The sequence below is a fragment of the Streptomyces sp. NPDC005722 genome (assembly GCF_040630935.1).
GTDB lineage: Bacteria > Actinomycetota > Actinomycetes > Streptomycetales > Streptomycetaceae > Actinacidiphila.
In genome coordinates this window covers 57672-110995 of sequence record NZ_JBEXYN010000027.1, presented here as the reverse complement: position 1 = coordinate 110995, position 53324 = coordinate 57672, and the positions used below count along the sequence as shown (strand labels likewise).

At 73.5% G+C, this 53324-nt stretch carries 58 protein-coding genes and 2 riboswitches (2 of these 60 cut by a window edge); of the genes, 32 read left to right on the top strand and 26 right to left on the bottom strand.

The window, feature by feature from the left end; translation table 11 throughout:
- Positions 1-468, top strand: the 3' portion of a protein-coding gene (locus tag ABZ479_RS27480; protein ID WP_500464038.1) for a GTP-binding protein. It extends 720 nt beyond the left edge of the window; the window shows 468 of its 1188 coding nt (coding positions 721-1188); its start codon lies off the left edge, out of view; the stop codon is at positions 466-468.
- 122 nt (positions 469-590) lie between these two features.
- On the opposite strand, the gene ABZ479_RS27475 is transcribed toward ABZ479_RS27480, so the two are convergent.
- Positions 591-1019, bottom strand: a complete 429-nt coding sequence (locus tag ABZ479_RS27475; protein WP_500464037.1) for a Fur family transcriptional regulator — start codon at positions 1017-1019, stop codon at positions 591-593.
- Positions 1020-1407: 388 nt separating this feature from the next.
- Here ABZ479_RS27475 and ABZ479_RS27470 point away from each other — a divergent pair, with 388 nt between their 5' ends.
- Positions 1408-1710, top strand: coding sequence for a hypothetical protein (locus ABZ479_RS27470; protein WP_500464036.1), 303 nt, complete (start codon positions 1408-1410; stop codon positions 1708-1710).
- Positions 1711-1826: 116 nt separating this feature from the next.
- Here ABZ479_RS27470 and ABZ479_RS27465 read toward each other — a convergent pair whose 3' ends face one another.
- Positions 1827-2990 (bottom strand): GTP-binding protein, encoded by a 1164-nt coding sequence (locus ABZ479_RS27465; protein WP_500464034.1) that lies wholly within the window; start codon positions 2988-2990, stop codon positions 1827-1829.
- Between the two features lie 276 nt (positions 2991-3266).
- Here ABZ479_RS27465 and ABZ479_RS27460 point away from each other — a divergent pair, with 276 nt between their 5' ends.
- Together ABZ479_RS27460 and ABZ479_RS27455 are read left to right on the top strand one after the other, a co-directional pair.
- The gene (locus ABZ479_RS27460; RefSeq protein ID WP_500464045.1) at positions 3267-4229 is read left to right on the top strand and encodes an ATP-binding protein; all 963 of its coding nucleotides are present in this window, start codon (positions 3267-3269) and stop codon (positions 4227-4229) included.
- A gap of 61 nt (positions 4230-4290) precedes the next feature.
- Positions 4291-4683 (top strand): SCO5389 family protein, encoded by a 393-nt coding sequence (locus tag ABZ479_RS27455; protein WP_500464033.1) that lies wholly within the window; start codon positions 4291-4293, stop codon positions 4681-4683.
- 112 nt (positions 4684-4795) lie between these two features.
- Here the strand turns inward: ABZ479_RS27455 and ABZ479_RS27450 are convergent, their stop codons facing one another.
- A complete protein-coding gene (locus ABZ479_RS27450; RefSeq protein ID WP_499600980.1) occupies positions 4796-5038 on the bottom strand; it encodes a hypothetical protein in 243 nt (80 codons plus the stop codon).
- Between the two features lie 91 nt (positions 5039-5129).
- The gene (locus ABZ479_RS27445; protein ID WP_500464032.1) at positions 5130-5669 is read right to left on the bottom strand and encodes a universal stress protein; all 540 of its coding nucleotides are present in this window, start codon (positions 5667-5669) and stop codon (positions 5130-5132) included.
- A gap of 155 nt (positions 5670-5824) precedes the next feature.
- Here ABZ479_RS27445 and ABZ479_RS27440 point away from each other — a divergent pair, with 155 nt between their 5' ends.
- A complete protein-coding gene (locus ABZ479_RS27440; protein ID WP_500464031.1) occupies positions 5825-6703 on the top strand; it encodes a LysR family transcriptional regulator in 879 nt (292 codons plus the stop codon).
- A gap of 30 nt (positions 6704-6733) precedes the next feature.
- Here the strand turns inward: ABZ479_RS27440 and ssuE are convergent, their stop codons facing one another.
- From ssuE to ABZ479_RS27385, 11 genes are all read right to left on the bottom strand, one after another.
- Complete coding sequence (gene ssuE / locus ABZ479_RS27435; protein ID WP_500464030.1) at positions 6734-7291, bottom strand: NADPH-dependent FMN reductase; 558 nt, start codon at positions 7289-7291, stop codon at positions 6734-6736.
- A 56-nt stretch (positions 7292-7347) separates the two neighbouring features.
- Positions 7348-8148 (bottom strand): alpha/beta hydrolase, encoded by an 801-nt coding sequence (locus ABZ479_RS27430; protein WP_500464029.1) that lies wholly within the window; start codon positions 8146-8148, stop codon positions 7348-7350.
- 1 nt (position 8149) lies between these two features.
- Positions 8150-9190: an LLM class flavin-dependent oxidoreductase gene (locus ABZ479_RS27425; RefSeq protein WP_500464028.1), complete on the bottom strand. Its 1041-nt coding sequence runs from the start codon at positions 9188-9190 to the stop codon at positions 8150-8152.
- A 24-nt stretch (positions 9191-9214) separates the two neighbouring features.
- On the bottom strand, positions 9215-10555 hold the full coding sequence (locus ABZ479_RS27420; protein ID WP_500464027.1) for an NtaA/DmoA family FMN-dependent monooxygenase: 1341 nt from the start codon (positions 10553-10555) through the stop codon (positions 9215-9217).
- Positions 10556-10582: 27 nt separating this feature from the next.
- Positions 10583-11452: an ABC transporter ATP-binding protein gene (locus tag ABZ479_RS27415; RefSeq protein ID WP_500464026.1), complete on the bottom strand. Its 870-nt coding sequence runs from the start codon at positions 11450-11452 to the stop codon at positions 10583-10585.
- Positions 11449-12330 (bottom strand): ABC transporter ATP-binding protein, encoded by an 882-nt coding sequence (locus ABZ479_RS27410; protein ID WP_500464025.1) that lies wholly within the window; start codon positions 12328-12330, stop codon positions 11449-11451. The genes ABZ479_RS27415 and ABZ479_RS27410 overlap by 4 nt, the downstream gene beginning before the upstream one ends.
- Positions 12327-13217 carry an ABC transporter permease gene (locus tag ABZ479_RS27405; RefSeq protein WP_500464024.1) on the bottom strand — a complete coding sequence of 297 codons (891 nt, stop codon included), beginning with the start codon at positions 13215-13217 and terminating at the stop codon, positions 12327-12329. Before ABZ479_RS27405 ends, ABZ479_RS27410 begins: the two co-directional genes overlap by 4 nt.
- Positions 13218-13219: 2 nt before the next feature.
- A complete protein-coding gene (locus tag ABZ479_RS27400) occupies positions 13220-14248 on the bottom strand; it encodes an ABC transporter permease (RefSeq protein WP_500464023.1) in 1029 nt (342 codons plus the stop codon).
- Between the two features lie 31 nt (positions 14249-14279).
- Positions 14280-15854 carry an ABC transporter substrate-binding protein gene (locus tag ABZ479_RS27395; RefSeq protein WP_500464022.1) on the bottom strand — a complete coding sequence of 525 codons (1575 nt, stop codon included), beginning with the start codon at positions 15852-15854 and terminating at the stop codon, positions 14280-14282.
- Positions 15855-16342: 488 nt separating this feature from the next.
- Positions 16343-17260, bottom strand: coding sequence for a DsbA family oxidoreductase (locus tag ABZ479_RS27390; protein WP_500464021.1), 918 nt, complete (start codon positions 17258-17260; stop codon positions 16343-16345).
- Positions 17257-17691 (bottom strand): RrF2 family transcriptional regulator, encoded by a 435-nt coding sequence (locus tag ABZ479_RS27385; protein WP_500464020.1) that lies wholly within the window; start codon positions 17689-17691, stop codon positions 17257-17259. The genes ABZ479_RS27390 and ABZ479_RS27385 overlap by 4 nt, the downstream gene beginning before the upstream one ends.
- A 139-nt stretch (positions 17692-17830) precedes the next feature.
- On the opposite strand from ABZ479_RS27385, the gene ABZ479_RS27380 reads away from it, so the two are divergent.
- Positions 17831-18337: a cupin domain-containing protein gene (locus ABZ479_RS27380; protein WP_500464019.1), complete on the top strand. Its 507-nt coding sequence runs from the start codon at positions 17831-17833 to the stop codon at positions 18335-18337.
- Between the two features lie 75 nt (positions 18338-18412).
- Here the strand turns inward: ABZ479_RS27380 and ABZ479_RS27375 are convergent, their stop codons facing one another.
- On the bottom strand, positions 18413-19198 hold the full coding sequence (locus ABZ479_RS27375; RefSeq protein WP_500464018.1) for a glutathione S-transferase C-terminal domain-containing protein: 786 nt from the start codon (positions 19196-19198) through the stop codon (positions 18413-18415).
- A gap of 201 nt (positions 19199-19399) precedes the next feature.
- Positions 19400-19503, bottom strand: a riboswitch (SAM riboswitch).
- A 169-nt stretch (positions 19504-19672) separates the two neighbouring features.
- Positions 19673-19785, top strand: a riboswitch (SAM riboswitch).
- 340 nt (positions 19786-20125) lie between these two features.
- On the opposite strand from ABZ479_RS27375, the gene ABZ479_RS27370 reads away from it, so the two are divergent.
- The 9 genes from ABZ479_RS27370 to ABZ479_RS27330 all read left to right on the top strand — a co-directional run bounded on the left by ABZ479_RS27370 (position 20126) and on the right by ABZ479_RS27330 (position 28893).
- Positions 20126-21130 (top strand): amino acid ABC transporter permease, encoded by a 1005-nt coding sequence (locus ABZ479_RS27370; protein WP_500464017.1) that lies wholly within the window; start codon positions 20126-20128, stop codon positions 21128-21130.
- Positions 21127-21903 (top strand): amino acid ABC transporter ATP-binding protein, encoded by a 777-nt coding sequence (locus ABZ479_RS27365; RefSeq protein ID WP_500464016.1) that lies wholly within the window; start codon positions 21127-21129, stop codon positions 21901-21903. Before ABZ479_RS27370 ends, ABZ479_RS27365 begins: the two co-directional genes overlap by 4 nt.
- A gap of 45 nt (positions 21904-21948) precedes the next feature.
- Positions 21949-22977, top strand: coding sequence for an ABC transporter substrate-binding protein (locus tag ABZ479_RS27360; RefSeq protein WP_500464015.1), 1029 nt, complete (start codon positions 21949-21951; stop codon positions 22975-22977).
- Between the two features lie 40 nt (positions 22978-23017).
- Positions 23018-23755, top strand: a complete 738-nt coding sequence (locus ABZ479_RS27355; RefSeq protein WP_500464014.1) for a GNAT family N-acetyltransferase — start codon at positions 23018-23020, stop codon at positions 23753-23755.
- Positions 23756-23822: 67 nt separating this feature from the next.
- On the top strand, positions 23823-23948 hold the full coding sequence (locus ABZ479_RS27350) for a putative leader peptide (protein ID WP_500464013.1): 126 nt from the start codon (positions 23823-23825) through the stop codon (positions 23946-23948).
- A 71-nt stretch (positions 23949-24019) separates the two neighbouring features.
- On the top strand, positions 24020-25279 hold the full coding sequence (locus tag ABZ479_RS27345; RefSeq protein WP_500464012.1) for an LLM class flavin-dependent oxidoreductase: 1260 nt from the start codon (positions 24020-24022) through the stop codon (positions 25277-25279).
- Positions 25280-25298: 19 nt separating this feature from the next.
- Positions 25299-26675, top strand: coding sequence for an NtaA/DmoA family FMN-dependent monooxygenase (locus ABZ479_RS27340; protein WP_500464011.1), 1377 nt, complete (start codon positions 25299-25301; stop codon positions 26673-26675).
- Entirely contained in the window at positions 26672-27751 is a 1080-nt protein-coding gene (locus ABZ479_RS27335; protein ID WP_500464010.1) for an LLM class flavin-dependent oxidoreductase, read from the top strand. Before ABZ479_RS27340 ends, ABZ479_RS27335 begins: the two co-directional genes overlap by 4 nt.
- Before the next feature lie 14 nt (positions 27752-27765).
- On the top strand, positions 27766-28893 hold the full coding sequence (locus ABZ479_RS27330) for an LLM class flavin-dependent oxidoreductase (protein ID WP_500464009.1): 1128 nt from the start codon (positions 27766-27768) through the stop codon (positions 28891-28893).
- A gap of 19 nt (positions 28894-28912) precedes the next feature.
- On the opposite strand, the gene rpmF is transcribed toward ABZ479_RS27330, so the two are convergent.
- From rpmF to rpmG, 4 genes are all read right to left on the bottom strand, one after another.
- The gene (gene rpmF, locus ABZ479_RS27325; RefSeq protein WP_499600986.1) at positions 28913-29083 is read right to left on the bottom strand and encodes a 50S ribosomal protein L32; all 171 of its coding nucleotides are present in this window, start codon (positions 29081-29083) and stop codon (positions 28913-28915) included.
- 43 nt (positions 29084-29126) lie between these two features.
- A complete protein-coding gene (rpsR, locus tag ABZ479_RS27320; protein WP_500464008.1) occupies positions 29127-29381 on the bottom strand; it encodes a 30S ribosomal protein S18 in 255 nt (84 codons plus the stop codon).
- Positions 29382-29416: 35 nt separating this feature from the next.
- Positions 29417-30592 (bottom strand): CobW family GTP-binding protein, encoded by a 1176-nt coding sequence (locus ABZ479_RS27315; RefSeq protein ID WP_500464007.1) that lies wholly within the window; start codon positions 30590-30592, stop codon positions 29417-29419.
- 72 nt (positions 30593-30664) lie between these two features.
- The gene (gene rpmG / locus ABZ479_RS27310; RefSeq protein WP_499600989.1) at positions 30665-30829 is read right to left on the bottom strand and encodes a 50S ribosomal protein L33; all 165 of its coding nucleotides are present in this window, start codon (positions 30827-30829) and stop codon (positions 30665-30667) included.
- A gap of 84 nt (positions 30830-30913) precedes the next feature.
- On the opposite strand from rpmG, the gene rpmB reads away from it, so the two are divergent.
- The 3 genes from rpmB to ABZ479_RS27295 all read left to right on the top strand — a co-directional run bounded on the left by rpmB (position 30914) and on the right by ABZ479_RS27295 (position 31786).
- Positions 30914-31150: a 50S ribosomal protein L28 gene (rpmB, locus tag ABZ479_RS27305; protein ID WP_500464006.1), complete on the top strand. Its 237-nt coding sequence runs from the start codon at positions 30914-30916 to the stop codon at positions 31148-31150.
- Positions 31150-31455, top strand: a complete 306-nt coding sequence (gene rpsN, locus ABZ479_RS27300; protein ID WP_500464005.1) for a 30S ribosomal protein S14 — start codon at positions 31150-31152, stop codon at positions 31453-31455. The genes rpmB and rpsN overlap by 1 nt, the downstream gene beginning before the upstream one ends.
- A gap of 64 nt (positions 31456-31519) precedes the next feature.
- The gene (locus tag ABZ479_RS27295) at positions 31520-31786 is read left to right on the top strand and encodes a type B 50S ribosomal protein L31 (protein ID WP_500464004.1); all 267 of its coding nucleotides are present in this window, start codon (positions 31520-31522) and stop codon (positions 31784-31786) included.
- Between the two features lie 147 nt (positions 31787-31933).
- Here the strand turns inward: ABZ479_RS27295 and ABZ479_RS27290 are convergent, their stop codons facing one another.
- Complete coding sequence (locus ABZ479_RS27290; protein WP_500464003.1) at positions 31934-32119, bottom strand: cupin domain-containing protein; 186 nt, start codon at positions 32117-32119, stop codon at positions 31934-31936.
- A 42-nt stretch (positions 32120-32161) separates the two neighbouring features.
- On the bottom strand, positions 32162-32842 hold the full coding sequence (locus ABZ479_RS27285; RefSeq protein WP_500464002.1) for an NADPH-dependent F420 reductase: 681 nt from the start codon (positions 32840-32842) through the stop codon (positions 32162-32164).
- Between the two features lie 530 nt (positions 32843-33372).
- On the opposite strand from ABZ479_RS27285, the gene ABZ479_RS27280 reads away from it, so the two are divergent.
- The 5 genes from ABZ479_RS27280 to ABZ479_RS27260 all read left to right on the top strand — a co-directional run bounded on the left by ABZ479_RS27280 (position 33373) and on the right by ABZ479_RS27260 (position 39953).
- The gene (locus ABZ479_RS27280) at positions 33373-34800 is read left to right on the top strand and encodes a hypothetical protein (protein ID WP_500464001.1); all 1428 of its coding nucleotides are present in this window, start codon (positions 33373-33375) and stop codon (positions 34798-34800) included.
- A gap of 91 nt (positions 34801-34891) precedes the next feature.
- Entirely contained in the window at positions 34892-36145 is a 1254-nt protein-coding gene (locus ABZ479_RS27275; RefSeq protein WP_500464044.1) for an AAA family ATPase, read from the top strand.
- Positions 36142-37401 (top strand): vWA domain-containing protein, encoded by a 1260-nt coding sequence (locus ABZ479_RS27270; RefSeq protein WP_500464000.1) that lies wholly within the window; start codon positions 36142-36144, stop codon positions 37399-37401. Before ABZ479_RS27275 ends, ABZ479_RS27270 begins: the two co-directional genes overlap by 4 nt.
- 120 nt (positions 37402-37521) lie before the next feature.
- Positions 37522-38934 (top strand): APC family permease, encoded by a 1413-nt coding sequence (locus ABZ479_RS27265; RefSeq protein ID WP_500463999.1) that lies wholly within the window; start codon positions 37522-37524, stop codon positions 38932-38934.
- Positions 38931-39953, top strand: a complete 1023-nt coding sequence (locus ABZ479_RS27260; RefSeq protein WP_500463998.1) for an acetamidase/formamidase family protein — start codon at positions 38931-38933, stop codon at positions 39951-39953. Before ABZ479_RS27265 ends, ABZ479_RS27260 begins: the two co-directional genes overlap by 4 nt.
- Before the next feature lie 120 nt (positions 39954-40073).
- Here the strand turns inward: ABZ479_RS27260 and ABZ479_RS27255 are convergent, their stop codons facing one another.
- Entirely contained in the window at positions 40074-40547 is a 474-nt protein-coding gene (locus ABZ479_RS27255; RefSeq protein WP_499601001.1) for a carboxymuconolactone decarboxylase family protein, read from the bottom strand.
- A 253-nt stretch (positions 40548-40800) separates the two neighbouring features.
- Between ABZ479_RS27255 and ABZ479_RS27250 the strand changes: the two genes are divergently transcribed.
- The gene (locus tag ABZ479_RS27250) at positions 40801-41409 is read left to right on the top strand and encodes a flavin reductase family protein (RefSeq protein ID WP_500463997.1); all 609 of its coding nucleotides are present in this window, start codon (positions 40801-40803) and stop codon (positions 41407-41409) included.
- 40 nt (positions 41410-41449) lie between these two features.
- Positions 41450-42640, top strand: a complete 1191-nt coding sequence (locus ABZ479_RS27245) for a barstar family protein (protein WP_500463996.1) — start codon at positions 41450-41452, stop codon at positions 42638-42640.
- Here ABZ479_RS27245 and ABZ479_RS27240 read toward each other — a convergent pair whose 3' ends face one another.
- Positions 42641-43669 carry a LacI family DNA-binding transcriptional regulator gene (locus tag ABZ479_RS27240; protein ID WP_499601004.1) on the bottom strand — a complete coding sequence of 343 codons (1029 nt, stop codon included), beginning with the start codon at positions 43667-43669 and terminating at the stop codon, positions 42641-42643.
- Between the two features lie 211 nt (positions 43670-43880).
- On the opposite strand from ABZ479_RS27240, the gene ABZ479_RS27235 reads away from it, so the two are divergent.
- The 4 genes from ABZ479_RS27235 to ABZ479_RS27220 are packed head-to-tail and all read left to right on the top strand — an operon-like array spanning position 43881 to position 48988.
- A complete protein-coding gene (locus ABZ479_RS27235) occupies positions 43881-45185 on the top strand; it encodes an ABC transporter substrate-binding protein (protein ID WP_500463995.1) in 1305 nt (434 codons plus the stop codon).
- 5 nt (positions 45186-45190) lie between these two features.
- Complete coding sequence (locus ABZ479_RS27230; RefSeq protein ID WP_500463994.1) at positions 45191-46171, top strand: carbohydrate ABC transporter permease; 981 nt, start codon at positions 45191-45193, stop codon at positions 46169-46171.
- Positions 46172-46187: 16 nt separating this feature from the next.
- Positions 46188-47009: a carbohydrate ABC transporter permease gene (locus ABZ479_RS27225; RefSeq protein WP_499601007.1), complete on the top strand. Its 822-nt coding sequence runs from the start codon at positions 46188-46190 to the stop codon at positions 47007-47009.
- A 38-nt stretch (positions 47010-47047) separates the two neighbouring features.
- Complete coding sequence (locus ABZ479_RS27220; RefSeq protein ID WP_500463993.1) at positions 47048-48988, top strand: glycoside hydrolase family 127 protein; 1941 nt, start codon at positions 47048-47050, stop codon at positions 48986-48988.
- A gap of 78 nt (positions 48989-49066) precedes the next feature.
- Here the strand turns inward: ABZ479_RS27220 and ABZ479_RS27215 are convergent, their stop codons facing one another.
- Positions 49067-50287, bottom strand: a complete 1221-nt coding sequence (locus ABZ479_RS27215; RefSeq protein ID WP_500463992.1) for a threonine synthase — start codon at positions 50285-50287, stop codon at positions 49067-49069.
- A gap of 66 nt (positions 50288-50353) precedes the next feature.
- On the opposite strand from ABZ479_RS27215, the gene ABZ479_RS27210 reads away from it, so the two are divergent.
- On the top strand, positions 50354-51280 hold the full coding sequence (locus ABZ479_RS27210) for an alpha/beta fold hydrolase (protein WP_500463991.1): 927 nt from the start codon (positions 50354-50356) through the stop codon (positions 51278-51280).
- A 42-nt stretch (positions 51281-51322) separates the two neighbouring features.
- Entirely contained in the window at positions 51323-51844 is a 522-nt protein-coding gene (locus ABZ479_RS27205) for a GNAT family N-acetyltransferase (RefSeq protein ID WP_500463990.1), read from the top strand.
- Between the two features lie 3 nt (positions 51845-51847).
- Here ABZ479_RS27205 and ABZ479_RS27200 read toward each other — a convergent pair whose 3' ends face one another.
- Positions 51848-52486: a TetR/AcrR family transcriptional regulator gene (locus ABZ479_RS27200; protein ID WP_500463989.1), complete on the bottom strand. Its 639-nt coding sequence runs from the start codon at positions 52484-52486 to the stop codon at positions 51848-51850.
- Between the two features lie 113 nt (positions 52487-52599).
- On the opposite strand from ABZ479_RS27200, the gene ABZ479_RS27195 reads away from it, so the two are divergent.
- A protein-coding gene (locus ABZ479_RS27195; protein ID WP_500463988.1) for a hypothetical protein crosses the window boundary here: on the top strand, positions 52600-53324 show its 5' portion. The gene runs 301 nt beyond the window's last position; 725 of the gene's 1026 nt are visible here — the first part of the coding sequence; the start codon lies at positions 52600-52602; its stop codon lies off the right edge, out of view.

Here is a 53324-nt window from a genome sequence, read left to right as displayed (position 1 = left end):
TGGGTCATGGAGCTCAACGGGGACCATGTGCCGGAGACCGAGGAGTACGGCATCTCCAGCACGGTCTTCCGCTCCGACCGCCCCTTTCATCCCGGTCGCCTGTGGGACTTCGTCGCCGAAGGCCTCGACAGCGGCGCGTTCGGGCAGGTCCTGCGTTCCAAGGGCTTCTTCCGCCTGGTCAGCAGACCGCAGGTGACGGGGCTGTGGTCGCAGGCCGGTTCCGTGGCGCGGTTCGAGCCGTCCGGCGCTCCGGAGGATGACTCGGCCCACGCCCAGGAGCTGGTGTTCATCGGAGTGGGCCTGCGACCGGAAGCCCTGCACGCGGCGCTGTCGGCCTGTCTCGTGGCCGGCGAGGACGACGTCGTGGCGACCGACCCGTTCCCCGAGTGGTTCGTCCACGAGGTGGGCGACGCCTGTGAGCACGAGCATGAGCACGAGCACGAAGCCCGGTTGACGCTGCACCCCTGAAAGGCGGCCGGCGAGGGCCGGAACGCCCCGGGCGCTCGCGGATCCGGACGACCACGTGGGCGCCGGCGGCGGGCCCCCGTCGCCGGACCCGCGGGCGTGGCCGTACCGGATGGTGCGGACGTTCATGCCCGTGCGCGGCACTGCGGGCACAGGCCGGTGAGTTCGACGGTGTGCTCGACTTCGGCGAAGCCCGAGAAGGTGGCGACGGTCTTGGCCCACGCCTCCACCGCTGCGGCTTCGACCGCCGTGCTGAGTCCGCAGCGACGGCACAGGATGTAGTGCCGGTGTTCGGCAGAGGGCCGGTAGCGAAAGAGCCGCTCGCCGTTGGTGTCCCGGACGATGTCGGCGCGACCGCTCTCGGCGAGGACCCTGAGGGTCCGGTAGACGGTGCTCAGCCCCACCGGGCTGCCCAGGTGGACCAGGCGGGTGTACAGGGCCTGTGCGCTGACGAAGCCGTTGCCGTCGATCAGCGCGTCCAGGACCCATTTCCGTTGAGGGGTGCGCCGGCCGCCCGGCACGGCCACCTCCCCGTCGTGGGGGGTGGTCGTCACGCCGGCCTCCAGGTCGGGGCGTCAGCGCATCGGCGGTACGTGACGGCGTGGGCGGGCTCGTCGCCGGGTGTCACAGCGGAATGGAGTCGTCGAGGAACGGCCGAGGGCGGATGCGTGGAGTCGCGGCAGCGATCACGATGAAGGTCTCTCTGGACGGTCGCGGGGCTGGTGGCGGCGGAGGGCCGGGTTCCTCCAGAGTAGATGATAACGAATTTCAAAACCATCTACTTCTGCGACGCGTGCGGCAGTTGTGGGCGCCTGGCGGTGCGGGCGCCGACGGGCAATGGGTACATATCCGGCGCTACGCTGCTTATCGGTCGACGATGCTTCAGCGGTGACACGTGACCGGCGTCCCGTGAGCGTGCGAGGCGCCACGAAAGGAGTCCCGATGCAGAGCACGGACCAGCACCGTCCGCACGATCAGCACCAGCACACCCATGGCGAAGGCTGCGGCCATGTCGCCGTACCGCACGGTGACCACACCGACTACGCCCACGACGGACACCTCCATCGCGGCCACGGCGACCACATCGACGAATGCGACGCGACGGCGCACGTGGCCCACGAGGGGCACAGCCACCAGCACGCTGAGGGATGCGGTCATGTCGCCGTGCCGCACGGCAACCACATCGACTACGTCCACGACGGGCACCGTCACGCGGCCCACGAGGGCCACTGGGACGACCACTGACGCGGCTTCCCCGGCCGGCGGGCGCAGCCGCCCGACGCCTGGCCGGCGTTCCCGGGCCCACGGCACGACTGCGCCGGCCTCGCGGGAACGCTGCCGACCCGACGCCGGGGCGCGGCTCACGGGCCGGGTTCGAAGAACAGCGGGTCGGGAACGGATGCCCATTTCCGTGGGCCCAGGGCGAGTTCGGAGTCGTCCAGCAGGGCCGCGTCCAGGGCGCCGCGAATGCGGTGGTGGTCGAGCGGGGCGCCCGTGAAGGCGATCTCGTTGCGGCGTTCGCCGAAGTGCTCGTGCCAGAACCAGGAGGCCATCGTCCTGCGCTGCGCGGAGGCGGCCTGCCATGACGAGGCGTCGTCCTCGCGCAGCCAGTGACCCGATTCGAGCAGTTCGAGGTGGGGACCGGCGGATCGCCAGAGGACCACGGTGTCGGGACGGCTGCAGAGCCACAGGTGGCCGCGGCTGCGCAGCACTCCGGACATGACGGCCCCGAGCGCGTCGGCCAGCCGACGGGGGTGCAAGGGTCTGCGGGCCCGCCACACGAAGGAACCGATGTCGTGGCCGGTGGCCTCGTGGACGCGAAGCACGCGTACCGGCTCCAGGCGGTGTCGCCAGGCGTCGAGGAGTGCGGTGTCGCCGGCGGGCGCGTCGGCGTCGCCGCCGCCGTCCGCATCGTGCAGCGCTGCCGCGGGGTTCACGTGGTGTGCGAGGACTTCGGCCCTGTCGGCGCCCGGGCGACCGTCTGAGGTGCCGAGGACGAACAGGCGGTCGGCGGCTTCCACTTGGCGGGCGGCGATTTCCGCGGTCGTCGTCGGCGCCGCCCCGTTGCGGCCGTCCCAGAGGGGTCGTGCCTGGTGGACGCACTTCAGGTCGGTGAGGAACGGTTCGGGGTCCAGTCCCATGACGGTGGGGGCCGGTTCGTAGTGGTCCTCCAGGGCGCTGTGGCCCACCCGGGGATGCCAGAGCTCCACCACGAACGACAGGGTGTCCAGTTCGTCGGGGAGGGCGAGGATGACGCTCGGGTTCCCCATCGCCCCGCGCAGGGCCATCAGGTCCTGGTGGACGATGACGGCGGGGTCTCCGGTGGCGCCACGGGGTGTGGACGGGACGGCGCCGGGATGGGCGCCGACCGTGAAGCGCTGCACCAAGGGGTAGCGGCCGTCCCGGTGGTGGACGGAGACGGCCAGGAGCACGGCGTCCGGGTGCGCCCGCGACAGCCGGTCCACCACGGCGCCCCTGGACGCGGGGGTATTGCCGATGGCCACCGTCAGACGACCTTTGGGCACGGGTTCCCCCTCGGTTCGGATCGGCGCTGCCCCGGACCGCCTGGCAGAGGCTCCACGTCAATCTAATGAACATGGTTTCCATTTTTATAGCATGCCGCCGCCACCCCCGAAGCCCTCCCGGCGCGACGCTCGCCGCGGCCCGACGAGTGCCCCGGACCCCTCTCGGCTTCGAACTGCGTTGCGAATGAAGCCGGTTGGCCTACCGGATTTGACACCGCTCCCCGTGGCTGAGGAGTCTTGGAACATGACATCCATTTTCAAAAGGTGGTGGTGACGGTGCGTGCCGCGTTCGTCGGCAAGGGCGGCAGCGGGAAGACGACCCTGTCGGCCCTCTTCGCCCGGTACCTGGCCCGGTCGGGCGCGCCGGTCGTCGCCATCGACGGGGACATCAACCAGCACCTGGCGCACGCGCTCGGGCTGCCGGATGGTGGTTCCTTCGCTGCTCCGCCCCTCGGTGCCCGGGTGGGCGAGCTCAAGGACCACCTGCGGGGAACCAACCCGCGGATCCCGTCCCGTGAGGCCATGATCAAGACGACGCCGCCCGGGCGGGGCTCGCGGCTGTTGCGGCTCCTCGGCGACGATCCGGTGCACGCCCGGCATGTGCAGTCCGTCAACGGGGTCCCGCTGATGGTGACCGGCGCCTTCGACGAGAGCGACCTGGGAGTGGCGTGCTACCACTCCAAGCTCGGCGCGGTGGAGCTCTACCTCAACCACCTCGTGGACGGCCCCGGCGAGTACGTCGTCGTCGACATGACCGCGGGCGCCGATGCCTTCGCCTCGGGGCTGTTCACACGCTTCGACATGACGTTCCTGGTCGCCGAGCCCACCCGCAAGGGCGTGTCGGTGTACCGGCAGTACCGGGACCACGCCGCGGAGTTCGGCGTTCCCCTGGCCGTGGTCGGCAACAAGGTGCAGGACGAGGACGACCTGCGCTTCCTCAAGGAGCACGTGGGCGACGACCTGCTGGCCTACTGCGCGCACTCCTCCTGGGTCCGGGCCCGGGAACAGGGCCGCGGTCAGGGAGAACTCGAGCCGCACAATCTCCATGCCCTGCGCAAGCTCCGGGCCGCCCTGGACGCCCGCTCCAAGGACTGGGCCGCGTTCCAGGCGCACGCCGTCGAGTTCCACCTCCGCAACGCCGCCGCATGGGCGGACCAGGCCACCGGCGGCAACCTCGCCGACCAGATCGACCCCGAGTTCCGGCACGGCCCCGCCGCGCTGACGACGCCTGCGGCCTGAAGACCGCCGGGCGACCTGTCGCAGCAGAAGATCCGACCCGCCACCCGAAAGGAACCCCGCCATGTCCTTGGATGTTTCGCCCCGGCTGCTTGCCGACGCCGAGAGCGGCGACGTCGACCCGCAGGACTTCGTCGACACCGTCCGCACCTCACTGCCCTACGCCTACGACCTGATCGCCGCACTCGTGGACCAGTTGCGGGCCGGCGGCGCGGCCTTCGCCGACAACCGGACCCCTCCGCCGTCGGAGAAGGAACGTGGCCAGTTGCTGCGGGCCCTGGCGAGCGACGCGATCCGCGGAAGCCTGGAGCGGCACTTCGGGGTGACGCTGGCCTTCCAGAACTGCCACCGGGTCGCCGTCTTCCGGCCCGAGGACCAGGGCGGCGAGTTCCACGCCCGCTTCACCTCGGTGCGGTCCCAGGTGCTCAACCAATCGCCGGAGTTCCGCGACTGCTGACCCCGGCCGGGGACGTGTGTGGGGGCCCGCAGTACTGCGGGCCCCCACACACGTGCCGGCGCGGCGGCGGGACTCGCCGCTCGGGGGGTCTGCGCCGGAGGGGGCCGCGCTCTCAGCGCTCCGCGGACGGGCAGCGGACGGCCGGGGCGGCCGAGGCGTACCGGGCGGCGCGGGGCGGGGGAGTCTCCTGGGCGTACGGGACGGCAGGGCCGGACCGCTGCCGGGGGAGCTGGCAGCCCCGGCACAGGGCCAGGCCGCCGGGGGCGGCGACGAGCGTTCCCCAGCCGCGGCAGGTCCGGCACTCGCGTGCCCTGCGGGGATCGGAGTGCGGAGCGGGGCCGGTCCCTCGGGTCATGCGGGGGTTCCCTCCTCGGGTGCGGGTGCGGGTGCGGGTGCGGGTGCGGGTGCGGGTGCCGTACGGGTACGAGAGCCGCCGGAGTCCGGGCTCAGCGCCGGGCCTGACGGGCCCTCAGGCGGGCGTCGCGCCTGCGGCCGCGGCGCAGCAGGCGCGCCTCGCGCGGCAGCAGCCGCGGCCCGGCGACGATCAGGACGTCGCACACCGCGTGCGCCAGGACGGCCCGCTGCACGGGCCTGCGGTGCAGACCCGTCGGCGTCCGCGAGGGCCGGGCCGTGCCGACGAGCAGCAGGTCGCGGGCGCCCGACGCGACGGCGCACAACACCGCCCCCGGGCGGCCCATGACCACCCACCGCTCGATCCGCACCCCCTGCGCCGTGCCGCCCAGCGCCTCCTCCAAGGCCCTTTCCAGACGCCACGCCGCCGCCTCGGCCCAGAGGTCCGCCCACGAGGACTCGGGCCGCAGGCGGTAGAGGACCTCGCCCTCCGGCGGCTCCCACGCCATGACGGCGAGGAGGGGGCGGCCCGTGGCCTGGGCCTCGCGGAGGCCGCGGCGCAGTGCCGCGAGGCTGGCCAGGGACCCGCTCGCGCCGACGACGACCCGGCCGCCGCGTCCCGCCCGGCCGGTCACGCGCCGGCCCCCGGGACGGCGGCCGGGGAGGAGCCCGGAGTCGCGTTCGGCATGGTGACGTCGCCTCTCTCGGTCGTGCGGGAGCCCTGCCAGCGTGGCCGCGCGTCATAGGATGAGGCAAATCGATGGCATTCATCCCGTGATGCGAGGTCCCGATGAACGTGACCCTGCGGCAACTGAGCGTGTTCGTCGCGATCGCGGACCACCGGGGGTTCGGCACGGCCGCCGCCGCGCTCGGCATGAGCCAGTCCTCGGTGTCCCACTCGCTCGCGTCGCTGGAGCGCGCCGTGCAGGGTGAACTGCTGCGGCGCGCCGCCCCCGTCGGGCCCACGCCCCTGGGCGAGGTCCTGCTGCCGCACGCCCGGGCCACGCTCGCCGCGGCACGGGCGTTCGCCGCGGCGGCGGCCGCCCGGCACCACGCCGGAGCCGCGGGCACGATCACCCTGGCCGTGCCGCCGACCGCCGCGCACGGCCTGCTGCCCCGGCTGCTGAACCTGTGGCGCGAGCGCGCCCCGCACGTCGAGGTCAGGATCTTCGAGGGCTTCGCCGAGGAGATCACGCAGTGGCTGGAGGGCGGCACGGTCGACGCGGCGGTCCTCATCGACCCCGACCCGGTGCCCCGCGGGGCCGCCCCGGTCGGGACCGACGTGCTGGAAGCCGTCATGCGCGGAGACCACCCGCTGGCCGGTGAGGACTCCATCGAACTGGCCGACCTGCTGGACGACCCGCTGCTCGCCACCACCTCCGGCGCCGAGGACCAGTTGCGGGAACTCCACGCGCTGGCCGGGGTCCCGTACCGCCCCACCCAGCACATCCGCGAACTCGGCACCCTGCTCTGCATGGTCGAGGCCGGTCTCGGCGTCGCGGTCGTCCCCTCCCTGGCCGGGAGCATGCTGTCCGGGGGCCTCACCCTCGTCCCCGTACTGCCGCGGGTGGAGAGGCGGTTGTTCCTCACCGGCCCGGCCACGCGTCCCTGGCACCCGCACGTGACCGCGATCCGCGACCTGTGCGAGGAGGCCGGCCCCGCGAGGTGACCCCGCGCGCGGCGTACGGCGGGCGGGGGCTCACCCCGTGGGCGCGAGCACGGTCGTACGGCCTCCCAACGCCGCGGAGAACCGGTCGGTGACCTGCGTCAGGGCGTCGGCGGTGGCGGGCGCGACGGTGAGTGTGCCGTCCTCGGCGACGGTGAGGTCCTTGTCGAGCGTGAACCACCCCGGCACGATGTGGGTGGCGCCCATCGCACTCAGCACCGGGCGCAGCGCGTAGTCGATGGCCAGGACGTGGGCCGTGGTGCCACCGGTGGCCAGCGGCAGCACGGTCTTGTCGGCGAGGGCGAACTGCGGGAGCAGGTCGAGCAGCGACTTCAGCAGGCCCGAGTAGGCGGCCTTGTAGACGGGCGTGCCGATCACCACCCCGTCGGCCCGCTGGAACAGGGCGGCGGCCCCGGTGACGGCCGGGTGGTGGAGGTCGGCGCCGAGCAGGGCGTCGGCGGGCAGCGTGCGCACGTCGAGGGGGACCACCTCGTGGCCCTGGAGCCGCAGCCGGTCGTCCAGGTGGCGCAGCAGCCGTGCGGTGCGGGAGGTGGCGGAGGGGCTTCCGGAGACGGACAGGATGACGGCCATGGGGACCTTCCGGGTTCGGGCGGGCGGGGTGGGGACGAGCGGGGACCTCGGCGCGGTCACCAGGTGCTGGATTCCACGGCCACGACGGGCACCAGACCGTTGCGCAGCGTCTCCAGGAAGGTGACGACCTCGGCTGCCACGGAGCGGTGCTGTACGTCGTTGAGCACGTCGTGGTGGGCGCCGCGGACGACCGAGAGCCGGGCGCGGCGCTGGGACTTGGCGGCGCGTGCGAGTGCGTCGTGATCGGCGAGCGGGTCGGCGTCACCGGCGAGGAAGAGCGCGGGCGGGGCGAGTCCGGCCTCGTACGCAGCGGTGAGGAGGGCGTCGGGCACCGCCTCGCCCAGCGAGCCCCGGCGTACGCGCGGGTCCCGGGTGAGCGTGTCGCGGTGGGTGGGGCAGGACGTGCGGACGTCGAGCTCCCCGTCCCAGCCGCCGTCCCCGGCGGGGGTCGCCCGGCCGGGAAGCCCCGCGAGGACGACGCCGTCCGGCCGGACGCCGGCCCGGCCGGGGCGGCCCAGGAGTGCGGCCACGGCGACGGCGCCGGAGTCGGCGCCCACCAGGACGACGGGGGCGGCGGGCGCACCCCCGTCCGCGGTGCCCTCGATGGCGTCCGCGAGGCGCTCGCCGAACCGGGTCAGGGAACCGGCCGGGTCGTCCGCGTCCGGCTCCGGGGGGTCGACGACCCGTACGCGGTAGGCGTCGGCGGCCAGCCGCCGCGCGAAGCGGGCGTAGGTCGCCCGCGTCTCCCCGCGGCCCGGCACGACGACGACCGTGCCGCGGACGAGCAGGCCCTCGGGGCCGTGGTGGTCGGTGTGTTCGCTGTGGTCGTGGTCGATGCGGTCGGTCCGCTCGGTCATCTCAGACTCCTGCCGGCTGGGGCCGGGGCCGGGGTTCGGATGCGCGCCGCCAGCCCAGGGCCGGCGCCACCTGCGTCGCGATGAGCTCCAGGGCGCGCAGCGCCGCGTCGTGGTCGGGGACGGCGGGGTTGAACTGGGTGATCAGGTCGGTCGCGACCGGCAGGACCCGCTCCCGCCGCAGCGCCGCGACGATCTCCTCGGGATGCCCGAAGAAGGTGTGGAAGCGGCGCAGCGCCTCGTCCAGGTCCAGGCCCTTCGGGAAGGCGCCGCTCTCCGCCATGCGCAGCGCCGCCCGGTGGACGTCCTCGCCGATCTGCGCCAGCGCCGTCCGCCGGTCCTTGGCCGGGAACACGAACCGCGACAGCCCGATCCGCGGGCGGCGCGGCCGGTCCCAGGTGTCGAGGTACGCGTCCGCCCATGGGTGCTGCACCACGTCGGTCGGGGCGTCGAAGCCGTACGCCGCCCGGTTGAGCAGGAGGTTCGACCCGGCGGCCGCCGCGTATGCGGCGCCCTGCGTGCTGAAGGCGCCCTGCCAGATGCGGTCGCCGAAGTCGCCGGCGGCCGGCTGGATGCGGAAGCCGGGCGCGCCGACCTCCTCACGTGCCAGCGCGCTGCGCAGTACGTCGAGGTGTTCGCTGGTCAGTTCGCGTTTGCGGGCGACGTCCCGGCCGAAGGCGGCGTACTCCAGGCCGTTGTGGCCGCTGCCCACGCCGATCTCGACACGGCCGCCGCTGAGGGTGTCGACGGTGGCGACGTCCTCGGCCAGCCGGATCGGGTCCTCCAGCGGGAGGATCGTGACGGCGGTGCCGAGCCGGATCCGGGTGGTGCGCGCCGCGGCGTGGGCGAGGAACGTCCAGGGCGAGGACAGCCCCCCGCCGCCGAGGGGGACGTGGTGCTGGGCCACCCAGCCGGCGTCGAAGCCGAGTTCGTCGGCGGCGGTGAAGAGTTCCAGGGCGTTGCGGTAGGTGCGGACCGGGTCGTCGTCGCGGCCCTGCACGTGGGTGAGGAAGCCGAGTCGCAGGCGCGGGTGCTCGGTGGTCATGGCCTTGTCCGTCCCGTTCGGTGCTCAGTCGGCCACGAGCAGGCGCTCGCGGGTGTGGCGGTTGGCGGGGACCGGCAGGCCGAGGTTGCCGCGCAGGGTGTCGGCCTCGTACGCGGTGCGGAACAGGCCGCGCTCCTGGAGGAGGGGCACGACGCCGTCCACGAAGAGTTCGAGCTCGTCGGTGGTGCGGAAGGCGAGGTTGATGCCGTCGAAGGTGCCGGCGTCGAACCACTGCTCGATGGTGTCGGCGACGGTCCGCGGCGAGCCGACGAACGGGGAGGTGCGGAACTCGTTGGCCGACTGCGCGACCTGGCGCAGGGTCAGTTCCTCCGCCCTTGCCCGTTCGATGATCCTGGCCGCGCCCGTGCGTCCGCCCTTCTCCGCGAGGTGCGCGACGTCGGGGAAGGGCGCGTCCAGGTCGTGCACGCTGAAGTCGTAGGCGCCGAAGGAACGTCCGAGCAGCGCGAGGTTGCGGTCGAAGTCGTTGTCCTCCTCGAAGATCTCCCGCTCGCGGCGCCGGGCCGCCTCGTCGGTGGCCGCGACCACCGGACCGCCGTGGATGAAGATCTTGATGTGGTCGGGGTCGCGGCCGTAGGAGGCGGTGCGCCGCTTGATGTCGGCGTAGTACTCCTGCGCCTGCCCGAGGGTGCCCCCGGGTGCGTAGATGCCCTCGGCCACCTGTGCGGCCAGGTCGCGGCCCTCCTCGGAGACGCCGGCCTGGAAGATCACGGGCTGGCCCTGCGGGGACCGGGAGAGGTTGAGGGGGCCGGCGACCCTGAAGTGCTCGCCCACGTGGTCGAGCGCGTGCAGCTTGGCCGGGTCGAGGAAGACGCCCCGCTCCACGTCGGCCGGGAAGGCGTCGTCCTCGTAGGAGTCCCACAGGCCGCGGGCGACCTTGACGAACTCCAGGGCACGGCCGTACCGGGAGGCGTAGTCCAGGTGCTCGTCGAACCCGAAGTTCCTGGAGGTGCCCGTGTCGAAGCTGGTCACGACGTTCCAGCCGGCGCGGCCGCCGCTGATGTGGTCGAGCGAGGCGAAGCGGCGGGCGAGGTTGAACGGCGAGTTGTACGTCGAGCTGGCGGTGCCGACCAGCCCGACGTGACGGGTGTGCGTGGCGACCGCCGACAGCAGGGTCAGCGGCTCCAGCCGGTTGAGGTAGTGGGCGGGGTAGGTGGCGTTGATGAACTGGCTGTCGACGATGAAGAGGGCGTCGAAGAGGGCGTGTTCGGCCGCCTTGGCCTGCGCGATGTAGTAGGTGATGTCGGTGCTGGCGTTCTTGGCGACGCGGGAGTCCTTCCACAGGCCGTGCTGGCCGGGGCCGCCGACGCCGTAGGGGTGGAGCGCGAGGTGGATCCTGCGGGGCATGGTGGCTGTTTCCTGTCTGTCGTGGGGTCAGGTGCGCAGCAGGGCGCGCAGCGCCTCGCGTTCGGCCCGGTCCGCCGGGGCGGAACGCAGGGTGGGCGCCGAGCCGACGAGCAGGCGCGTGTAGGGATGGCGGGGGTGGTTGACGACGTCGTGCGTGGTGCCGACCTCGACCAGTTCGCCTTGGTGGAGCACGGCGACGCGGTCGCAGACCCCGGCCACGGAGCCGAGGTCGTGGGAGATGAAGACCAGGGCCACTCCGGAGGCGCGCAGCTCCTTGAGGATCTCCAGGACCTGCACGCGGTTCGCCGCGTCGAGGGCGCTCACCGGTTCGTCGAGGATGACCAGGCGCGGTCCGGTGACCAGCGCCCGGGCCACCGAGACCCGTTGGCGCTGCCCGCCGGAGAGCTCACCGGGCAGCCGGCCGAGGAGCTCCTCGTGCAGGCGGACGCGGGGAAGGAACGCCCGCGCGCGATCGGCCGCCTCCTCGCGGGGGACGCCCTGGAGGAGCAGCGGTTCGGTGAGGGACTCCTCGACGGTGAGGTCCGGGTCGAGGCTGCGCAGGGGGTCCTGGAAGACGTACTGGACGACGCCCCGGCGGCGCAGGGCGCGCCACAGGCGCGGGCCGTGCCGGGTGACGTCCTCCCCGCCGACGACCACCGACCCGGCCGAGGCGCGCACCAGGCCCAGCACGGCCCGGGCCAGGGTGGACTTCCCGGATCCCGTCTCGCCGATGAGGCCGACGGCCTCGCCGGGCGCGACGGTCAGGGACACCCCGCGAAGCGCCTGGCGGCGCCGGCGGCGCAGGCCGTGGTGCACGTCGAGGCCGGTGATCTCCAGCACGGGACCGGCGGGGTCCGCACCGCCGGCCGGCGCTGTCCGCGGCGGTTCGCCGGTCATGATGCGTCCTCCTTCGCGGTGAGGAACCTGTCCAGGCCGTACTGCTCGTGTTCGGCGATCAGCAGACGGGTGTACTCGTGCCGCGGGTCGTGCAGCACCGCGCGGGTCGGGCCCTGCTCGACCACCTCGCCCTCCCGCAGGACGACGACCTCGTCGCAGAGCTGGGCGACGACCGCCAGGTCGTGGGAGACGACGACGAGGGCCAGCCCCGCCTGTTCGCGCAGTTCGGCGAGCATGTCGAGGATCCCGGCCTGGACGGTGACGTCGAGGGCGGTGGTGGCCTCGTCGGCGATGAGGATCCGCGGGCCGGCGGCGATCGCCGCCGCGATCAGGACGCGCTGGAGCATGCCCCCGGACAACTCGTGGGGGTAGCTGCCGTAGACCAGTTCCGGATCGCGCAGTTGCACCGTCCGCAGCAGTTCGACGGCCTGCCGGCGGGCCTCGCGGCGCCGCTTCCCCTTCTTGGCGCGTACGACCTCGGCGATCTGCGCGCCGACCCGGATCGAGGGGTTGAGGTAGGAGGCCGGGTCCTGGAAGACCGCGCTGATCGTGGCGCCCCGCAGGGCCGTCCACTGGGCCCGTGTCAGGGTGGCGATGTCGGTGCCGTCGATCTCGATCGACCCACCGGTGACCTGGAAGCGCGCGGGCAGGATGCCGAGTGCCGCGCGGCAGGTGAGGGTCTTGCCGCTGCCGGACTCGCCGACGATGCCGACCGCCTTGCCGGGTGCGAGGTCGAAGCTCACCCCGTGGACGATCTCGCGGTCGCCGGCCGGGTCGCCGATGCGCACGTCGCGCAGGGACAGCACCGGCGGTGCCGGGGTGTCCGGCGCGGCGTCCGGGGCAGGCCGGGGGAGCAGTCCTTCGGACACGGTCGTCATCGCGAACCTCCGGAGGGGGCGGGGTCGGGCTTGCCGAGGCGGTCGGCGCGGGCCCTGCGGTGGTCGAGGAGTGCGCGTCCCGCCTCGCCGGAGACGTCGCGGATCGCGTCGGCGAGCAGGTTGCTCGCCCAGACGGTGGCCATGATCAGCAGGGCGGGGGCCACCGGGGCCCACGGCTGGTGGCTGAGGTAGCCCAGGTCGGAGGCGAGCAGGCCGCCCCAGGTGGGTGCCGGCGGCTGCACGCCGATGCCGAGGAAGGTCAGGCTGGAGACGATCACGAAACCGACGCCGATGGTCTGGGCGAGCGCGACCGCGACCGGCGGGAGGATCTTGCCCCACACGTGGCGGCGTACGATCCAGCCCGTCGAGGCACCGGAGACGAGCGCCGCCTCCACGTACGGCGAGCGCGCCACGGCCAGGGTGGCGGCGCGGGCCACCCGGTAGAACAGCGGTGACACCAGCACGCCGGTGACCAGCATGGCCTGGGTGAGTCCGTTGCCGAGGAGCGCGACCACGGCGACGGCGAACAGCAGGAAGGGCAGCGCGACCAGCGTGTCGGCCAGGCGCAGGGTCGTCCACTCGAAGACCCGGCCCCAGTAGACGGACAGGATGCCGGGCACCGCGCCGACGACCAGGGCCGTCAGGGCGACTTCGAGCGAACCGAGCACGCTGACCCGCGAGCCGTCCAGGAGCCGGCTGAGGACGTCACGGCCGAGGTAGTCCGTGCCCAGCCAGTGCGAGCCCGAGGCGGCGGCCAGGGTGTTGTCGCCGGTGGCCAGGGGATCGTGCGGTGCGAGCCAGGGACCGAGCAGCGCCAGCAGCGCGATCACGGTCAGCACGATCGCGGCGATCCGGCCGGAGGTGAGGGAGAGGACGCGGCGCACCATGGTCAGACCCCCCGCTGGGACGCCGGCGTCACACGCGCCAGCACCAGGTTGACGATCAGGTTGAAGGAGACGACCAGGACGATCGACACGACGAGGACGCCCTGGACGGCGGGTACGTCCCCGGCCTGGGCGGCGTCGTTGGCGAACCTGCCGAAGCCCTGCAGACCGAAGATCCATTCGGTGACGACGGAGGCACCCACCAGGGCCGGGAACTTCAGTCCGAGGGTGGCGAGCGCCGGCCCGAGGCCGTTGCGCAGGACGTGACCGAAGAAGATCCGCCGCGGGCTCAGGCCGCGCACCACCGCTCCCGTCACGTAGTTCTCGCGGTGGGCCGCCACGAGGCCCGCGCGCAGCTGGCGGGCGACGTCGGCGACCACGTCGAAGCTCAGCGCGACCGCCGGGAGGGTGATGTGGGCCAGCCACGGCCCGACGCCCTGCTCCGCCGGCACGTACCCGCCGGAGGGGAACCAGTGGAGACCTACGGCGAAGACGACGACCAGCGCGATGCCCACCACGAAGGCCGGCATCACCGAGATGACCGTGACGAACCCGGTGATCGCACGGTCGATCCAGGTGGTGCTGCGCAGCGCCGCCACCGTGCCCAGCGCGAAGCCCACGACCACCCCGATGAGCAGGGCCAGCGTCGCGACCGAGAGGCTGACGCCCAGGCCGAGCCCGATGAGGGTGGAGATGTCGGCGCCGTTGGCCCAGCTGGTGCCGAGCCGCCCGTGCAGGATGCCGTCGAGCCAGTCCCCGTACTGGACCAGGAACGGCCGGTCGAGCCCCCACTGGGCCTCGACCCGGGCGATGGCCTGCGGTGTCGCGTCCTCGCCCAGCTGGATCCGTGCGGGGCTGAGCCCGCTCAGCGCCCGCAGCGCGAAGGTCACGAAGGTCGCGACCAGGAACACGGGCACGATGATCGCGACGGACCGGGCGAGGGCGGCCAGGATCCGGCCCGCGGCGTGCCGGGCCCTGGCCGCGGCGACGCCGCGACGGGGGGTGAGGGCGACCGGCGCGGCGGTCGTCGTCATGAGGATGCCTCCCCTCGGTGGTGGACGGTGGTCAGCTGCCGCCGGCGATGGTCACGCCGGTCCAGTCGATGTGGGCCGGGTTCTTCGGCAGGTCCGAGATCGCCCTGCTCTTGGCGAAGAGGTTGGGCGAGGAGTAGGTGAAGACCAGGGCCTTGCTCTGCAGCCCGGCCCGGGTCGCCGCCTGGAGGTTCCCCACGTAGTCGGGGGAGTCCAGGGGTGTGCGGCGGACCTTCGCCACGGCCGCGCCGAAGCCGGCCGGCTCGTACGGAGTGCTCAGGTTCAGCGGGCCGTCGGGCCCGAAGTGCGCGGTGAGGGTCTGCACCGCGGAGTCCCGCCCCGTGGTGCCGTAGAGCGAGAACGTCAGGTCCTTGGCGAAGAACGGGGTGGCCCAGTTCTTGTCGACCTTGATGCGGACGGTGATGCCGACCGCGGCCAGCTGCGCCTGCACGATCTCGGCCTGCGGGTCCTCCGCCGGGATGACGAGGTCGAGCGTGATGTCGCCCGCCTTGTGGCCGGCCTCGGCGAGCAGCTTGCGGGACGTCGCCGGGTCGTACGGGTACGGGTCCCGGGACTTCGGGTCGTAGGCCACGTACCCCGGCGGGAAGGGCTGGTCGGTCGCCTCGCCGTAGCCGAAGGTCAGTTTGTCGACGAACTCCTTGCGGTTGACCGCGTGGCGGACGGCGTCGACGACCCTGCCGTCGTCGAACGGCGCCTTGTTGACGTTGAGGCTGAGGTTCGAGGCGTTGAAGCCCGGTTGCACGAAGACGTCCAGGCCGGCCTTCTCGGCGGCCTCCGCCTGACTCGGTTCCAGGTCGGCGAAGTTGTAGACGCCGGTCTGGAGGCCGGAGACGACCGTCGACGCGTCGGGGGCCGAGATGAGCTCCACCTCGTCGATGTGGATGTTCTTCGCGTCCCAGTAGTCCGGGTTCTTCTTGAGCAGCACCTTGGTGCCGGGGATCAGCTGCCTCACCACGAACGGACCGGCGCCGACGGGGTGCTGGTCCAGCTTCTGCGGGGCCGCGGCCGCCTTGGGGCTGGCGATCTGCAGGACGCGCTCACCGAGCAACTGGGGTATCTGGTAGTCGACCTGGGTGAGGTGGACGACCGCGTCCAGGCCGTCGGCGTCCACCGACGCGATCGAGGTCAGGTCGCCGAAGAGCGCCGAGTTCTTCTGCTTCTTGGCCCGCTCGATCGCCGCCTTGACCGCTGCCGCGTCGACCGGCTCGCCGTCGCTGAACTTCAGGCCGGGGCGGAGGTGGAAGGTGATCTCGTCACCCTTGTCGTTGTACTCCCAGCTCTTCGCGAGGTCGGGGACGGCCTTGCCGTTCTCGTCGGTGCGCGTCAACGAGGCGTAGACCAGGGCGAGTTCGCGGAACTGGGCGCCGCTGCCGGAGACCACCGGGTCCCAGTGGGCGGGGAAGTAGGAGGAGGCCCACTTCAGTGTGGCGCTCCCCGTCGACGCGCCGGTGCCGCCGCCGCACGCGCCGAGGGCGGGGACGAGGACGGAGACGAGGGCGGTTCCGAGGGCCGCGGTGCGCAGCCGGCCCGGGCGCCGGGCGGCAGGGGAGGCGGGTCCGGGGCGGCTGGGCGTGAGTCGTCCGGGCATGTGGGTGCTTTCTTCGAGGGCCCCCGGACCGGCTCAGGGCAGGCGGGGGCATGGCGGCGGGCACGGCGCGCACCCGCGCCCGGTGCCGTCCCGTGCCGGTACGGCCGTGCCGACGGGGTCTGGCGGGCAGACACCGGGCACGCCGCGCTCAGGGCGGGGCGTTCGGGGGTACGCGGGGACTCACCGGGATGCGGTGGGAGAAGGCGGCGAAGCGCAGAGAGGGCGGCGCGGACGGCGGGCGCGGCTCGACGGGGCGGCGGCGCGGCCGGTGCTGACGGATGAGGTCAGGCGCCTGTGGGCCGTGGGCGGCGGCCGGTCAGCGACAGAGGGCGCTGCAGGTGCGCCGCAGGTCCACGTAGCGGCACACCACACCGGGGTGCGTCGTGAGCATGCTGCTCATCCTGGCGAGCGCCGCGAGCGGCTGTCAATAGACACCAATTGGTGTCTCATTTGGCGGGACGGGTCCGTGACGGCGAATCAGAGCCCGTTCAGCGCACGGCGCGAGCGCCGCGAGCGGTGGCCGGGTGCGTCGCGGCCTCCTCGGGGTGCAGCCACAGGGGGCCGTTCCCGGTGTCCACCCGGACCGCCTCCGGTGGCGGCCAGGCCCCGGTGACCAGCACGGCCCGCTCGGGATCGGTGAGGCTCCGGTAGCGCCGCAGCGCCTCGTCCGGGGGCAGCGGATCCGCGGTCCGCAGCAGCCCCGGGCACAATTCCTCGACGGCGCAGGCGTACTCCTCGTAGGGCCGCCAGCCGGGTACCACGCGCTGCCCGGCCGGGGCACCTACGAGCAGCGTCGGCAGCGCGTACCGGTACCCGCCGTCGCCGGTCTCCTTCGCCGCTCCGGGGTGCGGCGACGGGCCGCGCGCCGCCAGCGCCTCGTGCACCGGGCGCCGTGCCTCCGCCCGGTCGGCCCGTACCCGCGCCAGGACCTCGCCGGCCGCCGCGTCGGCCGCGAGCCGTACCGGGTCCAGTCCCGGCGTGCCCCGTACGGCGGCCAGCGCGAGCGCGGGCGTGTCGGCCGGTTCACCGAGCACGAACACGGTCTCCCGGAGCCGGCGCAGCACCCGCCCGGCCACCTCGTCGCCCTGCAGCTCGGCCGCCTTGGCGGCCAGCGACGCGGGCCAGGAACTCGCCGCCACCCGGCTCAGCCGCTCCGCCCGCGGCGCCCGGGTGTGCGCGCTGATCTCCTCGACGTGCCGGGCGTACCAGGCGGTCTCCGCGGCGGGGTCGGGCGCCGGGTCGTCGTCGACGTCGAACAGGACGCCGTGCACGCGGCGCCAGCGCACCCGGCCGCCCAGCGCGGCCCGCAGCCTGCGGAACACCGGTTCCGAACCCCAGGCCCAGGGGCACAGCGGATCGGTGTACTCCACCACCTCCACGGCGGGCGGAGGAGCCGGGGCCGTCACGCGGCTCCCTTCCGGTCCAGCCGTTCCGCGGCGGCCCCCGGCAGTAGGGAGGCGAGGGTCACCCCGCCGAGGAGCGCCGCCGCGCCCGCCTCGACCTGGCGCCACACCCCGGGCAGCCCGGCGGCCGGACCGGGGTAGCCGAGCCCGGCCAGCGACTCCCCCCGCAGGGTGATCAACTCGCCGTCCACGGCGCGCGCCACGTCCAGCAGGGTGATCTCGCCGGCGGGCCGGCCGAGCCAGTAGCCGCCCTCGCAGCCACGCTGACTGCGCACCAGCCCGGCCTTGCGCAGTTCGCCCACCACGGACTTCAGGAAGCGGAACGGGATCTGCTGCGCGGAGGCGATGGCCTCACAGGTCAGGGGGCGGGCAGGCTCACAGGCGAGCTCCAGCAGAGCCCGCGTGGCGTAGTCCGCCTTCGCGGAGATATGCATGGGCCCATCATGCCCCAACCGGTCTGCGCCGCCCGGGGGTTCGGCCGCCGTGCTCCGTACATTGCGGCAGCATTGCCGCAGGTGAAGCACAATGGACACTTCTTGACATCCTTTTCGGGGCCGCTCTAGCGTCCCGGCCATGAGCGAGCCCCTGACGAATCCCGGTGAAGGCTTCCACCCCCATCTCCACGACACCTCCGGGCAGGGGGTGGCGCCCCTGCACACGCGGCTGCACCACATCCGCGCGGACGCCCTGGACGGGGAGACGGCGCAGACCGGCGGGATGCGCAGGTTCGCCGCCATCAGCGGGCGGACCGTGGGGTCGGAGAAGCTCTGGATGGGCCAGACCCACGTGGCCCCGGCGACCTCGTCCTCCGACCACCACCACGGCGAGTCCGAGACCGCGATCCACGTGGTGAGCGGGCACCCCGAGTTCGTCTTCCTCGACGACTCGGGTGACGCCCCCCAGGAGGTGCGCCTGCGCACCTCGCCCGGCGACTACGTCTTCGTCCCCCCGTTCGTGCCGCACCGCGAGGAGAACCCCGACCCCGACGAGGAGGCGGTGGTCGTCATCGCCCGCAGCACCCAGGAGGCGATCGTGGTCAACCTCCCCGCTCTGTACGCCCTTCCGGCCGAGGACGCCTGAGCATCCGGACAGCCTGACCCACGCAGCCGTCCCCACCCTCCGCCCCCGTGGCGCGGGCGGGGACGGCTGCGTGCGTCAGGGGGCGGACGCGAGCGCGGCGGCCGTCCGCTGCGCACGGAACGCCGGGTGCCCGCCGAGACGGGCGACGTACGCCGTGAGGTGGCCGTAGGAGCAGAGCAGGCCGCTCGCGAGGTGGGAGAGGGCCACCCACACGTCGACGTCGGCGGCGGTCAGCCGGCCACCGAGGACGTAGGGTCCGCAGGCCAGCCGGCGGTCCAGCAGGTCGAGGGTGGCGTGCAGGGTCCGCAGGGCCGCGTCACGGTCGGCCGGTGGCCCGTCCGTGGCCAGTTCGGCGGCTCCCGTCACGCCCGTGTCGACCATGTGCCGGACGGCCTCGATGCCGGCCATGAGGGCCGGGGGACAAAGCGGGGGCGCGGGAGGACACCCGTCGGTGCCGAGGCGGCCCGTGAGGTCCCCGAGGATGTCCGGGGTGTGGTTGCTGACGACCCGCCCCGTCCACCGGTCGCACAGCGCGGGCACCGTCAGCGGCCCGTCGTAGCGGTGCCACGTGGCCTCGTAGGCTCCGCGCAGCGCGGCGAGCGCGGCGCTGCCGGCGGCCCCCGCGGGAACGGGCGTCGTGACGACGGAGTCCCGCAGCCCCAGCAGGTCGAGGGTGATGGCGACCCGTTGCGAGAGCGGGCACCCCGGCGACAGGAACAACTCGTAGCGTCGCGGCGCCGGGTAGAAGCCGCCGGCGAGGTCGACGCCGATGCGGCTGCGGAAGCGGTCGGGGCGGGCCGTGCGCGGCAGCGCGGAACAGGAGACGTGGAGGCCGGGGTCGTGCGGGATCGTCTCGGTCATGCCCTCTCCAAGGCGTGGCGGGCCGCCGGCCGCCCCATGGGGGCACCGACGGCGGGACGGCTGAAGGTCCTGGGTGGGTGTCAGCCGGCCGTGCCGGACGAGCTGCAGACGCGCAGGAAGTCGATGTGCAGCCGCCGGGTGAGGAGGAGGGCTCGTGCCCTGGGCATGTCCGCCTCCCCGGCTCGGGGCCCGCGGGAGGCGGGACCGCGCTTGCCCCGCCGCGCCGGCGGGACCAGGTCGTCACCCGGGGCACCCCACCGCGATGTGAGGGTTGCCGGTCAGCGGGCCGGGGCCGATGACCCACCGCGCCGCGGAGCGGCGTCGTGGGCGCTGACGATCGTGACCTGCCCATCAGTGTCGAGTCGTCAAACCCCGTGCGTCAAGGGAGGCGTACGCGTCTCATCGGACCGCTCACCATGTGAGACGGCGTCGTTGACATTCCCGATGGGCCGTGCCTAACTTACGCCGCAGATCGGTCATGAGCTCCGGCGCGAGCCCGGCTCGCCGACCGGCGACCCTGTGTCGCGGTGGGACGCCCCGGATGACGACCGGACCGTACGGTCCGATGACGACGGTGAACGCGAGGCCCCGCGGGGCGGAACGGTGACGGTGACGACGATGCGCGCAGCCCAGGGAAACGCCGCACGGCGGCCCCACGGCCGCGTCCCGTCGCACCGGTGCCTCCCCGCCGCCACGCACCACGTCCCCGGCGACTCCTGTCGCGCGTGTACCGCGCCCCGTCGCGCCCTCTGTCAAGGCTGACGGCCTCCTGAACCCCGGCCCCCGCCGCTGACGCGGCGGCGCGCCCTCCCGCCCAGGCCCGCTCCGCCCGCCTCCCCGCCCCGTCGCCACGCCCGCCGCACACCCGATCCCGGCGGGGCCGCTGCCGCGTGCGCGACCGGGGCGTACCGAACCGCTGGAGTCCCCATGACCGATCCCCCCGGCACCGCCGTGTCCTCCCGCCCTGCGCCGCCCCCGCCCGCGGCGTCCGCCGGCGGAACGCCTCCCGCACCACGACCGCCCACCGCACAACGGGTGTTGCCGTTGCGGCGGCGCGGACGCCTGCTCGCCACGGCGGTCGTGCTGGTGCTCGTCGCCCAGATCGTCCACGGCCTGGCGACCAACCCCTTCTACCAGTGGGACCGCTTCGCGTACTGGTTCGTCCGGCCGGTGATCCTGGACGGGCTGCTCATCACCCTGGAGGTGGCCGCGTACAGCGCGGTGCTCGGCCTGCTCGGCGGGATCGCGCTCGCCCTGGCCAGGCTCTCGGGCAGCCCGGTGCTGCGCGCCGTCAGCTGGACGTACACCTGGCTGTTCCGCTCGGTGCCGCTCATCGTCGTGCTGCTGTTCCTGTACAACTTCAGCGCGCTGTACCGGACGCTGAGCCTCGGCGTGCCCTTCGGGCCGGCCTTCCTCACCTTCGACGAGTCCAGGCTCGCCACCGACCTGGTGGTGGCCGTCGTCGGTCTGAGCCTCAACGAGGCGGCCTACGCCTCGGAGGTGGTGAGGGCCGGAATCCTCTCGGTGGACCAGGGCCAGCACGAGGCGGCCGCCGCGCTCGGCCTGCCGAAGCGCTACCAGTCCGCCAGGATCGTGCTTCCGCAGGCGCTGCGGTCCGTCGTCCCCAACTACGTCAACCAGCTCATCGGGCTGATCAAGGGGACCTCACTGGTCTTCTACGTCTCCCTGCTCGACCTCTTCGGCTCGGTCCAGAGCATGGGCAGCACCTACCCCGGCGACATCGTGCCGCTGCTGCTGGTCGCCACCGTCTGGTACGTGATCCTCACCAGCGTCGTCTCCGTCGTCCAGTTCCACGTGGAGCGGCACTACTCGCGCGGCGCGCTGCGCACCGTCCCGCCGACCCCCCTGCAGAAACTGCGGATCGCCCTGGGCGACCTGCGGGCCCGCGTCCGGACGGAGACCGCGACATGACCAGCGACATACGGCCGGCCGCCGTAGAGGTCCACGACGTGCACAAATGGTACGGCGCCCACCGGGTGCTGGACGGGATCAGCCTCACGGTCCGGCCCGGGGAGGTCACCGTCGTCATCGGGCCGTCCGGTTCCGGCAAGTCCACGCTGCTGCGGGTCATCAACCACCTGGAGAAGCCGGAGGCCGGCCACGTCAGTCTGGACGGGGAGCTCATCGGCGTACGCCGGCACGGTACCCGGCTCCGGGAACTGAGCGAGCGGGTGATCCTCACCCAGCGCAGCCGGATCGGCTTCGTCTTCCAGAACTTCAACCTCTTCCCGCACCTCACCGTGCTCGACAACGTGGCCGCCGCCCCCGTGGCGACCGGCCGGCTGCGCAAGCCGGAGGCGCGGGAGCTGGCCCGCAGCCTGCTCGGCCGGGTGGGCCTGGCCGACCGGACCGCGGCCTATCCCCGGCAGTTGTCCGGCGGCCAGCAGCAGCGCGTGGCCATCGCCCGGGCCCTCGCGCTGCGCCCCGGCGTGATCCTCTTCGACGAACCCACCTCCGCCCTCGACCCCGAGCTCGTCGGCGAGGTGCTGTCCGTCATCAAGGACCTGGCCACCAGCGGCACCACCCTCGTGATCGTCACCCACGAGATCGGCTTCGCCCGGGAGGTCGCCGACCGCGTGGTCTTCCTCGACGAGGGCCGGATCGTCGAACAGGGCCCGCCCGACCGGGTGCTGAACCACCCCGGACACGAGCGGACGAAGGAATTCCTCAGCAAGGTCCTCTGACCCGTTCTCCACACCCACCGACCGACGAACGACACAAGGACGGCCATGCACACTCTTCGCCCTCGCGGCAGACTCATCCGTACCCTGACGGCCACCGCCGCCCTCACCCTCCTCGCCGGCGCACTCGCCGCCTGCGGGGCCGACAGCGAGGCCTCGGCCACCATCGGCGCGGGATCCTCCGCCGGAACGGTCACCGTGGGCGGCCTGTCCAACGGCGCGGCCGAGGAGACCACGCTGAAGGTGACGGAGGTGAAGTCCATCAGCGCCGGATTGCCCAAGGCGGTCGCCGACAAGGGCGAGCTGGTCATCGGCGTAGGTGCGCTGCCCGCCGGCTTCGCGCCGCTGGCGTACGTCGGCAGCGACCAGAAGACCCTCACCGGCGCCGAGCCCGATCTCGGCCGCCTGGTCGCGGCGGTGCTGGGGCTCAAGCCCGAGCTCAAGAACTCGACCTGGGAGAACCTCTTCGTCGGCATCGACAGCGGCAAGGTCGACGTGGCCTTCTCCAACGTCACCGACACCGAGGAACGCAAGCGGAAGTACGAGTTCGCCTCCTACCGGCAGGACAACCTGGCCTTCGAGGTCCTCAAGGGCAGCACCTGGAACTTCGCCGACGACTACCGGAACCTCGCCGGGAAGACCGTCGCCGTCGGTGCCGGCACCAACCAGGAGAAGATCCTCCTGGAGTGGCGGAAGAAGCTCCAGGCGGAGGGCAAGGAGCTGACCGTCAAGTACTTCCCCGACAACAACAGCACCTATCTGGCGCTCAGCGGCGGGAAGATCGACGCCTACTTCGGCCCCAACCCCGGCATCGCTTACCACGTCACCCAGGTCGCCACGACCCCCCACCCCACCCGCAACGCGGGCAAGTTCTCCGGCGCCGGTGCGAGCCTGCAGGGCCTGATCGCCGCGACCGCGAAGAAGGACAGCGGGCTCGCGAAGCCGGTCGCGGCCGCGATCAACCACCTGATCGAGAACGGGCAGTACGCCAAGTGGCTCGCCGCCTGGAACCTGTCCAACGAGGCCGTCGGCACCTCGGAGGTCGACCCGCCCGGACTGCCGCTCGACAACACCTGACGCCCCGTCCGCCGCACGACCGTACGGAGATCCGGCAGCCATGTCCCTCAGCATCCCCGCCGACCGCCCGCACAGCCCGGCGGCACCGCACGTCCTGGACAACCCCGCCTGGGCGGCACTCACCGGTCCGCACGCCCGGTTCGCCGAGCGCGTCGGCCGTGCCGCCCGCTACCCCGCCGACGTCTCCCCCTTCACCGCGCTGTCCGACCCGGCCGATCCGCGGGCCTGGGCGGACCTGGCCGTACTCGCCGGGCCGGGGGCCGCCGTCGCGGTCTCCGGGGCGCAGCGGCCGCCGGAGGGATGGGAACTCGTCGAGGGCGGGGAGGGGGTGCAGCTCGTCGACACCTCGCTGCGCGCCGAACACGCGCCCGAGGCGGTGCGGCTGGGCGCCGCCGACGTCCCCGAGATCCTGGAACTCATCGCCCTCACCAAGCCGGGTCCCTTCCTCCCCAGGACCGTCGAACTCGGCACCTACCTCGGCATCCGGGACGGCGGACGGCTGGTCGCCATGGCCGGGGAACGACTGCGGACGCCGGGATGGACGGAGATCAGCGCGGTGTGCACCCATCCCGGCCACCGCGGCCGGGGCCTGGCGACCCGGCTGGTACGGGCCGTCGCCGCGGGGATCAGGGACCGCCGGGAGACCCCGTTCCTGCACGCCGCCGCCGTCAACACCGGAGCGATCCGGCTCTACGAGTCGATCGGGTTCACCCTGCGCCGCCGGACGACCTTCCTCTTCCTGCGGACCCCGGGCGGCCCGGGGGAACAGACCGGGTAGGGAGGGCGTTACGTTGACAGGAGTGATGCGGGCGCCGCGCCGCCCGCCGTGTCCGGAGGGAGCGGAGGTGACGTTCGTGCCGACGCCGTCCCGCGCGTCCGTCGTGGTTCCCGCCCCGCCCCGCGGTCCCCTGCTCTACTCCCGCGCGCACATCGACCTGCAGCGCGTGGCCGCCTCCCTCTGTCGTTCCTGACCCCCGTCCCCGCCGCCGGCCCTCCCGACGAGGGCCGCCGAGAACCGTGGTCGACCAGGAAGGCCCCTCCCATGTCCTCGGACATCCCTTCGCCGTACCCCCTTTCCGCTTCATCGCCGAACGCCCCGCTGCACCTGGCCGTGGCCCTCGACGGGGCCGGCTGGCACCCGGCCGCATGGCGCGAGCCCACGGCCCGGCCCCGTGAACTGCTCACCGCCCGCTACTGGCAGGACGTGGTCACCGAGGCCGAGCGGGGGCTGCTCGACTTCGTGACGATCGAGGACTCCCTCGGCCCGCAGTCCTCCCACTTCACCGAACCCGACGGACGCACCGACCAGGTGCGCGGCCGCCTCGACGCCGTCCTGATCGCCGCCCGCGTGGCCCCGCTGACCCGGCACATCGGCCTCGTGCCGACGGTGGTCGCCACCCACACCGAGCCGTTCCACCTCTCCAAGGCCATCGCCACCCTCGACTACGTGAGCACCGGCCGGGCCGGTCTGCGCGTCCAGGTCTCGGCCCGGCGGAACGAGGCCGCGCACTTCGGCAGGCGCGCCATCCCCCCGTTCGGCATCGAGGACCTGGACACCCCGGCCGTGGGCGAGTTGGTCACCGGCCTCTTCGACGAGGCGGCCGACTACGTCGAGGTGGTGTGCCGCCTCTGGGACAGCTGGGAGGACGACGCCGAGATCCGCGACGTCGCCACCGGCCGCTTCATCGACCGCGACAAGCTCCACTACATCGACTTCGAGGGCCCGCACTTCAGCGTCAAGGGCCCCTCCATCACGCCCCGGCCGCCCCAGGGCCAGCCCGTCGTCAGCGCCCTCGCCCACAGCGACGTGCCGTTCCGGCTCGTGGCCCGCTCCGCGGACATCGGCTACGTGACCCCGCACGACGGCGACCAGGCCCACGCGATCGTCACCGGGATCCGCGCCGAGCAGCGGGCGGCCGGCCGGGAGCACGAACCCCTGCACGTCTTCGGCGACCTCGTGGTCCTCCTCGACGACGACGCCGGAGCGGCGCGGGCCCGCCTGGAGCGGCTGGACGGCCTCGCGGGCGCGCCGTACACCAGCGACGCGAAGGTCTTCGTGGGCACGCCCGCGGGTCTCGCGGACCTGCTGCTGGAGTGGCGGCGGGCCGGGCTCACGGGCTTCCGGCTGCGCCCCGCGGTGATCGGGCACGACCTGCCGGCGATCACCCGGGGGCTGGTGCCCGAGCTGCGACGCCGCGGCGCGTTCCGGGAGGCCTACGAGGCCCGCACCCTGCGCGGCCTGCTCGGCCTGGCCCGCCCCGCCAACCGCTACGCCGCCACCAGCGCGACCGCGACCGCCTGAGCCGGAGGAACCGTACGCCATGAGCAAGCCGCGCAAGCAGATCCATCTGGCAGCCCACTTCCCCGGCGTCAACAACACCACCGTGTGGAGCGACCCGCGGGCCGGCAGCCACATCGAGTTCGGCTCCTTCGCGCACTTCGCACGGACCGCCGAACGCGCCAAGTTCGACTTCCTGTTCCTCGCCGAGGGCCTGCGCCTGCGTGAACAGGGCGGCAGGATCCACGACCTGGACGTGGTCGGCCGCCCCGACACCTTCACCGTCCTCGCCGCGCTCGCCGCCGTCACGGAACGCATCGGCCTCACCGGCACCATCAACTCCACCTTCAACGAGCCCTACGAGGTGGCCCGCCAGTTCGCCAGCCTCGACCACCTCTCCGGCGGGCGCTCCGCCTGGAACGTCGTCACCTCGTGGGACGCCTTCACCGGGGAGAACTTCCGCCGCGGCGGATTCCTCCCGCAGGAGGAGCGCTACTCCCGCGCCAGGGAGTTCCTCGCCACCGCGGGCGAGCTCTTCGACTCGTGGCACGGCGACGAGATCCTCGCCGACCCGGCGACGGGCACCTTCCTGCGGGACGCGCGGGCCGGATCCTTCGTGCACAAGGGGCACCACTTCGACATCCACGGGCAGTTCAACGTCCCGCGCAGCCCGCAGGGACGCCCGGTGGTCTTCCAGGCCGGCGACTCCGAGGAGGGCCGGGAGTTCGCGGCCGCCGACGCCGACGCCATCTTCAGCCGCCACAGCACGTTCGAGGCGGGCCGTGCCTTCTACCGCGACGTCAAGGGCCGCCTGCCGAAGTACGGCCGCGGTCAGGACGAGTTGCTGATCCTGCCCGCCGCGACCTTCGTCCTCGGCGACAGCGACGCCGAGGCCGCCGAACTCGCCCGCGAGGTGCGGCGGCAGCAGGTCAGCGGGGCCACCGCGATCAAGCACCTGGAGTTCGTCTGGAACCGCGACCTGTCCGCCTACGACCCGGACGGCCCCCTCCCGGACGTCGACCCCGATCCCGGCGAGCACACCGTCGCCCGCGGCCGTGCCCAGGTGCGCATGTACCGCGACCCGCAGGCCACCGCCCGAGAGTGGCGGGAGATCGCCGCCGCCAACAAGTGGTCGATCCGCGACCTGGTCATCGAGACCGGCAACCGCCAGTCCTTCGTGGGCTCACCGTCCACCGTTGCAGAGGCCATCGACGACTTCGTGCAGGCCGACGCCGCCGACGGCTTCATCCTCGTCCCGCACGTCACTCCCGGCGGCCTGGACTCCTTCGCGGACACCGTCGTCCCGCTGCTGCAGGAACGGGGCGTCTTCCGTGCCGACTACGAGGGCACCACCCTGCGTGACCACCTCGGCCTCGCCCATCCCGACGCCGGGACCCCGTCGGAGCGGGCCGCGTCGTGAGGTTCCTGGCCATCACCTTGATCGTGCACGCCCCGGACCCGGTGACCGGGGCGCTGAAGCCGACCGCCGCGCGGTTCCGCGAGGTGCTCGACAACGCGCTGCTGGCCGAGGAACTGGGCTTCGACGGCTTCGGCGTGGGGGAGCGCCACGAGCGGCCGTTCCTCTCCTCCTCACCGCCCGTCGTGCTCAGCCACATCGCCGCCCTCACCTCCCGGATCCGGCTGTTCACCGCCGTGACCACGCTCAGCCTCCTCGACCCGGTGCGGGCCTACGAGGACTACGCGACGCTGGACCACCTGTCCGGCGGCCGCCTGGAGCTGATCATCGGCAAGGGCAACGGCACGGCGCAGCGCGAGCTGTTCCACGTCACCCCCGAGGACCAGTGGGACCGCAACGCCGAGAGCCACGAGGTGTTCCGCCGGCTCTGGCGGGAGGGAAGGGTGACCGCCGACACCCGGTTCCGTCCCGCGCTGAAGGACGCGGAAGCCTGGCCGCGGCCGCTGCAGCAGCCGATCCGGGTGTGGCACGGCAGCGCCACCAGCAAGGAGTCGGTGGACCTCGCCGCCCGTTACGGGGACCCCCTGTTCTCGGCGAACGTCACCCACCCCGTCGAACCGTACGCGGAACTGATCCGCCACTACCGCGAGCGCTGGGTCCACCACGGCCACGACCCGGCCGGCATCGCGGTCGGCGCCGGGACGGCCGGCCTGTACGTCGCCCGCACCTCCCAGGAAGCGATCGCCGCCTACCGTCCGGTCTTCGAGGGCCAGTTGGCGTTCCAGAAGCGACTCGGCCTGAACCCGGTCTTCCCGACGCTGGAGGACTTCGTGGCGCGCAGCTCGGCGCTGGTCGGCAGCCCGCAGCAGGTGGCCGACAAGGTCCACCGCTACCACGAGCGGTTCGGCCATACGGTGCTGCACGTCCACGCGGACGCGGGCGGGCTGTCCCATGACCGGCACCGCCGCTCGCTCGAGCTCTTCCAGTCCGAGGTCGCCCCTGCCCTGCGGCGCGCCATCCCGGACCCGCCGTTCGCCTGGGGCCCGGCCCCGTCCTCGCCCGAACCCACCCACCGCTGAGGAGACCGCCCACCGTGTCCCGCGCACCGCTCGGAGTCCTCGACCTCGTCCCGATCTCCTCCGGCTCCACCGCCGCGCAGGCCCTGCGCAACAGCATCGACCTCGCGCGCCGCGCCGAGGAGTCCGGCTACGCCCGCTACTGGTTCGCCGAGCACCACCTCAACCCCGGTGTCGCCGGGACCTCGCCCGCCGTCCTGCTGGCCCTCACCGCGGCTGCGACCTCCACGATCCGCCTCGGTTCGGGGGCGGTACAGCTCGGCCACCGCACCGCCCTGTCCACGGTCGAGGAGTTCGGCCTCGTCGACGCCCTGCACCCGGGGCGGCTCGACCTGGGACTCGGCCGCTCCGGCGGGCGCCCGCCGGGTGGCACGCCGAACCCGCGGCCGTCCACGACCCCCGTCGTGGACGGGCGCACGCCCAACGGGCTGCGGATCCCGCCGAAGTTCTCCTTCGAGCACCTGCTCGGCTCACCCCGCGTCGCGCTCCAGCGGCAGCTGCTGCAGCAGCCCGGCGCCCGCTCCCAGGACTACGGGGAGCAGATCGACGACATCCTGGCGCTGCTGCGCGGCACCTACCGCTCGGCCGACGGCGTCGAGGCCCACGCCGTGCCGGGGGAGGGCGCCGACGTCCAGGTGTGGATCCTCGGCAGCAGCGGCGGCCAGAGCGCCGAGGTCGCCGGCCAACACGGACTGCACTTCGCCGCGAACTACCACGTCAGCCCGGGCAGCGTCCTGGAGGCGGTCGACGGCTACCGCGCGGCCTTCCGGCCGGGCGGCGTGCTCGACAAGCCCTACGTCAGCGTCTCCGCCGACGTCCTCGTGGCCGAGGACGACACGCGGGCCCGTGAGCTCGCTTCCGGGTACGGCCTTTGGGTGCGCAGCATCCGTACCGCCGAGGGCGCCATCGAGTACCCCACGCCCGCGCTGGCCCGGGCGCATCCGTGGACGGAGGCGGACCGCGCGCTGGTGGCCGACCGGGTCGAGACCCGCTTCGTCGGCTCGCCGCAGCGTGTCGCCGACCAACTGGAGCAGCTCCAGGAGGCCACCGGCGCGGACGAGTTGATCGTGACCACCATCACGCACGACCACGCGGACCGGGTGCGGTCCCACCGTCTGCTGGCCGAGGAGTGGCACGGCCGCTAGACCGGCCGGGCGGGGCCCGTCAGTCCTGTCCGGGCAGCAGGCCGCGACGGAGGGCGCGGACGAGGTGGACCGGCACCAACTTCTCCTGCCCGTCGACGGTGACCTTGACCAGATGGGGGGCCTCCGCCTTCCACCGGGCCCGGCGGTGGCGGGTGTTGCTGCGGGACGTCTTGCGCTTGGGCACGGCCATGGGTACTCCTCTGCGGGTTCTGTGGTTCTGCCGGTGAGGGCGGTCAGCGGGAGGCGTACGGCAGCAGGGCCATCTCGCGGGCGTTCTTCACGGCCCGGGCGAGGGCGCGCTGCTGGCGGGCGTTGACGCGGGTGACCCGCCGGCTGCGGATCTTGCCCCGGTCGGAGATGAACCTCCGCAGCAGGTCGGTGTCCTTGTAGTCGACGTACTCGATCCCCGCGGCGATGAGCGGGTTCGGCCGGGCCTTGCGGGTCTCCTTGGTCCTGCCCCTGGCCGTGCCGGTGCGGTTGGTCGTCATGGTGCTGTCTCCGGTGGGTCGTCGCGGTGTGCGGTTCAGGCCGCGTGGTCGAGGAAGCCGTCGAAGGCGTGGGGGAGGCGGCGCCAGCCGTCGGGTCCCGCCGCGTACTCGGCGTCCGTGAGCAGGCAGCCGTCGAGGGTGGCCACGAGCCCTTCGCGGTCGAGGTCGGGCGAGGTGAAGGTGAGGTGCTGGCCGCGGTCGCCGTGCTCGGGGTGCCAGTCCAGGGCGGCCGCCACCCGCCGTTCGGGCGGCACCATCTCCCACGCCGCGTCCGGGAGGGCGGCGAGCCACGGCCCGACGTCCTCGATGCACAGCGCGCCCCCGGCGGCCTCCCAGGAGAGCAGGGTGTCGGGGTGGTCGGCCAGCCAGAAGCGGCCGCGGCTGCGGGCGGCGGCGCAGCTGAGGTCCTCCAGCGCCGCGTGCAGCCGCCCGGGGTGGAAGGGCCGCGCCGAGCGCCACACCAGGGTGGCGACGCCGTGGGCGTCCGCCTCCTGGGGCAGCAGGGCGCAGGCCGGGTGCTGCCGTGCGGCGGCCGCGGTCACGTCGAAGCCGGCCTGGGCGGCCGCGGCCAGCCGGCCCGTGCCGATGGTGACCTGACGGGCCGTCGGGTGCAGCTGGGTCAGCAGTTCGACGTCGCCGGGTCCGGTGTCCTCGCCCGGTGCCAGCGCGAGGACGCCGGCGTACTCCAGCTGCCGGGCCAGGGTGTCGGCGACGGTGCGGTGGTCGCCGGGAGCGACGGAGAGGGCGTGCTCCGAGAGGTCGTCGCCGCAGCTGAGGTGGTCGAGCAGGAGCGCGGGGTCGACGCAGGTGACGACTCCGGCGGCCGTCAGCAGGCTGCCCGAGACGCTGCCGTCGGGCAGCGGGGTGCCCACGAGGACCTCGGCCATCGCCTGCGGTTCCACGGAGTCCCACAGCTCGACGACGGCGAGACGGCAGGACGGGTCCGCGGCCAGCCGCAGCAGTTCGGGCAGGAGGTCCGCGCGGAGCGCGCAGCAGGCGCAGTCGTTCACGAGCGTGGTGTCGGTGCGGGAGACGACGCCGCCCCGGTCGCTGAGGACGCGCCGGACGGGTCCGCCGACGGCGGGCCGCAGGTCGTGGTGGAGGGCGAGGGCCCCGGCGGTGGAGTGCAGGAGTTCGCGCACCGCGGCGCGGCGTGCCTCGGCGTGCAGACCGCCGACGAGGACGACGGGCAGCTTGGGGCTGCTGTCCACGGGAGGTGCCTTTCGTGTCGGGATCGAGCGGGTGAGTGGGTGAGTGGGAGGGCGGGCCGGTGAGGGGCCCGGTCAGCGTTCCTCGCGGAACTCGACGTGGCGCCGGACCACGGGGTCGTACTTGCGCAGGACCAGGCGGTCGGGGTCGTTCCGGCGGTTCTTGCGGGTCACGTAGGTGTGACCGGTGCCGGCGGTGGAGCGGAGCTTGATGACGGGGCGTAGTTCGGTGCGAGCCATGGCGGGTACTATACAGAACTGGTTTTCATTTCCAATAAGCTCGGGGTCCTCGACCGGCACCCCCGGAGAACAGAAGGGACCGTCATGCCCGCACACTGCCAACTCACCGGCCGCAAGCCCGGCTTCGGCAACTCCGTCTCGCACTCCCACCGGCGCACCAGGCGCCGCTTCGACCCGAACGTCCAGCACAAGCGGTACTGGCTGCCCAGTGAGGGCCGTACCGTCCGGCTCACGCTGAGCACCAAGGGCATCAGGACGGTGGACCGCATCGGCGTCGAGAAGGCCGTCGCCGTCATCCGCGCCCGCGGAGGGAAGGTCTGATGGCCAGGGCGGGGAAGATCGCGAAGAACGAGCGGCGCAAGGTCGTCGTGGCCCGGTTCGCCGCGCGGCGCGCCGAACTGAAGGACGTCCTGCGCCGTCCCGACGCCACGCCGCAGGAGAAGGCCGACGCGCGGCGGGAACTGGACCGGCAGCCCCGCGACGCGAGCGCCACCCGGGTGCGCAACCGGGACTCCCTCGACGGGCGGGCCCGCGGTCACCTGCGGAGGTTCGGCCTCTCCCGGATCAACCTGCGCGCCCAGGCCCACACGGGCCACCTGCCCGGAGTGCGCAAGGCCTCCTGGTGACGCCGCCCCCCGGCACACCCCACCCCCGGCCCCCGCGGGCCGTACGACACAGCACGGAGGAACCATGAGACCAGGCATCCACCCGGACTACCGTCCCGTCGTCTTCCGCGACCGCGCGGCGGACTTCGCCTTCCTCACCCGCTCTACGATGACCAGCGAGAAGACCGTCGTGTGGGAGGACGGCAACACCTACCCGGTGGTCGACGTGGAGATCTCCTCCGCGAGCCACCCGTTCTACACCGGCACCGCCCGCGTGGTGGACACCGCCGGCCGCGTCGAGAGGTTCCGGCGCCGCTACGGGAACCGCGACGCCGCCTCCGGCGGGAACTGACGCAGCCCGCACCGCACGGCGACGCCCCGGCACCGGCATCCCGGTGCCGGGGCGTCGCCGTGCACACGAACGCGAGACGTACGCCGGAGGGGCGCGGTACGCAAGAACGCAGGACGGACGCGCATGGTCCGTCGCGGGTCCCCCCGACTACCGTCGCACCGGCTCCGGGACCCCGTCCACGGCGATGCGGCAGCTCCCCTCCAGCACGGCGCCGAACTTGACGTGCCGGTAGCCGGAGAAGCCGATGGCCCAAGGTTCCCGGCCCTCGAGGCGCCCGAACCGCGCGCTGCGCAGGTCGAGCAGGCCCGGGACGTCGGTCAGCGGATCGGTCACGGGTCCTCCGGCACCGTCGGCGGGTGCCGCGGGGTGCGTCCTTCAGCGGGTGGCGGCGGCGAGCGCGGCCCGGACCGCGTCGGCGGGCACGGGGGTCCCGGCGGCCCGCGAGAAGTCGGCCTCGCCGCCCCCGTACGGCAGACCGTAGACGGGGGTGCCGGGCTGGGAACGCCAGCTGTCGGCGAGGGTGCCGTAGCCGACCGCATCGTATCCGAGCACGTCGAGGAGTTCCGTGGCGTGCGCGACGGCGACCGGGTCGTCGCCGGCGATCGGCAGGGCGGTCCGGTCCGGTGAGCCCTTGGGGCGGGCGAGCTCCGCGAGGTGGCGGAAGAAGATGTTGTTGAACGCCTTCACCACGTGGGCGTCGGGCAGGTGGAGTTGGAGCAGCCCGCTGTCCGTGGTGGACCCGTCGTCGATCGCGGCGATCCGGCCGTCGCGCTGGGGGTAGTAGTTGCCGGTGTCGACGACCGTCTTCCCGGCCAGCGGGGCCGCGGGGACCCGGTCGTACGCCTTGAGCGGGATCGTCACCACGACCCAGTCGCCCGCGGCGGCCGCCTCGGCGGGGGTCGCCGCGCGTGCCCGGGGGCCCAGTTCGGCCACCAGGCCGTCGAGGGTCTCCGGTCCACGGGAGTTGCTGAGCACCACGTCCAGGCCCGCGGTCACGGCGAGCCGTGCCAGGGTGCCGCCGATGGATCCGCTGCCGATCAGTCCGAGAGTCGCCATGTAGATCGCAACCCCGTCTCCGGCGGTTATGTTTCCCGCGGGCCGCAAAGAGCGGGCAAAGCGGGGGCGCAGGCCGGTGCGGGCGGCCGTCGGGGGGCGGGGTGCGGCCCCCGGGAGGTCCGTACCGGCGGCGGTCCCGTCGCGCGGCCGGTCGCCGCCCGGTACGACCGTGGCCGCCGCCCGGTACGACCGTGGCCGCCGCCCGGTACGACCTGCCGCCCCGCCGGCGGGGGAGCCGCAGGGTGCCGCTCCTCGCGGCGCGGTCCTCGTCGACGCGGTGCGGGGCGCATCGGCCGCGTCGGGGGACACGGCGGGCGCCGGGTCGCGAACCTCCACGCCCCGGCCTGCACCGCGTCGCCTCAAGTCGGCTGCCCCGGCGGGTGGCTCGGCCCGCCCCACCCCGGCGGTCCTGACGGCGGGCGGCCTGCGGAGGGGGCCTGACAGATCGTGACCGGGAACGCTATGCTCCCCGCGATGACGAACAACTTCCCTCTCCGATTGGGGGTCCCGTCCGCGCAAGGTGAGTGCTGATGCCCACTCACATCGCGAACGAGGATTCCCGGCTTTCCCTCTGGCTGCGCGTGCGCGAGTTCGCCGTGCCGCCCTCCATGGTCGAGAACGCGACCGCCCGCCGCCGGACCGGTGACTGGGCGGGGGCCTGTGCCGCCGCCGGCGTCGACGTCGACCTCAACCTCCGTTCCCTCGCCCGCACCCACGGCCGGGAACTCGCGGCCCAGGTCCGGGCCGACCTCCGCCACCTCGCTCCCGACCTGCTGCGCTGGCACATGCCGCGGGTCGCCCCCGACGGCCTGCTGCGTCCCGGCCTGACCATCACCCTGGCCCGGTACGGGATCGCGGGGGCGGAGGGCGGCGAACAGGTGCACCTCGTGGTGAGGACCCCGCCCGCCTGGGCGGACGGCGGTCAGCGGTTCAGCCTCGCGCTGTGGGACCCGGCCCGCCCCGATGCGGGAGCCCGCCACCACCCGCACCACCGGCCCCACCGGCGGTTCCGTCTCGACCTGCACCGTCACCTGTGGGACGCGCGCAGAACCGGTGAACTGCCGCTGCGCGCCGGGACCGGCCACCGCCGCGCCGGTCCGACCGGCCTCCCGGACCCGGAGCCACCCGGGCCACTGCCGCCGCACCAGCGCTGCGCGGTCGACCGGTGGGAGGACGAGGCGCGCAGGGTGCTGCGTGCCGAGGGCCGGACCACCGGCGCCGTCTGCGTGCGCCTCGGATCCCGCCACCGGCTGCTCGTGGACGTCAGCCGTGACGGTGACGCCACGGGCGCGCCCACCGCGCGGATCACGGAGGCGACCGCGGACGCCGGGGGCAGCCGGCTGCTGCCGGTGCTGCCGGACGCGGCGACCTGGGTGCCGCCGGACGTCGAACTCCTCGACGCCGGCCTCCTGGGCGCCGACGGACTGCACCCGCTGGTCGCCGCCGCGCTCGTGCCGGGCCACCGGCCGTCGCGTCCGCAGGGTCCTTCCGGCCCTTCGGGTCCTTCCGCGCGGGTCGTGGAGTGCCGGGGCGAAGCCCACCGGATCGGTCTCGTCGACGGCGTCCTGGCCGCGCTGGACCACGACCCGGACGAGATCCGCCGCGAGGAACTGCTGGTCGCGTTGACCGGCACCCCGCTGCCCTGCCTGCAGGCGATCGACCGGGCGCACCGGCGTCCGGAATCCCTCGCCGACGTACGGGCACGCCTGGACCACGGCGACATCGCCGGCGCGCTGACCGTCGTCGAGGGCCTGCTCGGCCCCGGTGCCGTGCTCCGCGACGGTCCGCTGCGCGACGAGCTGGAGGCGGCCGCCCAACGGCGCATCGCCTACGGCCTGTTCAGGGCGGGCCTCGCAGGGCCCGCCCCCGGGCGGGTGCCGCCGCGCGGCCGCTTGCCGGAGCCCGCGCCCCGATCCCGGCCGGGCCGGCCGAACCCCCGGCACCGCACCTCCCGCTGACCCCGGGCGTGCGCGGCGTACCCGCGCACGCCCCCGCATCCCTTCCTCCGGCTCCACGAACCCCCCGAGGTGATCACCCATGCCCATGCCCATGCCCACGCACGCCCCGTCCACCCCGGCCTCCACCCCGGCCGCCCAGCCCCGGCTGGACGTCGCGGACACCCTGCTGGCCCTGCTGCGCGACACCACCACAGAACCGCGCCCCGACACCCAGCTGGAGGCCCTCACCCTGGCCGTCGCCGCCGACCTGCCGGTGCTGCTGTGGGGCGAGCCGGGGATCGGCAAGACCGCGGCCCTCACCCAGCTCGCCGACGCCCTGGACCTTCCGCTCACCACGGTGATCGCCAGCGTCCACGAGCCGTCCGACTTCTCCGGGCTCCCCGTCGTCGGGGACGACCCGGCCGAGCAGGGTGTCCCGATGGCCCCGCCGGACTGGGCGGTCCGCCTGGTGCGGGCCGGCCGGGGGCTGCTCTTCCTCGACGAGCTGTCCACCGCGCCGCCCGCCGTGCAGGCGGCCCTGCTCCGGCTCGTGCTGGAGCGGCGGGTCGGCGCGCTGCGGCTGCCGCCCGGGGTCCGGATCGTGGCCGCCGCCAACCCCCGCTCCTCGGCGGCGGACGGCTGGGAGCTGAGCGCGCCGCTGGCCAACCGGTTCGTGCACCTCCAGTGGACCCACGACCACGACGTCGTGGTCCGGGGCCTCGGCGGGACCTGGCCCCGGGCCACGCTGCCGCGGCTGGACCCCGGCGGGCTGCCCGAGGCCGTGGACTTCGCCCGGCGCGCGGTGTGCGGGCTGCTCGCCGCCCGCCCCGGACTCGTGCACCGGCTCCCCACCGGCGAGACCCGCCGCGGCGGCGCGTGGCCGTCCCCGCGCAGCTGGGACATGACGCTGTCGCTGATCGCCTTCGCGACCGCGGCCGGGGTCTCCCGGGAGGTGCTCTCGCTGCTCGTGCGGGGCACCGTGGGGGACGGCCCCGGGCTGGAACTGCTGGCGAGCATGGACCGGATGGACCTGCCCGACCCGGAGGACGTGCTCGCCGACCCGGCCGGTGCCGTCCTGCCCGAGCGCGGGGACCTGCGCCAGGCGGTACTGGACGGTGTGGTGGACGCCGTCCGCAAGCGGCCGGAGAAGTCCCGCTGGGACGCCGCCTGGGCGCTGCTGGCCCGGGCCCTGGAGACCGGGGCCCCGGACCTCGTGGTCGTCCCCGCGACCACGCTCGCCTCGCTGCGCCGCGAGGACTGGGACGTCCCCGCGGCCGTCGAGCGGCTCGCCGGAGTGGTGTCGCTGTCCCGGCGCGCCGACCGGGCGGCCGACCGGGCCGGGCTCGTCGCGAAGGCCGGCCGGTGAGCGTGACGACGCCGGCGGCGCTGGACGTCGAGAAGCTCCTCGCGGCCCGGCTGTACGCCGCCCGCGTCCGCCCCTACCTCGCGACGGCGCTGTTCGCGCTGCACGTCGTGGAGTCGCGGCGGGTGCCGACGATGGCCGTCGACCCGTACTGGCGGTGCTACGTCTCACCGGCGTTCGTGGACCGCACACCGGTCGAGGACCTGGCCGGGGTGTGGGTGCACGAGGTGTCCCACCTGCTGCGCGACCACCACGGGCGCGGCGACCGGGTGGCACGGGAGCAGGGGCTGGAGGGCCCGGGCGAGCGGCTGCGGATGAACATCGCCGCGGACTGCGAGGTCAACGACGACGCCTTCGGGGAGGGTCTGGAGACGCCGCGGGGAGCGGTCCTCCCGCGTTCGCTGGGGCTCCCCGAGGCGAAGCTCATGGAGGAGTACCTCCCGCTGTTCGGCATCGGCCCGCTCACGCAGGACTTCGTCTGGCTGGACTGCGGCAGCGGCGCGGACGGCCTGGAACGCGCGTGGGACCTCGGCCCGGAGGGCGCCCACGGCCTGAGCGAACAGGAACGCGACGCCGTCCGCTTCCGCGTGGCGCAGGGCATCAACGGCCGCCCCGGCGACGCCCCGAAGAGCTGGCGGCGGTGGGCGGAGGAGGCCTTCCACCCGCCGCAGCAGTGGCGGGAACTGCTGGGAGCGGCGGTGCGTGCAGCGGCCTCCGGTTCCGGCGGGGGCCAGGACTACAGCTACGGCCGGCCGTCGCGCCGGTCGGCCGGCGTGCCCGGCGTCGTCCTGCCGGGCCTGCGGCGCCGTCCGCCCCGGGTCTGCGTGGTCATCGACACGTCCGGGTCGGTCAGTGACGCCGAACTGGGCACCGCGCTGCTCGAAGTGGCCGCGATCGCCCGCGCCGTGGGCGGCCGCCGCGACATGGTCACCGTCGTGCCGTGCGACGCCGCGGCACGGATCGCCCACACGCTGTGCAGTGCCGAGGACATCCCGCTGCTCGGCGGCGGTGGCACGGACCTGCGCAGCGGCTTCGCGCGGGCGCTGCGCACCCGGCCCGGCCCTGACGTCGTCGTGGTGCTGACGGACGGTCAGACGCCCTGGCCCGCGTCGCGTCCGACCTGCCGCACCGTCGTGGGCCTGTTCCCCCGCGAGGGCGCACGCCGCTCGTGGCGCGAGGACGACCCCGAGTACGTGCCGGACACGCCGCCCGAGTGGGCACGCACGGTCGTCCTCGGGGCTTCCGGCACCGCCGGGTGACGGCGCCGGGGAGGCGCCGACGTCCCGTCAGAATCCCCGTGCACAAGCGTTCCCCTGGGTCGGCCGCGGACCCTAAGATCACCCCGCCAGTCAGGGGACCGCGGCCGCCGGGGAGGCGACGTGAGCGACAGCGCACCTCAAGGGCAAGACCTCGAGAAGTACGGCTACACCCAGCAGTTGGCGCGGTCACTGGGCTTCCGGGACCTGGTGGTCTACGGCCTGGTCTTCATGGTGCCGATCGCGCCGTTCGGCATCTTCGGCGGCGTCTTCCAGGGCTCGGGCGGCATGGTCGCCCTCGCCTACGCCATCGGCATGCTGGCGATGATGTTCACCGCGCACTCCTACGCCCAGATGTCCCGGGCCTTCCCGATGGCCGGGTCGGTCTACTCGTACGCGGGTCGGGGCATCGGCGCGCCGGTCGGCTTCCTGTCCGGCTGGATGATCCTGCTCGACTACGTCCTCGTGCCGGCGCTGCTCTACCTGATCGCCGCCGTCGCGATGAACTCGCTCGTCGCCTCGGTGCCGGTCTGGCTCTGGCTGATCGGCTTCGTGGTGCTCAACACCGCCGTGAACTACCTCGGCATCGAGATGACCGCCAGGATCAACAGGATCATGCTCGCGGCCGAACTGGTCGTCCTGGTGATCTTCCTGGCCGTGGGTGTCACCGCGCTCATCCAGGGCAAGGGCAACGGCTCCGGCTTCCACGCGTTCTACGACTCCGGCACCTTCTCCTGGTCGCTGGTCTTCGGGGCGGTGTCGATCGCCGTCCTCAGCTTCCTCGGCTTCGACGGCATCTCCACGCTCGCGGAGGAGAACCGCGACTCGGCCCGGGCCATCGGCCGCGCGATGGTCGCCGCCCTGCTGCTCGCCGGAGCCCTGTTCATCGTGCAGACCTGGGTCGCGGCGATGCTCGTGCCCGACCCGCAGGCGCTGATCGACGCGGGGGACCCCGACGGCACCGCCTTCTACGACGCCGCGCGCGCCGCCGGCGGAGCCTGGCTCGGCACCCTCAGCGCCCTGGCCACCGCCATCGCCTGGGGCTTCGCCAACTCGCTGGTCGCCCAGGCCGCCACCTCCCGGCTGCTGTTCGCGATGGCCCGCGACCGGCAGCTCCCCGGCTTCCTCGCCAAGGTCGACCCCCGCCGCCGGGTGCCCGTCAACGCGACCTTCCTCGTGGCGGTGGTCTCGCTCGTCCTCGGCCTCTACATGAACTCCCGGGACGACGGCATCACGTTGCTCAGCTCGCTGGTCAACTTCGGTGCGATGACGGCCTTCCTGGTCCTGCACGTCTCGGTCGTCGTCCACTACGTCGTCCGCCAGGGCAGCCGCGACTGGTGGCGCCACCTGATCGCACCGCTGATCGGCTTCGCGATCCTCACCTACGTGGTGATCAACGCCAAGGTCACCGCCCAGCGGCTCGGCTTCGCCTGGCTGGCCATCGGCGCCCTCCTGCTGCTGGCCCTGCTGGTCGCCGGCCGGCGCACCGAGATACCCGACGAGCCCACCACCGCCGAGGAGGCAGGACAGCCGTGAACGATCTCGACGTCGTACGGCTCCACCCCACCCCCGAGCAGTACGCCTACGCCTTCGGAGGCTCCCGCGAGCCCCTGCTGCGGGTACGCCCGGGCACGGTCGTGGAGCTCTTCACCGAGGACTGCTTCGGGGGTTTGGTCCGCGGTCCGGAGGACCTCCCGAGCAAGGTGTGCGAGTTCCCCTACCTCAACCCCGTCACCGGCCCGATCCACGTCGAGGGGGCGGAGCCGGGCGACACCCTGGCCGTCCACTTCGTCGACATCGCGCCCGCCCGGGACTGGGCGGTCTCCACCACGTTCCCGCACTTCGGCGCGCTGACCACCACGCACTCCACGGCGATGCTCCACGATCCGCTGCAGGAGGTCGTGTGGCGGTACGGGATCGACCGCGAGCGCAACAGCTGCCGGTTCCAGGCCCGCTTCTCCGACCACACGGTCGAGCTGCCGCTGGACCCGATGCACGGCACCGTGGGGGTCGCCCCCGCCGCCGGTGAGGTCGTCATGAGCATCACGCCGGGCGCGCACGGCGGGAACATGGACACCCCGGAGCTGCGCGCCGGAAGCACCCTCTACCTGGGCGTCAACGTCCCCGGGGCGCAACTGGCGATCGGTGACGGGCACTGCCGGCAGGGCGAGGGCGAGGTGTGCGGCACGGCGGTCGAGTCCGCGATGCACACCGTGGTGGTCATCGACCTGCTCAAGGGCGGTGCCCCCGCCTGGCCGCGCCTGGAGGACGACCGCTTCCTGATGTCGACCGGGTCGGTACGGCCGCTCGAGGACGCCTACCGGATCAGCCAGCACGACATGGTCGGCTGGACGTCCGCCCTCACGGGCCTGCACCGGCTCGACGCCTACCAGCTGGTCAGCCAGGCCGGGCTGGCGCCCATCGGCAACGTGGTCGACACCAACTACACCGTGGTCGCCAAGCTGCCCAAGACCGTGCTGGGCGGCGCGACGGCCTACGACGGCCTGCACCGGTCGTTGCGCGAGAAGGGCCTCGATTACCTCCGCACGCGTTGAACCGCCGCCGGCGCCGCCTCGGGGACGGCCGGAGGACGCCGTCCGCACCCGCCCCGGGGTCGGGGTCGGGACGGGTGCGGACGGCCCGGCCTGGGCGGCGCCGGCGGCGGGAACCGCAGGTCAGCCGAACATGCCGAGCTGGTAGCCGCCCGCCGGCTGCTGGTTGGTCACGTTGATCCGGTTGTACGCGTTGATCAGGGCGATCAGCGAGATCAGCGCGACGAGCTGGTCCTCGTCGAAGTGCTTGGCGGCGTTCGCCCACACCTCGTCCGTGACACCGCCGGCGGCGTCGGCGATCCGGGTGGCCTCCTCCGTCAGCTGCAGGGCGGCGCGCTCGGCGTCGTCGAAGACGGTGGCCTCGCGCCAGGTCGCGATCAGGTTCAGGCGCACCGAGGTCTCGCCGGCCGCGGCGGCCTCCTTGGTGTGCATGTCGGTGCAGAAGCCGCAGCCGTTGATCTGGCTGGCGCGGATCTTCACCAGCTCCTGGGTCGTCGCCGGCAGCGTGGACTCCGCCACGACCTTGCTCGCCGAGTTCAGGTGCCTCATGACCTTGCCGGCGAGGGCGTGGCCGAAGTAGTTCACGCGGGCTTCCATGGTGGGCTCCTCTGTGTGTGGAGTGCGGTTCGCAGAGATGACCGGACCGTGCCGCGAAACGTGACAGCGCGACGGTCACGACGTTCCCGGGAACGCCGGTGGCGCCGTTCCGGCCCGGGCGCGGGCCGGGCGAGCGCCGGAGCATGCCGGGCCGGGCGAACGCCGAAGGGGCGGTCGCCGGATCGGCGGTCCGACACGCCGGGGACCCGGCGGGCGGCCGGTGCGGCGGGGGGCCGCCGGGGATACTGCGGCCATGCGCGTCGACTTCGATCCCGAGGCCATGGGCGGCTCCGCCTTCTACCGCTTCCTGACCTCCGTGGTCGTGCCGCGGCCGATCGCGTGGATCTCCACCGTCACCCCGGACGGCCGGTACGAGAACCTCGCGCCGCACTCCTTCTTCAGCATCGCGAGCACGGATCCGCCGATCGTGCAGTTCACCTCGATCGGCCGCAAGGACTCGCTGCGCAACGTCGAGGACACCGGCGAGTTCGTGGTGAACTTCGCCTCCGAGGCTCTGATGCCGCTGGTCAACGTCACGGCCACCGACTTCCCGCGGCACGTCAGCGAGTTCGACCACGCGGGCATCGAGCGCGAACCGAGCCTGAGGGTGCGTCCGCCCAGGGTGGTGGCCTCGCCGGTCGCCCTGGAGTGCCGCTCGCACACGAGCCTGCGGGTGGGCAACTCCACCCTGGTCTTCGGGCGGGTGGTGCACGCCGTCGCCGACCGGGCGGTCCTCGCGGACGGCCGTCCGAGTGCCCAGTTGCTGCGGCCGCTCACCAAGCTCGGCGCCGACGAGTGGGGCACGCTCGGCGAGGTCCGGCACCTGAACCGCATCCCCTACGAGGAACCCGGCCCCCTATGATCGTCGCCGGCCGTCGGGACCGGGGGAGGGGGAGCGGCACATGGACGGGCACGGTTCGGTGGACGAGGTGGTCTGGGGGCGTGAGCTGCCCCTGCGCTTCGCGATCGTCGACGAGGAGTGGGACGGGGAGCAGACGGTGTGGGCGCGATGCGTCGACGCCGAAGGACTGTTCACGGACCGGGACGCGTTCCGGGAGCGGCTGACCCTCCTCGGCTGCGCGCCGACGGGCCGGCTCCTCAAGGCCGCCGAGCGGTCCGCCGGGCACGCGCCCGTTCCCTTCGGCGAGTTGTCCCTCGTCGTGGAGGACCTGGACGCCGAGGATCCGTACACCCACGACTACTTCACGCTGGAGAACGTCATCGTCATCGCCGGCGGGCCGGCCGCGGAGGACCCCTCGCGGCTCGACCTCGTCGTCGAGTGCGTGGTCACCAACGATTTCCGCAACCCCTACGGCGAAGAGCCCCCGCGGGCGGACGTCACCGTCCTGAACGGCACCAGTGGCGGCTCGATCGGGCACTGCCGGCGCGTGGACGGCCTGTACGGTCACCGCCCGGCGCCCGCCCGCCGGCCCGTACGCCTCATCGGCTGCGAGCCCTCGCCGAACCTGCTGCGCCGACTGGTCGTTCCCCGCCACGGCGGCGACAACCTGTGGCTCTGGCTCCTCGACCGTACGGGCCGGCCCACCGCGGTCCAGGAGCACATCGCGGTGGAGGTCGACGAGTGCCGCCCCTCGGCGCTGGGCGGTGCGCTGATCGACGTCACGCTCAAGGGCGGGCTGATGCGCCACATGCCCTTCCCGTCCGAGGCCCGGCCCGTGTGGGAGGCCTGGCACGAGGGCCCGCCCCGGGAACGCAACGCATGGGCGCGGTTCCCGACCGAGGGGCGCCGGGAATGGCTGCTGTTCACCGAGACGTGCGGGGGCCCAGAAGAGCCCGGCACGGTGTGCGAGATGGACGGGCGGTACGTCACCGACGTCCCGGGCCTGCACTGCGCGCTCGGCGAGGCGATCGGCGGCCCCGGCCGCCAATGGCTCCAGTGCTGGAACGCGCTGCGCGGCTGCCAGTGCCGCGGCGAGCGGCCGCGCGTGCCCTTCACGCTCGCCTGGCACGACGCCGACGTGGCCCGGCACGCCCTGGCCGGCGTCAGCGTGGACAGGGACGGCGAGCTGGGCTACTTCGACGCGGTGGTGCCCTTCCTGGAGCGCATGGGCGTCACCGTGCGCTTGCGCTGACTACGCCAGCGGCGCCGTCGAACCGCGGATCACCAGGCGACAGGGCTGCGGTTCGGTGCCGGAGCGGCGCTGCCCGGCGATGGCCGCCGACAGGGCGCGGGCAGCCACCCGGCCGAGGTGTTCCAACTGCATGTCGACGCTGGTCAGCGGAGGGCGGGAGGCGGTGGTGATGACCTTCCAGTCGTCGAAGCCCATGACCGCGACGTCCTCCGGCACCGTGCGCCCCCGCTCCCGGAGGATGTCGATGGCGCCGCGGGCGATCTGGTCGTTGCCGCACATGATGGCGTCGACCTCCGGGTGCTGGTCGAGGAGCATGACGGTCGCCGCGCGGCCCCACCCCTCGGACCACTCGCCGAAGCGGGCCTCGCCCACCGGCGCGACGCCCGCCTCGGCGAGCACTTCCAGCGCGCCCCGCACGCGGTCGCGGCCGGCGGCGTAGGTCGGGTCGCCCGAGATGTGGGCGATGCGGCCGCGGCCGCAGGCCAGCAGGTGGCGGGCCGCCGTGCGTCCGGCGTCGACGTTGTCGGGGACGATGGACAGGTCGTCCGGATCCTCGGACGGCGCGTAGGCGTACACCACCGGCACGGGCAGCCCACGCCCCAGTGAGGGGCGCGGGTCGGTGCGGCTGCCGACCACGATCAGCCCGTCGACGCGCCGGTCCAGCAGGGCTCGTACGTGGTGCCGTTCGCGGATCGCGTCACCGCGCGCGTCGCACAGCAGGACGGCGAGCTCGCCCGCACCGAAAGCGTCTTCGGCGCCCATCAGGATCGGGATGCTGAAGCGTCCCTCGAGGTCGCCGGTGAGCAGCCCGACGGTGCGGGTCGGCCCGGCCTGCAGGCTGCGGGCCACGGGGTTGGGCCGGAAGGACAACTGCTCGGCGGCCTCGATGACGCGCTGCCGGGTCTCGTCGCGCACCTGACTGCGGCCGTTGAGCGCCTTGGAGGCCGTTGCGGGGGAGACCCCGGCCAGCCGCGCCACGTCGTTGAGAGTCGCGGGTCGGCCTGCGGCGTGTTCGGCCGGCTGGACCATGGCTGCATCCCTCCTCGTGTTCGTCGCGGGCCCGCGGAGCTGCGCCCCGTGGGTGGGGAAAGGCTACTCGAAAGTCTTTTTCCGCGATGCGTGCAGGGTGGTTGACGCCTACGGGTGCCGCTTCTACCTTAACGGAAAACGTTTTCGGTGAGTTTAGGCGGCCGCTGCCGCCTCCCTCGACATGCCAGGCCCTCCGAGCAAGGAGCGAGACATGAACACCACCGACGTACGGGGACGAAGGCGCCTGCGGGTCCTGGCCGCAACCGTGGGGCTGCTCACCGTCACGACCGCGCTCGCGGCCTGCGGTTCCGGCGGGGACGGCTCGACCGCGGACAAGGGCGGGGTCATGGGCCCCGACGACGGCGCGAACCTGACGATGTGGACCCGCGCCGCCACGCAGCAGCAGAGCCAGGCCCTGGTCAAGGCGTACAACAAGTCCCACAAGAACAAGGTGCAGTTGACGGTCATCCCCACCGACGACTACCAGGCGAAGGTCGGCGCCGCGGCCGGCTCCAAGTCCTTGCCCGACATCCTCGCCTCCGACGTCGTGTTCGTGCCCAACTACACCGCCAGCGGCCTGTACGCCGACATCACCGACCGCCTCGACGCCCTGCCGTACGGCAAGGAACTGGCCCCCGCCCACATGGCCGCGGGCACCCTCGACGGCCGCAAGTACACCGTGCCCCACACCATCGACTCCTCCGTGCTCTTCTACAACAAGACGCTCTACAAGAAGGCGGGACTCGACCCGGAGAAGCCCCCGACCACGCTGAAGGAGTGGGACGAGCAGGCCCGCGCCGTCGACAAGCTGGGCGGCGACGTCAACGGCACCTTCTTCGGCGGCAACTGCGGCGGCTGCGGCGTCTTCACCTGGTGGCCGTCGATCTGGGCCGCGGGACAGGAGGTCATGAACGAGGACGGCACCGCCGCCACCCTGGACTCGCCGGTGGCGAAGGAGGTGTACGCGACGTACCGCGGCTGGGCCCAGGACGACATCACCGCTCCCGGCGCCGCCGAGGAGACCGGCGCCACCTGGACCGGCCTGTTCCCCAAGGGCACCATCGGCGTGATGCCGATGCCGTCCACCACCCTCGGCCTGATGCCCAAGGACCTGGACTTCGGCGTCGCCCCCATCCCCGGCCCGGACGGCGGGCAGTCGACGTTCGTCGGCGGTGACTCCCTCGGCATCTCGGCCAACAGCAAGAAGGCCGGCCAGGCCTGGAACTTCCTCGCCTGGTCCCTCGGCGACGAGGCCCAGGTCGAGGTGCTCGCCGCCCACAAGGACATCGTCGCCCGCACCGACCTGGCGGAGAACAAGTACGCCAAGGCCGACCCCCGCCAGGTGCTGGTCAACACCCTGGTCGCCAAGGGCAGGACGCCCATCTCCCAGAAGTTCGGCCAGACCTTCAACGACCCCAACGGGCCGTGGCTGGCCCTGATGCGGGACGCCGTGTTCGGTGACCCCGCCAAGGTCGACGCGGACAACAAGGCCATCACCGAGTCCCTGAAGGACTGACCGTCATGCTGCTCGCGCGATCGCGCGGCTCCGGCTCCCCGGCACCCGACGGGGAGCCGCCTTCCCGGTCCCCGTCGGGTGCCGGGAAGGCCCGCCCCGCCCACCGCGTCCCCTGGTGGCGGACCCGCCCGGCGCAGGGCATCGGCTACGCGGCGCCGACCGCCGCGTTCGTCGCGGTCTTCTTCGTGGTGCCGCTGTTCCTGGTCGGCCGGATGTCCCTCAGCGACTGGCCGCTGCTGGCCGGGAACCAGGGCTTCAACGCACCGGACAACTTCACCGAGGCCGCCGGCGACGACCTGCTGTGGCCCTCCGTCCGCTTCACCCTCACCTACACCGCCCTCGTCACGGTGCTGCTGCTCGGACTCGCCCTCCTCCTCGCCCTGCTGGTCCAGGAGAGCCGCCCCGGGACGGGGCTGTTCCGTACGGTCTTCTTCCTGCCCAGCGCGCTCGGACTGGCCTCCGCGTCACTGCTGTTCCTCGGCATGTACAGCCCCAACGTCGGCCCGATCAGCCCCCTGCTGGAGCGCCTCGGCCTGGTCGACGGGCCGGTCTCCTTCCTCGGCACCCCGACCGCCGCCCTGTGGTCCACCGTCGCCCTCATCGTCTGGAAGTACGCCGGCTTCTACATGCTGATCCTGCTCGTCGGCCTCCAGCGCATCCCGCAGGACGTCTACGAGGCGGCCCGCATGGACGGCGCCGGACGCCGGCAGACCTTCCGCAGCATCACCCTCCCGCTCCTGCGGCCCTCCCTCGCCCTGACGCTGCTCCTGTCGGTCACCGGCTCGCTGCTCGCCTTCGACCAGTTCTTCATCCTCACCAAGGGCGGACCCGACAACAGCACCATGACCGTGGTCTCCCTGATCTACCGGGAGGCGTTCCAGCGACTCGACCTCGGGGCCGCGGCCGCGCTGTCCGTCGTCGTGCTCGCCGTGCTGCTGATCCTCAACGTCGCCCAGTTCCGCGGACTGCGCGGCACGGACACCTAGCGGACAGGGACCCGCCATGAAACCCCACGGCCTCGGCCGCACCCCCCACCACGTCCTCGTCGGAGGGCTGGCGGCGCTCTTCCTCTTCCCGCTGGCCTGGAGCGCCTGGGCGTCCGTCAGCGGACAGCCCGGCACCGCGCAGCAGTCCGGCTACGGGCTCGGCAACTACCGCTCGCTCCTGCACTACGACGCCGGGCTGGCCCAGTACCTCTGGAACTCCACGGTCGTCTCGCTGCTGACCGTCGCCCTCACCCTGCTCGTCTCCCTCATGGGCGGGTACGCCTTCGCGCGCTTCACCTTCCCCGGGAAGAACGCCCTGTTCCTGCTCACCCTGGCCATCCTGATGGTCCCCTACGCCACGCTGCTGATCCCGCTGTACGTGCTGCTGGGCGACCTGGGCCTGCAGAACTCGCTGTTCGGGCTCAGCCTGGTGCTGACGATGTACCAGCTCCCCTTCGCGACCTTCATGATGCGGATCTCCTTCGAGTCGGTCCCGCACGAACTCGAGGAGTCCGCGCTCGTCGACGGCTGCGGCACGGCCCAGGCCCTGGTCCGCATCCTCCTGCCCGCGGTGTGGCCCGGCCTGGTCACCGTCGGGCTGTTCGCCTTCCTCGCCGCGTGGAACGACTTCATCGCCCCGCTGATCCTGATCTCCGACAGCGCCAAGGCACCGCTGCCGCTGGCCGTCGCCAACCTGCGGCAGCGCTCCATGGGCGCCATCGACTACGGGACCACCGAGGCCGGGGTCGTCGTCCTGGCCCTGCCCTGCCTCGTGCTCTTCCTCCTCCTGCAGCGGCACTACATCCGCGGCTTCATGTCCGGCGCGCTCAAAGGCTGATCCCCCTCCGCCCCGGCACCACGACCGAAAGAGAGACCATGACACAGCCGATCCCGGCTCCCGTGCTGCCCACCCGCGGCAGCCGACGTCCTCTCGGCCTCGGCGAAGTCCGCATCACCGGCGGCTTCTGGGCCCGACGCCAGCAGGTCAACGCCTCCGCCACCCTCGACCACTGCCGGCAGTGGATGGAACGCGTCGGCTGGATCGACAACTTCCGGATCGCCGCCGCCGGCGGCCCCCTCGGCGAACGCCGCCGGGGACGGGAGTTCTCCGACTCCGAGGTCTACAAGCTGCTCGAGGCGATGGTGTGGGAGGCGGCCCGCACCCCGGGCGGCGCCCTCGACGCCGCCGTCGACGAACTCACCGACACCGTTGTCGCCGCCCAGGAGGCCGACGGCTACCTCAACACCGCCTTCGGCCACCCCGGTCGCCCGCCCCGCTACAGCGACCTCGAATGGGGCCACGAGCTCTACTGCGCGGGCCACCTCATCCAGGCCGGGGTGGCCCAGTTGCGCACCCGCGGCGACGGCGCGCTCGCCAAGGCGGCGATCCGCGCCGCCGACCACATCTGCCACGTGTTCGGGCCCGGGGGCGCGAGCCCCGGCCTGTGCGGGCACGCCGAGGTCGAGACCGCGCTGGCCGAACTCCACCGCGCCACCGGCGACCGCCGCTACCTCGACCAGGCCGCCCTCTTCCTCGACCGCCGTGGCCACGGCAGCCTCGCCGGGGGCGAGTTCGCCTCCGAGTACTTCCAGGACGACGTCCCGGTGCGGCAGGCGCACACCCTGCGCGGGCACGCCGTGAGGGCCCTGTACCTGGCGTCCGGAGCCGTCGACGTGGCCGTCGAGACCGGTGACGACGAGCTGCTCGCCGCCGTCGTCCGGCAGTGGGAGCACGCCACGGCCCGCCGTACCTACCTCACCGGCGGGATGGGCTCCCACCACAGCGACGAGGGGTTCGGCGAGGACTTCGTCCTGCCCCCGGACCGCGCCTACTCCGAGACCTGCGCCTCCGTCGCGTCGCTCATGCTCAGCTGGCGCCTCCTGCTGGCGACCGGCGACCCCCGCTACGCCGACCTCGCCGAGCGCACGCTCTACAACGTCATCGCCACCTCGCCCGCGGACGACGGCCGCGCCTTCTTCTACGCCAACACCCTCCACCAGCGCGTCCGCGCGACCGTCCCCCCGCACGACAGCGACCGGCCGCGCTCCGCGTCGGGCCTGCGCGCCCCCTGGTTCGCCGTCTCCTGCTGCCTGCCGAACGTGGCGCGCACCCTGGCCGCCCTCGCCGGCTACGTCGCCACCGCCGACGCCGACGGGCTGCAGCTGCACCAGTACGCCGACGCCGACATCGCCACCCGCACCGCCGGCGGGGAACGCCTCGCACTGCGCGTGCGGACCGGCTACCCGGCGGACGGCACCGTCACCGTCACCGTCGACGAGGCGCCCACCGGCCCCTGGGCCCTGTCCCTGCGCGTCCCCGGCTGGGCGGGGCGGGCGGTGCTCGTCACGCCCGGCGGGGAGCGCCTGCCCGTACGCCCCGGCACGGCCGTCGTCCCCGGCGCGCTCCGCCCCGGTGACGAGGTCCGGCTCGAACTCCCCGTCGCCCCACGGTGGGTGCACCCCGACCCGCGGGTGGACGCGATCCGCGGCGCCGTCGCCGTGGAGCGCGGCCCGGTGGTCTACTGCGTCGAATCCCCGGACCTGCCCGGCGGCCACGACGTCGGCGCGGTCACCGTGGACCCCTCCGTGCCACCGCGCGACGGGGAGGGCGACCGGGTGGTCGTCGCCGGCGGACTGAACGGCGCCCGCCCGGCCGGATGGTGGCCCTACGCGTACGAGCCGCCCCCGGCCCCGGACGGCGAGCGCACCGAGCTGACGCTGGTGCCGTACCTCACCTGGGCGAGCCGCGGCCCCTCCACCATGCGCGTCTGGATGCCCACCGCCGCCGGGGAGCGGGGCCCGGCGGCAGAGGACTGACGCACCGTCACGGGTGCCTCGTCCGGGGGCGGTCGCCGCCGTACGCCGCCGGGCCGGGCGCCCGGCGGCGGCGCGGGCTCAGGGGATGCGGTCGGTCAGCTCCAGGAGCGGCGGGTCGACCCGGAACGTCTCCGGGTACTTGGCCGCCGCCCCGGTGTTCAGCACCACGACCTCCTCGTCCCCGGACAGCCAGCCCTGCTCGCGCAGGACCCGTACGGCCGACAGCGTCGCCGCGCCCTCCGGGCACAGCAGCGCCCCGTCGGCGGCCGCGCACCGGTCGCGGTCGGCGAGCAGTTCCTCGTCGTCGACGGCGACGGCCCGGCCGTCCGTCTCGTACAGCGCGTCCAGGACGAGGAAGTCGCCCAGCGCCTTGGGCACGGTGATGCCGAACGCGACCGTGCGCGCGTCCTGCCACGGCTCACTGGTGCGCTCGCCCTTCTCGAAGGCGCGCACGATGGGGGCGCAGCCGGACGCCTGCACGCTCACCAGCCGGGGCATCGGCCCCCGCAGCCACCCCAGGGCGCGCAGTTCGAGCAGCGCCTTGTGGATGCCGATGAGACCGACGCCGCCGCCGGTGGGGTAGACGATGACGTCCGGGGCCCGCCAGCCGAGCTGCTCGGCGATCTCCAGGCCCATCGTCTTCTTGCCCTCGATGCGGTACGGCTCCTTCAGCGTCGCCGCGTCCATCCAGACGCCGGGCTCGGCGGCGATCTTCTCCGCCACCAGCCGGCCCGCGTCTCCGATCAGGCCGTTCACCAGGTACAGCGCGGCCCCGGCGGCGGCGCACTCGGCCCGGGTGATCGACGGCGCGTCCGCCGGCATCGCGATGAGCGCGTCCAGGCCCGCCCGCGCGGCGTACGTCGCCCACGCCGCCCCCGCGTTGCCGTTGGTGGGCATGGCGATCCCGCGCGCCCCCAGTTCGAGCGCCCTGGCCACGCCGACGGCCGCGCCCCGCGCCTTGAAACTGCCGGTGGGTATCAGCCCCTCGTCCTTCATCACCAGCCCCGGCACGCCGATCGCGGCGCCGTACCGCGGCAGGGGCACCAGCGGCGTCATGCCCTCGCCCAGGGTGACGACGTGTGCCGGATCCCGTACGGGCAGGAGTTCGTGGTAGCGCCACAGGGTCTGCGGGCGGTCCGCCAGGTCCGTAGGCGTGAGCGCGTCCCGGACCCGGTCCAGGTCGTAGCGGGCGAGCAGCGGCGATCCGCAGGCACACAGGTTCTGCACCAGGTCGGCGTCGTGGCGGCGGTCGCACCGCGCGCACTCCAGATGCGTCAGCGCACTGAATGGCAAGGTCATGATTCCCTTCATACCTCGCCGGGGGCCTAGCATGGAAAGGCGTCGCAGGGGCGGCGCACGATTGCCATGGGTGGCGAACGAACCCTGGACGACGTGACGGCCGGCCCCCCGCCCGCGGAACGCCGCGAGGGCGAGGTGGTCACCAACGACGGAGTGCGCCTGCGCTACACGGAGGCGGGCGCCGGGGAACCGCTAGTCCTCGTTCCCGGATTCGCGCAGAGCGCCGCCGAGTTCGGCCCGCAGATCGACGGCCTGAGCAGCGGCCGCCGCCGTGTGGTCGCGCCGGACCACCGCGGGCACGGCCGGTCCGGGAGGCCCGGCCACGGCTACCGGATCGCCCGGCTGGCGATGGACCTCCACAACCTCCTGGAGGCCCTGGCCCTGCGGGACGTGAGTCTGCTCGCCCACTCCATGGGCTGCCCGGTCGTGTGGTCCTACTGGGACCTCTTCGGTGGCGAGCGGATCGCCCGCCTCGTCCTCGTTGACCAGCCGCCCGTGATCTCCTCGGCCCTCGGCGGCGGGGACGAGGGGCATCCCTCGGCGGTGTTCACCCCGGAGATGTCCCGGGACATCGTCACCGGGCTGCGCGGCACGCCCGAAAGCGCCGCCGCGACCTCCCGCACCATCGTCGGCATGCTGCACGGCCCGTCCCTGCCGGACGCGGAGGTGGAGTGGCTCGTGGCGCAGAACCGCCTCCTCCCGCCCCGACACGCCGCCACACTGCACCTGGACCACTGGGGCGGCGACTGGCGGGACGTCCTGCCGCGGATCGACGTCCCCACCCTCGTCATCGGGGGCGAGCTGAGCTTCTTCCCGCCCGGCACGACCGAGTGGGTCGCCTCCCTCATCCCGGGCGCGCGGGCACGCGTCTTCTCGGCGGCCGAGGGCGGCAGCCACCTGATGTTCCGGGAGAACCCCGCCCTGTTCAACCGTGTCGTGGCCGGCTTCCTCGACGAGCCCGGGCCACGGCCCGGCCCGCTGCCACCCGGATAACCCGGTGCGGGCCGGGCGTCCCCCCTGGTATCCCTGCGTGTCATGGACGATCTTGTGACTGCGCGGCTGGTGCTGCATCCGATGACCGCCGACGAGGCCGGGCGACTGCTGGCGGGCGAGCCGGGCGACGACGCCCGCTGGGCACCCGGGTACCCGGCCGAAGGGGACGTGTTCGCCGCCAGGCGCCTGCTGGACACCTGCGCGGGCGCCGGCGATCCCCGCCCGTTCGGCAACTACGAGATCCGGCTCCGTGACGACGGCCGCGCGATCGGCGGCATCGGCTTCCACGGCCCCCCGGACGAGCACGGCGACGTCGCCATCGGCTACGGCCTCGTCCCGTCGGCTCGCGGCAGCGGTTACGCCTCCGAAGCCCTGCGCGGACTGCTGCTGTTCGCGCGGGCGCGTGGCGTCACCCGGGTGAAGGGCGGCGCCGACCTGGACAACACCGCGTCCCACCACGTCATGACGGCCGCCGGCATGCGGCCGACGGGACAGGACGAACGCCTCAGGTACTTCGCCGTCACATGGGCCGCCACGACGCCGGACGCCGCCCCGCGCGCCTGAGCGTCAGCGGTCCGGGGCGGGGGCGGGGGCGGGGGCGGGGGCGGGGGCGGGGGCGCGCCGGCGTACCAGGGGCAGGTACACCTCGTCGACGATCTCGACGAGGACGTCGTCCGGCGCCGTGGGCACTCCGCGCACGACGAACTCGTTGCGCAGCAGGACGACCGCCACGGTGGCGACCCTGGGGTGGAGCGCCTCGGGCGAGGCCTCGCCCCGGGCGACCGCGCGGCCCAGGACGGTCAGCCACGGGGCGGCGACGGCGTCGCCGGACTGGTCCTGCAACTGCCCCAGGAGTTCCGCGGTGCCGCCGGCCGCGGCGAGCAGTTCCCGCAGGACCGCGCCGAGCGGCGAACTCCAGTGGCGGTTCGCCCCGCGCAGCAACTCCAGTACGTCCTCGCGCAGATCGCCCGTGTCGGGGAGGGGGACGGACGTCGTCATGCGCCGGTAGGCGGCGATCCCCAGGGCGAGTCGGTGGGGCCAGCGGCGGTAGAGCGCGTTCTTGTTGGTCCCGGCCCGGGCGGCGACCCTGTCCATCGTCAGCCCGGCGTACCCGGACTCCGTGAGCTCGTCCACGGCGGCGGCGAGGATCGCCTCCTCCAGCGCCGCTCCGCGCCGGCGTGTCTGGCCCGTGGGGTCCGTTGGCACGGCCTCTCCCCTCATCGGTACGGCACGTACCTTCCCATTCTCGTTGCCGGCCCGGCAGTGCGACAACTAAGGTACGAGCCGTACCGTAAATCCCTGAGGTGGGAGGGCGACGCATGCGCGCCAAGGGCATCAGTTATGACACCGGGTTCGTCTTCGGCGGACAGATCGGGCACAAGGGCTTCGACCCGGACGTGGTGAGGCGCGACCTGCGCGTCATCCGCGACGAACTGCACTGCGACGCGGTCCGCGTCATGGGCGGTGATCCGGACCGGATGGAACTCACCGCGGGGTACGCCGCGGAACTCGGGCTCGAGGTCTGGTTCTCGCCGTACCCGCTCGAACTGACCGAGGACGAGATGCTGTCGCTGTTCGCCGACTGCGCCGAGCGCGCGGAACGGCTCCGGCGCCGGGGCGCCGAGGTCGTGTTCGTGACCGGCGCCGAACTCAGCCTGATGAACAAGGGGTTCCTGCCCGGCGACAGCACCGGGGAACGGGTGGCCCTGCTGGCCCGACCGGACCGTGCGCGCGAGCACATCGCCTTGGCCGGCGAGCGGGTGGGTGCCTTCCTCGGCAAGGCCGTGGCCCTGGTCCGGGAGCGCTTCGCCGGCAAGGTCACCTACGCCGCCGTGCCGTTGGAGCGCGTCGACTGGGCCCCGTTCGACTTCGTGTCCCTGGACCTCTACCGGTCGGCCGCGATCGCCGACCGCTTCGCCGACGGCGTCCGCGACGTCGTCGCCCAGGGGAAGCCGGTCGCCGTCACCGAGTTCGGCGCGGCGACCTACGAGGGCGCCGGTGACGCCGGCGCGCGCGGGCTGGAGGTCGTCGAGTACGACCCGCG

What these genes read in the sequence shown, in the direction of transcription:
- ABZ479_RS27470 (WP_500464036.1), top strand. Translation starts at nt 1,408, where the DNA reads ATGCAGAGCACGGACCAGCACCGTCCGCACGATCAGCACCAGCACACC.
- ABZ479_RS27455 (WP_500464033.1), top strand. Translation starts at nt 4,291, where the DNA reads ATGTCCTTGGATGTTTCGCCCCGGCTGCTTGCCGACGCCGAGAGCGGC.
- ABZ479_RS27450 (WP_499600980.1), bottom strand. Translation starts at nt 5,038, where the DNA reads ATGACCCGAGGGACCGGCCCCGCTCCGCACTCCGATCCCCGCAGGGCA.
- ABZ479_RS27440 (WP_500464031.1), top strand. Translation starts at nt 5,825, where the DNA reads ATGAACGTGACCCTGCGGCAACTGAGCGTGTTCGTCGCGATCGCGGAC.
- ssuE (WP_500464030.1), bottom strand. Translation starts at nt 7,291, where the DNA reads ATGGCCGTCATCCTGTCCGTCTCCGGAAGCCCCTCCGCCACCTCCCGC.
- ABZ479_RS27430 (WP_500464029.1), bottom strand. Translation starts at nt 8,148, where the DNA reads ATGACCGAGCGGACCGACCGCATCGACCACGACCACAGCGAACACACC.
- ABZ479_RS27425 (WP_500464028.1), bottom strand. Translation starts at nt 9,190, where the DNA reads ATGACCACCGAGCACCCGCGCCTGCGACTCGGCTTCCTCACCCACGTG.
- ABZ479_RS27420 (WP_500464027.1), bottom strand. Translation starts at nt 10,555, where the DNA reads ATGCCCCGCAGGATCCACCTCGCGCTCCACCCCTACGGCGTCGGCGGC.
- ABZ479_RS27415 (WP_500464026.1), bottom strand. Translation starts at nt 11,452, where the DNA reads ATGACCGGCGAACCGCCGCGGACAGCGCCGGCCGGCGGTGCGGACCCC.
- ABZ479_RS27410 (WP_500464025.1), bottom strand. Translation starts at nt 12,330, where the DNA reads ATGACGACCGTGTCCGAAGGACTGCTCCCCCGGCCTGCCCCGGACGCC.
- ABZ479_RS27405 (WP_500464024.1), bottom strand. Translation starts at nt 13,217, where the DNA reads ATGGTGCGCCGCGTCCTCTCCCTCACCTCCGGCCGGATCGCCGCGATC.
- ABZ479_RS27400 (WP_500464023.1), bottom strand. Translation starts at nt 14,248, where the DNA reads ATGACGACGACCGCCGCGCCGGTCGCCCTCACCCCCCGTCGCGGCGTC.
- ABZ479_RS27395 (WP_500464022.1), bottom strand. Translation starts at nt 15,854, where the DNA reads ATGCCCGGACGACTCACGCCCAGCCGCCCCGGACCCGCCTCCCCTGCC.
- ABZ479_RS27385 (WP_500464020.1), bottom strand. Translation starts at nt 17,691, where the DNA reads ATGCATATCTCCGCGAAGGCGGACTACGCCACGCGGGCTCTGCTGGAG.
- ABZ479_RS27380 (WP_500464019.1), top strand. Translation starts at nt 17,831, where the DNA reads ATGAGCGAGCCCCTGACGAATCCCGGTGAAGGCTTCCACCCCCATCTC.
- ABZ479_RS27375 (WP_500464018.1), bottom strand. Translation starts at nt 19,198, where the DNA reads ATGACCGAGACGATCCCGCACGACCCCGGCCTCCACGTCTCCTGTTCC.
- ABZ479_RS27370 (WP_500464017.1), top strand. Translation starts at nt 20,126, where the DNA reads ATGACCGATCCCCCCGGCACCGCCGTGTCCTCCCGCCCTGCGCCGCCC.
- ABZ479_RS27365 (WP_500464016.1), top strand. Translation starts at nt 21,127, where the DNA reads ATGACCAGCGACATACGGCCGGCCGCCGTAGAGGTCCACGACGTGCAC.
- ABZ479_RS27360 (WP_500464015.1), top strand. Translation starts at nt 21,949, where the DNA reads ATGCACACTCTTCGCCCTCGCGGCAGACTCATCCGTACCCTGACGGCC.
- ABZ479_RS27355 (WP_500464014.1), top strand. Translation starts at nt 23,018, where the DNA reads ATGTCCCTCAGCATCCCCGCCGACCGCCCGCACAGCCCGGCGGCACCG.
- ABZ479_RS27345 (WP_500464012.1), top strand. Translation starts at nt 24,020, where the DNA reads ATGTCCTCGGACATCCCTTCGCCGTACCCCCTTTCCGCTTCATCGCCG.
- ABZ479_RS27340 (WP_500464011.1), top strand. Translation starts at nt 25,299, where the DNA reads ATGAGCAAGCCGCGCAAGCAGATCCATCTGGCAGCCCACTTCCCCGGC.
- rpmF (WP_499600986.1), bottom strand. Translation starts at nt 29,083, where the DNA reads ATGGCCGTGCCCAAGCGCAAGACGTCCCGCAGCAACACCCGCCACCGC.
- rpsR (WP_500464008.1), bottom strand. Translation starts at nt 29,381, where the DNA reads ATGACGACCAACCGCACCGGCACGGCCAGGGGCAGGACCAAGGAGACC.
- rpmG (WP_499600989.1), bottom strand. Translation starts at nt 30,829, where the DNA reads ATGGCTCGCACCGAACTACGCCCCGTCATCAAGCTCCGCTCCACCGCC.
- rpmB (WP_500464006.1), top strand. Translation starts at nt 30,914, where the DNA reads ATGCCCGCACACTGCCAACTCACCGGCCGCAAGCCCGGCTTCGGCAAC.
- rpsN (WP_500464005.1), top strand. Translation starts at nt 31,150, where the DNA reads ATGGCCAGGGCGGGGAAGATCGCGAAGAACGAGCGGCGCAAGGTCGTC.
- ABZ479_RS27295 (WP_500464004.1), top strand. Translation starts at nt 31,520, where the DNA reads ATGAGACCAGGCATCCACCCGGACTACCGTCCCGTCGTCTTCCGCGAC.
- ABZ479_RS27285 (WP_500464002.1), bottom strand. Translation starts at nt 32,842, where the DNA reads ATGGCGACTCTCGGACTGATCGGCAGCGGATCCATCGGCGGCACCCTG.
- ABZ479_RS27280 (WP_500464001.1), top strand. Translation starts at nt 33,373, where the DNA reads ATGCCCACTCACATCGCGAACGAGGATTCCCGGCTTTCCCTCTGGCTG.
- ABZ479_RS27275 (WP_500464044.1), top strand. Translation starts at nt 34,892, where the DNA reads ATGCCCACGCACGCCCCGTCCACCCCGGCCTCCACCCCGGCCGCCCAG.
- ABZ479_RS27255 (WP_499601001.1), bottom strand. Translation starts at nt 40,547, where the DNA reads ATGGAAGCCCGCGTGAACTACTTCGGCCACGCCCTCGCCGGCAAGGTC.
- ABZ479_RS27250 (WP_500463997.1), top strand. Translation starts at nt 40,801, where the DNA reads ATGCGCGTCGACTTCGATCCCGAGGCCATGGGCGGCTCCGCCTTCTAC.
- ABZ479_RS27245 (WP_500463996.1), top strand. Translation starts at nt 41,450, where the DNA reads ATGGACGGGCACGGTTCGGTGGACGAGGTGGTCTGGGGGCGTGAGCTG.
- ABZ479_RS27240 (WP_499601004.1), bottom strand. Translation starts at nt 43,669, where the DNA reads ATGGTCCAGCCGGCCGAACACGCCGCAGGCCGACCCGCGACTCTCAAC.
- ABZ479_RS27235 (WP_500463995.1), top strand. Translation starts at nt 43,881, where the DNA reads ATGAACACCACCGACGTACGGGGACGAAGGCGCCTGCGGGTCCTGGCC.
- ABZ479_RS27230 (WP_500463994.1), top strand. Translation starts at nt 45,191, where the DNA reads ATGCTGCTCGCGCGATCGCGCGGCTCCGGCTCCCCGGCACCCGACGGG.
- ABZ479_RS27225 (WP_499601007.1), top strand. Translation starts at nt 46,188, where the DNA reads ATGAAACCCCACGGCCTCGGCCGCACCCCCCACCACGTCCTCGTCGGA.
- ABZ479_RS27220 (WP_500463993.1), top strand. Translation starts at nt 47,048, where the DNA reads ATGACACAGCCGATCCCGGCTCCCGTGCTGCCCACCCGCGGCAGCCGA.
- ABZ479_RS27215 (WP_500463992.1), bottom strand. Translation starts at nt 50,287, where the DNA reads ATGACCTTGCCATTCAGTGCGCTGACGCATCTGGAGTGCGCGCGGTGC.
- ABZ479_RS27210 (WP_500463991.1), top strand. Translation starts at nt 50,354, where the DNA reads ATGGGTGGCGAACGAACCCTGGACGACGTGACGGCCGGCCCCCCGCCC.
- ABZ479_RS27205 (WP_500463990.1), top strand. Translation starts at nt 51,323, where the DNA reads ATGGACGATCTTGTGACTGCGCGGCTGGTGCTGCATCCGATGACCGCC.